The sequence below is a fragment of the Serratia sp. OLAL2 genome (assembly GCF_002752475.1).
Lineage (GTDB): Bacteria > Pseudomonadota > Gammaproteobacteria > Enterobacterales > Enterobacteriaceae > Serratia > Serratia bockelmannii.
In genome coordinates this window covers 509,106-565,814 of the sequence record NZ_MSTL01000019.1, presented here as the reverse complement: position 1 = coordinate 565,814, position 56,709 = coordinate 509,106, and the positions used below count along the sequence as shown (strand labels likewise).

Sequence of the window (56,709 nt, the reverse complement as noted above, 5' to 3'; positions counted from 1 at the left end):
GCAGATCGCGCGCGGTGATGAAGGCCTCCGCGTCGCCGATGCGGTACGCGTGGCGGACCTGGTCAAAGTCGCTGAGTGGTGGGACGAAGTCTTCGCCGATGCCCTCAACTAACCAACTGCCCGCTTCGCCGATGTGGCCGTTGTCGAGATAGTCCGCCAGGATAGAGCCGGCAGGGTCGGCGAGCACAAATTCCGTCTGCGGCGAAACGTCGGCGAAATAGCGGCTCAGCCCGCCCAGCGTGCCGCCGGAGCCGACACCGACGACGATAGCGTCCACGTCATGCTCCATCTGCTGCCACAGTTCGGGCGCGGTAGTGGTCGTATGGGCCGCCGGATTGGCCGGGTTGTTGAACTGATCGATATAAAAGGCGCCGGGGATCTCTCCAGCGAGGCGTTTGGCGTAATCCTGATAGTAAGCCGGGTGCCCTTTGCCGACGTCCGAACGGGTCAGCAGCACTTCCACGCCCAGTGCGCGCAGGTGGAAGATCTTTTCGCGGCTCATCTTGTCCGGCACCACCAGCAGCAGCTTATAGCCTTTCAGCGCCGCTACCAGCGCCAACCCCAGGCCGGTATTGCCGGCGGTGGCTTCGATGATGGTGCCGCCCGGCTGCAGTTTGCCGTCGCGCTCGGCCTGTTCGATCATCGACAGCGCGACGCGGTCTTTGATCGAACCGCCGGGGTTTTGGTTCTCCAGCTTGACGAACAGCCGGCATGGGCCGGTATCGAACTGGGTCAGTTCCAGCATCGGGGTATTGCCAATCATCTCGATGACGGAATGGGGGATCGCCATGACTCATCTCCAGGATTATTCGGTATAAAAGTCGTTGTGCGGATGATAGCGCTGAGGATAAGCGCTTTAAAAAGAACAAATAACGGTTCTATATGCCATTATGGAATATATTAATCTTTTTTGGACGTATGGAAGCGCGGATGTTTAGCGGTGCAGATGCTTGGCCGTGTAGCCGTGGGTGGGTGCAAAAATGCGCGTCTCGATGCTTTTTTGAACGATAAGCGGGGGGCTGCGTACAGTTATGTAAAAATGCTGAAAATTCACGCTAAACCCTGCAAAAATAAGATAAATCACATAAACTCACAGCAAGGGCATTTTCGGTGCGTTGTGTTACCCGCTATGGGCGCCGCAGGGGGTTGCGGCCGGCATGCGCGCACCGGGCCACTCTCGCTGGTTGGCTTAAAACGTGAACATGTTTGAAAGTTAACGCTATTTCAATGGTTTGAATGGACACTCTGGCGACGTCATGATGAAAAAAAACTTATCCACTTCCCTGAAAAAACTGACCTTCAGCGTAGGCATCCTGTTGCTGGCTGCCCCGGCCGTGCGCGCCGCCGAGCCGCCGGCGCCGCCGCAGGTAGACGCCAAGGCCTACATTCTGATGGATTACAACAGCGGCAAGGTGCTGACCGAAGGCAATGCCGACACCCGTCTCGATCCCGCCAGCCTGACCAAGATCATGTCCAGCTACGTGATCGGCCAGGCGATCAAGGCCGGCAAGATCAAGCCGGAAGACATGGTCACCGTCGGCAAAGACGCCTGGGCGCCCGGTAACCCGGCGCTGCGCGGCTCTTCGCTGATGTTCATCAAGCCTGGCGATCAGGTGCCGGTGCTGGAACTGAATAAGGGTATCGTGATCCAGTCGGGTAACGATGCCAGCATCGCGCTGGCAGACTACGTGGCGGGCAGCCAGGATTCGTTCGTTGGCCTGATGAACAACTATGCCAAATCCCTGGGCCTGCAGAATACCCACTTCCTGACGGTGCACGGCCTGGATGCGGAAGGGCAGTACAGCACCGCGCGTGACATGGCGCTGTTGAGTCAGGCGCTGATCCGCGACGTGCCGGACGAATACGCGCTGCATAAAGAGAAAGAGTTCACCTTCAACAAGATCCGCCAGATTAACCGCAACCGTCTGCTGTGGAGCAGCAACCTGAACGTCGACGGTATCAAGACCGGTTACACCAGCGGCGCCGGCCACAACCTGGTGGCGTCCGCTACCGACGGACCGATGCGTCTGATCTCGGTGGTTTTAGGCGCGCCGAGCGATCGCGTGCGCTTTAGCGAAAGCGAAAAGCTGCTGACCTGGGGCTTCCGCTTCTATGAAACCGCGACGCCGATCAAGGCCGATAAACCGTTCGTCACCCAGAAAGTGTGGTTCGGCGACGTCAGCGAAGTGCCGCTTGGCGTGGCGAAAGACGCCTCGGTCACCATTCCGAAAGGGCAGATGAAAAACCTGAAGGCCAGCTACAAGCTGACCCAACCGACGCTGGAAGCGCCGCTGGCGAAAAACCAGGTGGTCGGCACCATCGATTTCCAGCTGGACGGCAAAACCATCGAACAGCACCCGCTGGTGGTGATGCAAGAGGTGAAAGAGGGCAACTTCTTCAGCCGCATCTGGGATATGGTGATGATGAAGCTGAGCCAGTGGTTCGGCGGGATCTTCGGCTGAATAGCCTGATGTAAGGAGCGCCCCGGGCGCACCATCCTCGACCAAGCCGCAACGGAGACGTTGCGGCTTTTTTTCGCGAGTTTCTGCGGCGCGGTGATTAAAAGTAGTCCACCAGCATGGTGGCGCCGCTGGTGAAATCGCCTTCCGCCAGGGTGACGGCGCTGTTTTTTACCGGCACCGCATCAAGCGTCGGCGGATTGGCGTAGTCGATGTCCAGCGGCGTATTGATGGCGAAGGCCTTACCGTTGGCCAACAGCTTGATGCCCAATCCATTGACGCTGCTGGTTAACACGCTGCCGTCGAAGGCCGCCGCGCCGCCCATGATCTTCATTTTCAGCTGGCGGCTGTTATCCAGAAACTCGCATTTGATGCTGTAATCGATGCGTTGCATATAGCGGTTGCCGTCGATGCGCTTGATGCCTACCTTGCCGAAGTCGATATCGATGGTGCGCCCGTCGTTGATCACGCAAGGCGGAGGCGCCACTACGGTGGCGGTGATGTTGACTTTGGTGCCCTGATCGGCGGCCTGAGCGGCCGAGCTAATCAATTCCAGCGCCAACAGCAGGGCGCAGCCCGTTTTTATCGTCATGTTCATTCTGGCTCCCGTCTCAAGGTGCGCTGAAGATCAGCGTGGCCGAGCCCGACAGCGGACCGGTGGCGATGCTGGTGTAAGGGACATTGTTCTTCACCGGCACAAAGGTCACGGTATCGTTACCCAGACCGTTGACGATGCGTGTTCTGAAGGCATTGTTGGGTTTCACCACCGCGCCGTTATACACCATCGCCACGCCGACGTTAGGATTGGTGGTCTTGATAAAATCGCTGGAGAAGCCGCTGGCGTCGCTGACCATGCGGATCAGAATATCCTGCGTCGCACTCTGATCGTCGCACTGGTAGCTGAGCGCTTTGTCCTGTTTTATCTGGGCATCGCTGGCGCTTTGAGTCAGAAAGTCCTGGCGGATCTGGCCGAAGTCGACATTAATCTGCTGGCCGTTGTTGATGGTGCAACTGGTGGTGACGAAGTAGGCGTCGTTGTCGGCGATCAGGCGCCAGCGATAAACGCCGCACTGCGGACAACCCGGCTGATCGTTGGTCTGAATAAAGTTGATTTGGCCGATGACGTCGCCCTTGTTCACCTTGATGTCCGGCGTTGGGAAACGGTTCAACACGATATAGACCCGGATGGCGACAGACTGGGTCTGCAAGCCGGTGAGGCTGAGTACGCTGATGCCGGCAGGCACCGGGGAGTTATAGTCGCTGCCGTTGATGGTGGTGCCGCTGCCGATCGAGCCAAAAATCGCGCCGTTCATCGACAGCGCCGGGCTATCGGTTTTGAGATAGTCGTACCAGCTCGCGACGTCGTTTTTACAGGTGACCTGGCTGACGTTGACGATTTCGTTTTTGCCATAAGAAAGCTGTGGCCCGATGCGTACCCGGACGTCAACCGGCGTGGTCGAGCCCCCGGGTGGAATCAGTCCGCCATCGGACGTGCGGCAGGTAAATGCGTTGGCGTTGCCAAGCAGCAGGAAGAAAGAGAGTGCCAGGCAGCAACGTAAAAATAGCAGGGCTGTTTTTCTCACGATAATATCCCGATATATATAAATGGTGTGCGGCGTTACTCCGCAATGAAATATTGCCAATCAGGCCGGCTGGCCCTATTTATTCCGTTAAAGGAGAGTGAGATGCATCTTTGTTGGGTATGCCGTTGTTATCACCACCGTCCAGCAACGCGGTGGGATACCACCTCAACGAGTTGTTGATGGAGCCGTCCGTCACAATCACTTCTTGTCGGGCGACAAGATCCAATAACAGCCGTCGAGCCCGGTAAACACCGACGTTGACGGCATTGGCCAGTTGCCGCGTCGAGAGCCACTGCTGCTGTGGCGGCGGCCCGGCGACGGGACATTGACGGGGCGATTGCGCGAATAATGTTTGCAGCAGATCGTGCTGCAATTGCCGTATTTCCTTTTGTTTCGGAGATAACGCTTCCATAGCACTTCCTCTGTATTCCGATTGCCGTATTCCTAAGAAAAAACAAACATTCGCCGCCTACCAACAACGAGGTAAAACGCGAACAAAGAAAATTCCTATCTATTTATCAGGATTGAAAAAAAAGGCGTTGCCCGCCCCGTTTTTACCTATGTTCAGGCAGGGGTGGCGTCACGCAGAAACCTAAAATTTTGGTTTATTATATTCACAAAGCGCCACTTTGCGATCTGATTACTTGTGAATCTCGCAAAAACAGGATATTGCTCTATAAAAGTATTTTTTACGATCTATGAGCCTAAAAATAACAGTAAATTAACTTCAATTAGGAAATAAATTGCGAATGTTCGCCTTGATCAAAAAAAGCCTTTTTTTGCTGAGAGGCATTTGCCAGAATATTCATCGCCGAACAAGAAGGGCGGATTAGAAAGTATTGGCCCTTGCTCGTTGTGATTTCGTTTATTTTTATAGGGCGAATTCATTAATGGGTGGGCCGCTGCAGACTTGCCGTTATCGACTTTTTTATTGTCGGTGCCTTTGGGGTTTGGCAGTTAACCAACTAGCAAGATGCTAAAGAATTAGGGCTGCGCACATATAAGCGCGAGCAGGTTTCCTGTGGCTCTTTTTCTTGATTGGAATATGCATTTTTTCTTATAAGGAATATAGGTTCTATGAAACTTAACAAAATCATGATGGCTGCAGTGATTGCATTTGGCGCAAGTTCTTTTGCACAGGCAGCCGATCAGGGACACGGTAAGGTCACCTTCACGGGCTCTATTATTGATGCGCCATGCTCTATTGCGCCTGAGTCGATCGATCAGACCGTAGATCTGGGCCAGGTGTCCAACGTGGCGTTGAAAAACGGCGGCAAATCCAACCCGCGTCCGTTTGAAATCAAGCTGGAGCAGTGCGACATCACCACCCTGAAAACCGTTAAAACCACCTTTAGCGGCGTAGCATCGTCTACCGATAAGGATCTGCTGGGCATCGCGGGCACCGCCAGCGGCGCCGGCGTAGCTATCTCTTACAACGGCCAGCCGATCAAACTGGGTGAAGCGACTACCGCGCAGACTCTGAACACCGGCAACAACACCCTGCATTTCGCCGCCTACCTGCAGGGCGAAGGCGCTTCCGCCGCCATCGTTCCGGGCGACTTCACCGCCGTAGCCGATTTCACCCTGGCTTATCAGTAAGTGAGTCCGAAGGCTTAATCAACCAGGCATGGGGCTCGCCACATGCCTGGTGAATCTCCCTGTCAAAGGAATGTCGCGATGTTTTTACCAAGGAATCGAGCGGGTGCCGTTCTTTTGGCGTCGTTGGCGTTTGCGCCCGGCTATGCAACTTCCGCCGCGCAGGGGTGGGGCAAAGTCAACATGCACGGCGCCATTATCGACACCGCCTGCGCCATTGCCGCCGGCAGCCGCGATCAGACGATCGATATGGACACTCTTCCTCTCGGGCAGATCATTCGTGACGGCCAGGGGATGACCAAACCTTTCAGTATTGAATTGGTCAACTGCATTTTGGAACGGCCGGAAAACAAACCTGATTGGAAATTCTTTCAGGTCACGTTTGATGGTTATGCGGAAGGCGCTCTGTTTGGCGTACAGGGCGAGGCGCGCGGCGTCGCATTGAAGATAAAAGACAGCAACGGCACGCCGGTTATTCCAGGGAAACCCTTACCGATGGAAGGAATAATACCGGGAAATAGAGTGCTGAATTATTCCATGACGTTGATGCCGAATCATCAGCCGTTGAAGGCGGGAGCGTATTTTTCCACAGTGCGTTTTAAGCTGGATTATTTTTGATTTTTTCTCGTACTGACGGTTAATTCGTTATTGAAAGGACTTTTATTATGCTTTCACCGGCAGGGAAGTTATTTCGTCTTCAAGCTTTGGGGCTCTGTGTTGCCCTTTCTCTGGGAAATCCGATCGCGTTGGTCTATGCCGCCGACGTTATTCAATTCAATACTGACGTATTAGACATCAACGATCGTAAAAATATCGATCTGAGCCAATTTACGCGCAGCGGCTACATCATGCCGGGCGTTTATACCATGGTGGTGCACGTCAATAAGAACGACCTGCCGGAACAGCCGGTGACGTTTTTGGCACCTGAGAACGATCCTAAAGGCAGCGAAGCCTGTCTTTCGCCGGAATTGGTCAACCAACTGGGGCTGAAAGAAAAACTGTTAAGCACGCTGAACTGGACGCACGGCGGCCGTTGCCTTGACGCCTCGAGTCTGGCGGGGATGGAAGCCCGCGGCGATCTTGCCAGCTCCTCGTTGTATCTCAACATTCCTCAGGCCTATCTGGAATACAGCTCGGAAAACTGGGACCCGCCTTCGCGCTGGGATGACGGTATTCCTGGGCTGCTGTTTGACTATAACGTTAACGCCCAAACGCAAAAACACCAGAAAGGCGGCAGCAGTTACAGCCTGAGCGGCAACGGCACCGGCGGCGCCAACCTGGGCGCCTGGCGTCTGCGCGCCGACTGGCAGGCTAACCTCAACCATCAGACCGGTTCTTCTCAGCCTACCGATAAACAGTTCGACTGGAGCCGCTATTACGCCTACCGGGCGATCCCGGCGCTGCGTTCGCGGTTGACGATGGGTGAGGATTACCTGAACTCCGACATTTTCGACAGTCTGCGCTTTACCGGTGTCAGTCTGCGATCCGACGACAGCATGTTGCCGCCCAACCTGCGCGGCTATGCGCCGGAAGTGACCGGCGTGGCGAAAACCAACGCTAAGGTGGTGGTCAGCCAGCAGGGGCGCGTGCTGTATGAAACGCAGGTGGCGGCGGGGCCGTTCCGCATTCAGGACATCAATGACGCCGTTTCCGGCGAGCTGGACGTGCGCGTCGAAGAGCAAGACGGCAGCGTGCAGGAGTTCAAGATGAACACCGCCAACATCCCTTATCTGACGCGCCCGGGTACGGTGCGTTACAAGCTGGCGACGGGCAAACCGTCGGAGTGGGGGCACCATCTGCGCGGGCCGATGTTTGGCACCGGCGAGTTCTCCTGGGGGATCAGCAACGGCTGGTCGTTGTACGGTGGGGGCATCGCCGGCGGCGATTATAACGCGCTGTCGCTGGGGATCGGGCGCGATCTGATGGCGCTGGGGGCGCTGTCGTTCGATGCCACGCAGTCGCGTGCGCGTTTGCCGCAGGATGGCACGCTGACCGGCGGTTCGTACCGGCTGAGCTATTCGAAGAACTTCGATGAATACGACAGCCAGGTCACCTTTGCCGGTTACCGCTTCTCCCAGGAAGATTTCATGAGCATGGGGGACTACCTCGATGCGCGTTACGAAGGGGGACGCAGCGGCAAGAGCAAGGAGATGTACACCATCACCTTCAACAAACAGTTCCGCGATCTGGGGCTCAGCACCTATCTCAACTACAGCCACCAAACCTACTGGGATCGGGCGCCGAACGATCGTTACAACCTGATGGTATCGCGCTACTTCGATATCGGCGATTTCAAGAACGTCAGCGTTTCGCTGTCGGCCTATCGCAACCGTTACAACGAGCGCAACGACGACGGGATGTACCTGTCGCTGTCGCTGCCCTGGGGCAGCGCCGGGACGCTCAGTTACAACATGACGCTCGATCGCGAAGAGAACGCCCATCGGGTCGGGTACTACAACCGGGTTGATGAACACAACAACTATCAGATCAGCGCAGGCGCCGCGCGCAGTGGGGCGACGGCCAGCGGGTATTACAGCCATCAGGGCGATATGGCGCAGATCAATGCCAACGCCAGCTACCAGGCCGGCCGGTACAGCGCCGTCGGCATCGGCGCGCAGGGCGGCCTGACGATGGCGGCGGAAGGAGCGGTGCTGCACCGCGTCAATACGCCGGGCGGCACGCGCTTGCTGCTCGATACCGAAGGCGTCGCCGGTGTACCGGTACGTGGCTATGGCAGTACGGTGCTGACCAACCGTTACGGCAAGGCGGTGGTGGCGGATGTGAACAGCTACTACCGCAATAAGGCCAGCATCGATCTCAACAGCCTAAGCGACAACGTCGAGGCGACGCGTTCGGTGGTGCAGGCCACGTTGACCGAGGGGGCTATCGGCTACCGCAAGTTTGAAGTGATTGCCGGCGAGAAGGCGATGGCGATCGTCAAGCTGGCGGACGGCAGCGAGCCGCCGTTCGGCGCCACGGTGCTGAATGCCCGTAAGCAGGAGACCGGCATCATCAATGACGGCGGCAGCGTTTACCTGTCCGGCCTCAACCCCGGCGAGCGCATGAGCGTGCACTGGAACGGCGCGGCGCAGTGTGAAATCCAGCTGCCGGCGCCGCTGCCGGCCGAAATGTTGATGAATACGCTGCTGCTGCCTTGCCGTCCTCTCACCGGTAACAAGCCGGCGGAGAACGCCAACTGACATACACCCGGCGGAGTGCGCTCCGCCGCTAAACCGCCGGGGCGGGCTCGCCCGCTTCCGGCCGACTGGAACCGTGAAGACATGATGAATCTGACTATGACCAGAAAGACCGTTTTCCTTGTGAGCCCGCTCGCCGCCGCGTTGACGATCGGCGCGGTCAGCCTGCCCGCTCATGCGGCCATTGCGCTGGATCGCACGCGTGTGATTTTCGACGGCGACCTGAAAACGGTCAGTCTCAACATCAGTAACCAGAACAAACAGTTGCCTTATCTGGCGCAGGGATGGATCGAAGACGATCGCGGCAACAAAATCCAAACCCCTTTTACCGTGCTGCCGCCGGTGCAGCGGGTGGAGCCGGGCAAACCGAGCCAGGTGAAGATCCAGTCGCTGCCGGCAGCACGTCAGCTGCCGCAGGACAGGGAGACGCTGTATTACTTCAATCTGCGCGAGATCCCGCCGCGCAGCAATAAGCCGAACACGCTGCAGATAGCGTTGCAGACGCGCATCAAAATGTTTTATCGCCCGGCGGCGCTCGCCCCGAAAAAGAACGCCGCACCGTGGCAGGAGCAGCTGACGCTGACCCGGCAGGGCGACAAGTACGTGGTGAACAACCCGACCCCTTATTACGTGACGATCGTTGAGGCGAGCGCCGGCAAGGGCGGGAAAGGGGCCGCCGGCTTTGAACCGTTGATGGTGGCGCCGAAGGCCAGCGCCCCGCTGAACGTCTCCGCCGCGAGCCTCGGTAGCGGCCCGTCGCTGGCGTACATCAACGATTACGGTGGTCGGCCGCAGTTGAACTTCCGCTGCGGCGGCAATGCCTGCCAGGTCGTACCGGTCGCCAAATGACGATCCGCGCGCAAGCAGGGAAGACAGAGTGAACACAGCGGAGTGAACGAATCATGCAACGAAAGATCCCCATGCTGTTGGGAAAGGCCTATGAACGTCATCAGCGACGCACTATCGGCCTGACGGTGTTGGCCGCGCTGATGGTACCGCTGACGGCAGGCACGATGCTGATGCTGATGCCGCCGGCCCGCGCGGTGGACAACTGGGACGTGGAGGGCGCGAATGGCACGCTCCACGTCTACGGCGCGTTAACGGAAAGCGCCTGCAGCCTGGAAATGACCACCGCTCGTCAGGAGGTTTGGCTGGGGGAGACCGGAACGGCGCACTTCCAGCGTCCGGGCGATCGCGGCACGCCGGTCGCCTTCGAGCTGACGCTGAAAGACTGTCTGCGGGCGCCGGCGAGCAACCGCGACGCCTGGACTGGGGTTCTGGCCTGGAGCGGCAGCCAGCCTGCGGTGTCCGTCGCGTTTTCCGCGCCGACGGATGACGACGCGCCGGGTCTGGTCAGGGTGGCCGGCGTCACCGGATTGGGGTTGCAGTTGGCGGATGCCCGCGGCCTGCCGGTCCGCCTCGGCGCGCGCAACAAACCGATCTTGCTGACGCCGGGGCAAAACACCCTGACGTATACGGTGACGCCGGTGCGCACCCCGGCGACGCTGAGCGCCGGCGCTTACCGCGCGGCGATCGATTTCCGTCTTTATTACGACTAATACGCCGCTTGCGCCTGGTAGGCGCAAGCACAACCAAAGGGAGTGGCGTCATGCGCGCAACAGAGACGAACCGGCGCCGAAGCGCGCTGTTGGGGGCAGGCATGGTCATGGCGGCCGGCATGATGGCGCAGCCGGCGGCTGCGGCGGAAAACATGCGCTTTCACGGTACGCTGGTGGCCGAGCCGTGCGTCATTCAGCCGGGGGATGAGGACATCCAACTGGATTTCGGCACCATCGTCGACAAATACCTGTACCTGAACACCCGCACCCACAGCCAAACCTTCGCGTTGCACCTGACTGAATGCGATCTCAGCCTGGGCAATACGGTGGCCATTACGTTTACCGGCACCGAGAACGCCAAACTGCCCGGCCTGTTGGCGCTGGATGCCGGCAGCCTGGCCTCGGGGATCGGCATCGGGCTGGAGGACAGCACCGGCAAGGCGCTGCCGCTCAATCGCGCCAGCGATAAATTCCGCCTGAATGCCGGCAACACCACGCTCACGCTGCAGGCCTATGTGCAGGGGGAGCCGGAGGCCATCCAAACGAAGTCCATCGGCCGCGGCACCTTCAGCGCGGTGGCCACCTTTACGTTGGAATACGAATAAGCGTCTACAAGGACAAAAAACGCAATGATGATAAAGCTCCTCAATCGCGCCCTGCGCATGGGCCTGCTGTGCCTGTTGGCGTTGAGCGCCGCCGCCTGTCAAAACCAAAAGTCGGGCAAGCCCGCCGTGAACACCAAAAATCAGGCTGTGCAAGCTCCGTCAGAAGAGGCTTTGCGCAAGCAGCGTGAGGCCGAGCAGCTGCGGCAGTGCCAGCAGCAACTGGGTGCATTGCGCACGATCGACGAGAAACAGTATCAGCGCTACAAACAGGCCTTCGACAGCCTGATGAGCGGCGCTTCGCAGTACGCCAACCTGCGCGCCAGGGTAAACGGCGACACGCAGGAGACGGTGGATGCGCTGTATCGCTACAAGGTCAACTATCTGTGCGCCGGGGTGAATCAGGCGGTGCTAACCGGGCTGGCGGATCGCGGGGAGCAGGTTAAATGAGGCTGCGCCTGCTGGGCTGTGCGGCTCTGCTGTGCACCGGCGTCGCGCAGGCGGACGACGGCGTGCCGGCGCTGCTGCAGTTTGCCGAGCAGTATCAACGGCAGAACACCGCGCCGAAGAGCGAAAACGCGGCGCCCGCCGACCGCGAGGCGGGGCAAAAAAAGCGTGAGCCGGCAAAGCGTCCGCCGGACACCCACCAGCCTGCTTCATCGGCCAAAGCTTTTACGCTGAGCCAGGAATTATTGACGCGTGACCAACAGCTGGCGCGCCAGCGAATGGAACTGACGATGTTGCGCCAGGAACTTACTGCGCTGCGGGCGGAGAAAGCGGCGCCACCCGTCGCAGCGTTGCCGGACTCGTCGACGCTTCAACAGTGGATTGCCGGGCTGGGCGCTGCCTGGCGAGGTTCGCCCGACGCGCAGCGCGCCGAGGCGCTGTTGCGTCAGGCGACGCAGGAAACCGCCAAAAGCAGAACGACGGCGGCGCAGGCCGAACGGCGCGTCACCGAACTTGAGTCTGCCGCGCAGGCATCGGCACAGACGCTTGCACAACGCCAACGCGAGCACCAGGAGGCGTTGCACGCTCTGCGCGCCGCGTTGGAAGAAAGCGAGCAGAAGCGGGCCGGTGAGCAGAAGGCGACTCAGCAGGCGCGCGAAGACCTGCTGGCGTTGCGTAAGCGGCTGCAATGGGAGATGACGCCGGAGCAGTTGAAGGATGAACGGAAACGGTTGTCCTATGCGGCGGGCAGTGCGCTGGGGCGGGATATTCAGGGGTTGATGACGGAGCGTCAAAGCTGGGGGGTACCGGTGGACCGCGACAGCCTGTTGGCGGGCGTTATCGACAGCGTGGCGGGGCGTTTGCAGCTGCCGCCGGATGAACTGAATACGCTGACGGCGCAGGCGGATGCCGCCGCCGTGGCCGCGCGTGAGAAACGCGTTAACCAGCAGCGGCGGCGCGATGAAGATTATCTGGCGCAGTTCAGTCAACAAAAGGGCGTAAAGCAGTCGGCGATGGGCTTCTGGTATCGGGTGGATTACGCCGGGGAGGGCGCGCTGGCGCCAACGGCGGTGGTCGATGTCGTGGTGAAAGAGAAGCTGACCGACGGCACGGTGATCCAGGATATGGATCTGAGCGGCAAGGTGCTGTCGCAACCGCTGTCCGAATACCCGCCGCTGTTCCGGGAGGCGATAGGTCATCTGCACAACCACGGCTCGTTGACGATGGTCGTGCCGCCGGCGCTGGCCTACGGTGAAACCGGCTACCCGCCGAAGGTGCCGCCCAACGCCACCATGGTTTATGAATTGCGCATCGACAACAGCCAGGCGCCGGCGAAGGGCGTCCAGGCGGTTAAACGGGAAGCCGACACGGCGGGAGAACAGGGATGAACACGATGATAAAAATCGCGCTATTTGATGAGAATCGATACTTCAGCGCCGGTTGGCAAGAGGCCCTGGCGCTGCATTTCAGCACTTACGGCAAGCGCACGCTGTTAGTGGATGCGCGGCAGGTTCACGAAGCCGATCTGGTGTTCTGCTATTTTCCTCCCGGCGTGCAAAGCTGTTTTTGTCACCTCTCTGAGGCGCAGCCCGCGGGGCGTAAAACGCTGTATTTCTCGTTGCGAACGCCGGAGGGACGGCATAAACGCACCGTCGGTAACCGCTGCTCGCTGGAGACTGGCGTCATCTACCACGATATGCCGTTGGTTTCGGCGCTGTATCAGGTGAGCGCCGAGCTGGAGCGGCGCAGCAAATGGCCGGGCAGACTGAGCTGTGGCAGGAGCTGCGTATGCCAACACTGGGGCCTGACGCTGCGCGAACAAGAGATCATGCGCTGCATGACGCGGGAGATGGGAGTCACGCAAATCGCCCGGATGCTGGACATTAGCGTGAAGACGGTCAGCAATCACAAGATGAGCGTCATGCGCAAAATGGGATTCCGGCGTAATGCCGAACTTTACGGCTGGCTGCGGCACAGCGCTCGTCCCGGGGCTGTGGGGCTTCGCGCGGGTATTCAGCCCGGCGTTGCGGCAGGAAAGGATCGCTATTGAAACGGCGCCGGCCAAGTCACACCGGCTGGCGCCTTAAGTACCTCGCCGTGGCGATCAGTTGCAGGCCACGACCTTGATCGCCAGCCCGCCCTGTGAGGTTTCGCGGTATTTGGCGTTCATGTCTTTGCCGGTCTCGTACATGGTTTCGATCACCTTATCCAGACAAACCCGCGGTTCGCTGGTCCGGCGCATCGCCATGCGTGCGGCGTTGACCGCCTTAACGGCGGAAATGGCGTTGCGTTCGATGCACGGCACCTGAACCTGGCCGGCGAGCGGATCGCAGGTCAGCCCCAAATGGTGCTCCATGGCGATCTCCGCCGCGATGCACACCTGCGCCGGGCTGCCGCCGAGCAGCTCGGTCAACCCGGCCGCCGCCATCGAACAGGCCACGCCCACTTCCCCCTGGCAACCCACTTCGGCGCCGGAGATCGAGGCGTTCATCTTGTACAACGCGCCAATCACGCCGGACGCCAGGAAGTAGCGTGTGTAGGAGTTGGCGTTCACCGGGCGGATGAACTTGTCGTAGTAGGCCAGTACCGCAGGGATAATGCCACACGCGCCGTTGGTCGGCGCGGTGACCACGCGGCCACCGGCGGCGTTCTCTTCGTTGACCGCCAGCGCGAACATGTTGATCCAATCGACCACGTTCATCGGATCGATATTGTTCTTGTCGCCGGTCACCAGAATGCGTCGCAGCGCGGCGGCGCGGCGCGGCACTTTCATCGGGCCAGGCAGCAGGCCTTCGGTGTTGATGCCGCGCTCGATACCGGCGCTCATCACCTGCCAGACGTCGGCGAAATGCGCGTCGATGTCCGCTTTGCTGCGCAGCGCCAGCTCGTTCTGCATCACCAGGCCGGACAACGACAGCCCGGTGTCTTTGCAATGCTGCTGCAGATCGTGCGCCGATTTGAACGGGTAGGGCACCGGCGTGGCGCCCTCGGCAGACTGGCCGAAGTGTTCTTCGTCGACGATGAAACCGCCGCCGATCGAGTAATAGGTTTTGCTGTGCAGCAGGCGTTCACCGGCGAAGGCACGGATGCGCATGCCGTTTTCGTGCAGAGGCAGGTTGTCGCTGTGGAAGTTCATGCCGCCGTGCAGCGGAAAATCCACCTCGTGGTGGCCGTTGGCCAGCGGCAGGCGGCCGCGCTGTTCCACGTCGCGGATAAAGCCCGGAATGCTGTCGATGTCCACGTCGTGCGGCAGGTTGCCGGCCAGGCCCATGATGATGGCGATGTCGGTGTGGTGGCCTTTACCGGTCAACGACAGCGAACCGTAGACGTCGACCACCACGCGGGTGGTGTCCTGCAACTGCTGGTGGGCGATCAGATCGTCGACGAACTGTTTGCCGGCCTTCATCGGGCCAACGGTGTGGGAACTGGATGGGCCGATGCCAATTTTGAAAATATCGAAAACGCTGACCATGGTCTCGCCTCCTTCTTCAGGTTTCAGGCGGTGAATACGGGAAATGGGGGAGTGCGGGAGGGCCGGCGCGCAAGCGGCGCCGGCCGGGCGTGATTAGCCGAGCAGGCTGAACACGATAGCAGAGATGGCGATCAGACCCATCACAACCACGAACACGTTGCTGATGTGGCCGCTGTACTTGCGCATGGCAGGCACTTTACGAATGGCGTACATCGGCATCAGGAACAGCAGCATGGCGATGATTGGGCCACCCAGGGTTTCAATCATGCCCAGGATGCTTGGGTTCAGGGTGGCGACGATCCAGGTGGTCACCAGCATGAAGATAGCGGTCATGCGGTTCAACTTGGCGGTGCTGACGGTTTTGCCACGGCTCTTCATCGATTTGGCAACCAGACCGTTGAAACCTTCACGAGCGCCGAGGTAGTGGCCCAGGAACGATTTGGTAATGGCGACGAAGGCGATAACCGGCGCGATGTACTCGATCATCGGGTTGTTAAAGTGGTTAGCCAGGTAAGACAGAATCGAGATGTTCTGCGCCTTGGCTTCCGCCAGGTTTTCCGGCGTCAGGCTCAGCACGCAGCTGAACACGAAGAACATCACGGTCAGCACCATCATGATGTGTGCATAAGCCAGAATGCGGGAGCATTTCTTCTCGGCATCTGCGCCGTACTCTTCGCGTTTGGCGACGGCGAAAGCGGAGATGATCGGCGAGTGGTTAAAGGAGAACACCATTACCGGGATTGCCAGCCACAGGGTCATGATCAGGCCGTGGCCCATGCCGGTACCGCTGCCGGACAGCGACACGTTTTCGAAGATGGCGCCGGTCCAGTTAGGGATCAGGTATACCGCCAGCAGCATCAGCACCGCCACGAACGGGAAGACCAGAATGCTCATGGTTTTCACGATGGCCTGCTCACCGAAGCGCACGATGGTCATTAGGCCGACGATCAGGATCAGCGACAGAATGGCGCGCGGCGGCGACGTCATGCCCAACTGGTGGGTAATGAAGCTGTCGACGGTGTTGGTGATCGCCACGCTGTAAACCAACAGAATCGGGTAGATGGCGAAGAAGTACAGCAGGGTAATCAGTTTACCGGCGGTGATGCCGAAATGCTCTTCCACTACAGCGGTGATGTCTTCACCGGGATTTTTGCCGGACAGCACGAAACGGCACAGGCCGCGGTGGGCAAAGAAGGTCATCGGGAAAGCGATGATGGCCATGATGATCAGAGGAATCAAACCGCCGATGCCGGCGTTGATGGGCAAGAACAGGACGCCTGCGCCGATGGCGGTGCCGTACAGGCCCAACATCCACATGGTATCCGTTTTACGCCAGGTACTGCTGGAGCCCGAGGCCGCAGAGGCAATTGTGCCGGTCTGTGTAGTGTCCATAAATATCTCCGAAGTGAACACGAATTTAAAATTAAAAGGCAAAACTTAAGGTTAAACCGTCAAACGTCCTATTCAGGCAACGCTTGCGGTAAGAATCAGGTGTTGCTTGCGGGGATGTTTTGGCGTCCCCCTGGTTGTTTATTGTGTTCATTACCAAGGCACAGCGCCGGGTAATTCACTAAAGACTTTCCACCGTCACGGGTGATAAAAGTCGTTACCGCTGCCGACAGGTCATTGCCTGTCGATTTTTGTTGGCGGCAAGATAACGATTTACAGTAGAAACAACCGTGATCCTGCTCTCAAATGCGTAATATGTGCAGTTATCTGCTTTTTTATCGATTTTTCGCGCATTTGTTGCACATTTGTGTAAGATTTTGTGCTGAGAACGCTCTCATAAAATTTTCTGCGATTATGCGGCTTGTACAATAATTAGCCGGATAAAGCGCTGTGCTCAGCAGCAAGCCGAGCAATATATTTTATGCGTGGTTTTGGATCTAGCGAAAAACCCGGATTAAGCAGTTTTAGTGATGTGGATCACATTATGTTTTTAAGGTAAATTGAATTTATCTTTTTGTTTTTAATGATTTTTATTTAAAATTCACCGCTAGTAACGAAGGGAAATTACTTACGTGGTTAGCGGATAAAAATGCGTAACCATTCATCATATAAATAACAGATAGCTAACAGGTATTGGTGAGATTTGCTGCAATCGCGTAAACCGCCGTTTATTTAAACTTCCTGGCCTTTGGTACGATTTATCATATAAAAGCCATAAATAGCCGTTAATTCACCCAGCCGACCGCGTGTTTAGCCTGCGAAAAAATAATCACGCGGGTGAGCTGTTGCATTTTATTAACCTGATGTTGCGTGCGGATAAGCGAAAAACGCGAATTGATTGCGCATTATTTGTTCATTTTTGGGTGAGGAAAGAGGGATATCGAAACGGTGCGCCGTCGGTTATGACGGCGCTGAAGGCGGATTAATAGCGGATAGCGATGGCGTTGTCGTTGAAGAATGCCAGGAAGTCGGCGGCCGGTTGGCGGTCGGTGATCACCCGATCGAATTGTGTCAGGGGGCCGATGCAGGCCGGTTTGGTTTTGCCGAATTTGCTGTGGTCTGCCACCAGGATCTTTTGCTGCGCCATCGCCATCGCGCGATGCTTCATCTCCAGTTCGTCGAAGTTGAAGCAGGTGGCGCCGTGCTGCAGACTGAGGCCGGCGGCGGAGATAAAGGCGATATTCGGGCAGATATGATCGAGCTCGTTACGGCCGCTGACGCTGGAAAAGATGTAGTTGTTCGGCTTGAACTCACCGCCGCACAGGACCACTTTGCAGTTCGGTTTGTCCTGCAGCGCCAGGAAGGTGTTCAGCGAATGGCACACGGCGGTGAAGGTCAGTTCGTCGGCGATGGCGTCGATGATCGCCGGGGTGGTGGTGCCACAGTCAAAAAACACCGTGTCGTTTTCATTGATCAGCGGCGCTGCCAGCAGGCCGATGCGCCGTTTCTCCGTGACCTGTTTGGCTTTTTGATCGGAAACGAAGTAGTTGGTCACGCCGTTGCTGCGCGGATCGGTCACCACGTAGCCGCCGAGCAACACCACGGCCGCCGGTTCGGCGCTCAGATCGCGGCGAATGGTCATCTCCGAGACCCCCAGCAGCGCGGCGGCTTCTTTCAGGTGGATCTTGTCAGCGCGTTTTAACGCCTGAACTAACCGGTTAATACGTTCTTCGCGCCGCGTTTCCATAGATCCGTCTTCCCACAGGTAGTAGAGGTAAAGGGGCGTGCCGGCATTTCCGGCGCTAAACACAACAATGCGGGGCAATATCGGGCCGCATCAGCCGCCCGTATTGTCCCGCATCGGAGTGTATGGCCATGCCCGTCAGGGCAAGCCGACGATCAGTAGCTGCCCGCCGCCGGCTGGGCGCCGGATACGATGGCGACGCCGGAGCTGGTGCCGATGCGCGTGGCGCCGGCTTTGATCATCTTCTCGGCGGTGGCGCGATCGCGCACGGCGCCGGAAGCTTTCACGCCCATTTCGCTGCCCACAGTCTCACGCATCAGTTTGACGTGCTCTTCCCGAGCGCCGCCGGTGCTGAAGCCGGTGGAAGTTTTCACGAAGGCCACATCGAGTTCGCGACACATTTCACAAACCTGGACGATCTGCGCATCGCTGAGCAGGCAGGTTTCCAATATTACCTTCAACGGGATCGCCGCGCAAACCTCGCGCACGGCGGCGATGTCGGCTTTCACTTCGTCCAGCAGGCCGCTTTTCAACCAACCGACGTTGATCACCATATCGATCTCTTGCGCGCCGGCGGCGATCGCCGCTTTGGCTTCAAAGGCTTTGGCAACGGTCAGGCCGGCGCCCAGCGGGAAACCGATCACCGAGCAGACTTTCACGGTGCTTTCCTGCAGCAGTTGGGCTGCCAACGGCACGTAGCCGGAGTTGACGCACACCGCATAGAAGTTGTGCTGCTGCGCTTCTTCGCACAGCTTGGCGATCTGCAGTTCGGTGGCGTCCATCGCCAGCAGGGTGTGGTCAACGTAGCTGGCGTAATCGATGGTTTCGGTGGTCATCGCGATTCCTTAGTGAGGTTAAGACAGTAAGCGGGATGGATAATGTGAAAATAATAACATTCAGATGCCGATAAACCTAGCGATGTTTAAAAATGTCGACCAGATCGTCGCTATCAGGCTGTTATAGGTATAACTTAAAGGCGTTTTATTTGTTATTTAAATAACATTTCAGGGCTCGCGGCCTGCGCGGGCGAAACGTCGAGGGAAAAAAGATGAAGATCAACATCGATCTGGCTCCTGAAGCTTTCGGGGCGCATCGGCAGGAACTGTTCCGCAATGCGGATTTCGCGGTGAGCACGCATCGCTGCACAGAACGCGGGCCGATGCTGACGTTGGCGAATCACCGTGGCGCACTGACGGTTTTACCGTATCAGGGCCTCGCGATCTGGGACGCTGAGTTTGACGGTTACTCGCTGAAGTCGGGCCGCCGCAGCGTGCGGGGCGCCGGCAGAAAGCGCGCTGACGACGCTGCGTTCTATCCCGCCTGGCCGCATCAGGACGGTGAGCCGCTGCAGATGCAACGCGTGTGGATCCAGCTGGCGGGCGATGAGCTGACGTTGCACGGCGAGGGGGAGCGGGCGGGCGGGCGTTGGCGCATCGGCCCGGCGCTGCGTCTGGCGGCCCAGAGCGCGCAGTTCGCCATAGAGATGAAGGTCACCAATCAGGCCGAGCGGCCGCAGCCGCTGCGCTATGTTTGCGGCCTCAACTATGACTGCATTCCTGATGCGGTATTCCGCCAGAACCTGCCGACGCCGGCTTTATTAGGGGATACGATCGGGCAGGAACTGTTGTGCTCCGACGATCTGACGCGCTATGTGGATCAGGCCGAATTCTTTATGCTGGCGCCGCAGGGCCGGCGTTATGTGACGCGTTTTGCCACCGAACAATTCAACTATGGTTTCCGGCGCATCGCCGTTCAGGGCAACAGGCAGTTACTTTCCTTTATCCAGCCGGCGAACTGTCGGCCGAACGCGCCAGAAGGGGAGGAAGGAGTGATGCTGGGAGCGGGAAAAACGCGGACGTTCTGTGTGACTACCGGCGTGGTGTGAAAGCAGGGGCGGTAACGCCCCTGTCATGTTGTGCGGTTACTCTTTCACCCAGCCGCGGCGAATGGCGAAGGCAAACAGGAAGCGATACAGGCGCGACAGCTTGTCGGCGAGGACATCGCCGAACAGATTCCATACCAGCTGCGCGAACAGGCAGCCGACCAGGCCGAGCAGGAAACCGCCAACCATATCCAGCGGCCAGTGCACGCCGAGGTAAACGCGTGACCAGGCGATGCCGGCGGCGACAATCATCAGCAGCGCGCCGGACCAGACCCGGTGCCAGAACAGGAATGCCAGCGCAAAGGTAAAGATGGCGGTGCCGTGATCGCTGGGGAACGAGCTGTCCGGCGCGTGCGCCAGGAAGGTATAGCCGACGCCGGCGACGAACGGACGCTCATGCGGCAGCAGCGCGCCGATAGCGGAGGCGGCAAGCATGGCGAACAACAGCGCGATCGTGGTTTTCGCCACCACTTCGCGCTGTGAAACCAGCTGGCTTTGCGGCCCCCACAGCCACAGGCCGACGATCAGCAGCGGCACGATAATGATAAGATCGCGCGCCAAAAAGGTGGCGAAATCGATCATCCATTCGGGAGACGTCGGGGTCGCATTGATCCAGGCGAAAAGAACATGGTTTAGCTGCTCCATAACCGTTACCTCATCTTGCGGCGCCAATAGCCGCTAATCATCCAATAAATAGCCAACTGGCTTAACCAAACCCACCAACCCGCCCACAGGTTATGGGTAAGAAAATGTGCGCCACGCATGATCTGACCAAAGCCCATCAACATGCCGAGCGCAATGCCGCCGCACCAGCACCACCAGGCCAGGCGCGGACGCTGCGGATAAAACAGGAAAAACAACGCCATCACCGCGAAACCGCTCGAGGCGTGCCCGCCGGGGAAACAGCGACCGGGGCCCGGCAGCGCCGGTACCGTGCCGAACAGCGGGAAGGACATCGCCTTGCCGCCGTACTCAATCAGATCCCACGGACAGGAGTGCGCGCTGGTGGCTTTGAGAATGCCCACCACCAGCGGGCCGATACCAATCAGCAGCATGGTTACGATCAGGCGCGCGCTGCGGCGATAGAGGCCCCAAAACAGTGTCAGCACCGCCCCTACGATCACTATCTGCTTCAACAGGCGGTGATTGATCAGATCCAGCCAATAATTGTTTTGCCACGGGAAATGCCCGCTGGCGGCATCGTACCAATAATTGCTGATCGCCCAGTCCAGCTGTTCGTTACGGGAGAGCCATAGAAACACCAAACCGCTGATCAGCAGGCCAAAAACTTGCCAACGGTAAAAGGATGCCGACAGGGAGTAAAGGGCGGTTGTCTTAATTTGCGGTGTCGTTGAGGATTGATTTAATGACGATTCTGGATTCACGCGCAGGCTCAGTGACAGGATTGAATGACGTTACTGTAATAATTCTGTCTTAAGAAAACCTTAGTCCGCCGGTAAGAAAACCCTATCTGATACACTTGCTTGTACGGAGGTAATCGCTGGTTTTTCTCGTCTTAACCCGAGGGTGCGCTGGCTAATTGCTCCAGTTAACGGTTTATATTAGGCGATTGTCACTATTGATTACCTATTGTAAAGAATATTAAACCTGTGGCGAGCTTAGCGGTAGTGTATTAGTTTATAGACGGATTATTTGACAAAATGTAGGGATAAAACATGAACAAGGCATCCGTTGTATTTTCCGGCCTGCTGATGGCCGTTTCCGCTGGCGCTATGGCGGCGACCTCTGGCGATGACGCAGACATGAGCAAACAGCCGCTGGAAAAAGTCGCGCCTTACCCGAAAGCCGAGAAGGGCATGAATCGCCAGGTGATCTACCTGCCGAAGCAAGAGCACGAAGAGAACTACAAGGTAGAACTGCTGATCGGCAAGACGCTGGAAGTGGACTGCAACCGCCATATGATTGGCGGCACGTTGGAGACCAAAACCCTGTCCGGCTGGGGTTATGATTACCTGGTGCTGGAGAAGCTGTCTGAACCGGCCTCGACCATGATGGCCTGCCCGGACAATACCAAGACCAAGAAATTCATCGCCGCTAACCTGGGCGACGCCGCGATGCAGCGCTACAACAGCCGCCTGCCGATCGTGGTGTATGCGCCGAAAGACGCGGAAGTGAAATACCGCATCTGGAAAGCCGAAGACACCGTAAGCCAGGCTGAGCAGAAATAACCGCCGCCTGACGCCGCTCCGCTGGCCATTCCCGGTTGGCGGAGCCTTTCTCCTTCCTGTCTCCTTATCATTCCCGCATCTTTGACACTCGACTGATTGCTTTCGGACGTGGCTTTTAGCCGCAACATGGCAACGAAATACGCTCTTCACATGGCACAGGAAGCACGCAGCTGCATGGATGGGAGAGGATGCGCGCGTATAGAAATAGAGCAAAGAAATCTTTACTGAATTGTGATAATTTTGCCCATACCCTATTTAGGCGTGACACAGAAGATAAGGATATCCAATGCGTTATCGTTCGCTAACGCTCGACGAAACCAGAAAAAGTCGCCCATCTGGCGAGCTGCACTGTGATGGCGCGTCTGTGCCGACCACGGAACCTTACGAGTGGGCAGGCGCCGTATGAAACTGATTCATTTCTCCTCTGAACACACGGCGCCGGAAAGCTTTTCCAGGATACTTAACCCTACAGCAGCGCGGTATGAGCTGGAACGGCATTATCTGTTCGGCGGCGCAGCCGGCATATCGATAAGCAGCCGGTATCCGATTACCCGCAATACTCAATCCGGGATTGGCGTCACCGGTTATCGTGAGGACGTGGCTGTGAAGCGCAGCGTGCTCGATGAGATCAACCGGGGCGGCTTGCTGGCGATTGATCAGGGAATGGGCACCTGGACGCCGACGAAATATGCTTTTTACGTCGACGCGGAAGGCCGATTACAGCGCTACCCAGGCAGCTCTCTTCCCGCCTTTTATCCTATCGGGCGCGTGATCGCCCGCTATGAAGAAATGGTCAGCCGCTATGGCCACCGGGCAAAACCGACGGTGCTGCCAGCGAGGCAGAATACGACCCGGAATCCCCCTCTGCAGCAAGCCATCGCGACCGCAGTAGCAACCGTTGCCGCCACGGTGCAGGCCATCCGTCCGCTGACCAAGGCAGAACGCTGGCAAGAACGCCAGTACCTGATAGGGCGAGGCAACCGCAGCATTTACCCGGATGCGCGCATGGCGGCACAGCGCCTGGCGGAGAACAACGTCGCGGTCGAAAAGGCGAAGTTGGCTGAGAATGTTTACAAGACCACTAATCCGCTCAAGGACACGATAGACATCCCTGAAGGCTGGAAGGATATCAGTAACAATGATGGGGCGCTGGGCCGGCTTGGTTTGAGCAGTAACATGCTTTATGACAAACCAATGAATCCTGACTTTTTAGCCCGAGTTTATCAGCCAGACGAAAGTGTCTTTGGCAAGGCGATGAACCCGACGGTGGTATTCCGCGGATCGCGGGCACCAGAATTCCCGGAGGGAATAAGCCGCGCAACCCAAAAAGCCTTAATAAGGGGTGACTTATCAGGCATTAAAAATCTCAGTGACTGGAAAAACAACGGTGCTCAGGGAATAGGGCTTAATTCTGAATACTACAAAAAAGCGGTTGGTATTGGCGATAAAATTTCAAAGGTATCCAATATCGACGTTGCAGGTCACTCATTAGGCGGTGGCATGGCGTCTGCTGCCTCCATGGCCAGCGGCAAGCCAGCTTGGACGTTTAATGCCGCTGGATTGCATGCGGGAACCGTAGAAAAATACGGCGGCTCTATAATAGGCAGTGTCGATAATATTCAGGCGTATCGCGTAAAAGGGGAACTGTTGACCAAGCTGCAGGAGGTTGATTTGTGGGAGGATGCCAAAGACCTCAAATTTTATCCGCCGGCGGTGATGGCGAAAGAACGGTTGTCCCTGTTGGCGCCTGACGCCGTGGGAGTAAAACACACGCTTTCCGGTGGAACAGGCTCACTGCTGGATAAGCACGGTATAGACCAGGCGATACAATGCATTGAAAATGAAAAAGACGATGACATTGCCACAATCAAGGGAAGAATATGAAAAAACTTATTCTCATTATCACGATGGTAGTGTCTACGCTCATCATGCAAGGGTGCGAAAAAGGTATGGATTTACAACCGCAGGATTATTTTGACGGTCAGCAATTGGACATTGCCAAAGCCATTTATGATGGTGATAGGCCGCAGTTGGATAAACAGTTATCATCAGTAAACAAAGAGATCTTAAATCGTCCAGCTAAGGAAGAAATGACCTTATTGTTCTGGGCAATAAACAATGCCATCTATGATAAAACCACACCTGAAAGGCTGAAAATTATCACTGATTTGGTAAAAGCCGGCGCAGATCCTTTACAGCCTCAACCCAACACGCCAGGTAGCCCAGCTGAATTTGTTATGAAAGCGGATAAAGGCATCTGGATACAGGCTATGTTAGAGGGCGGACTTTCTCCAAATGCTAGGGATAAGGTTCATAATCAACCCATTATATTTAATAGCATCTTTGCAAAAAACACAGAAACATTAGAGGTCATGTTGGAGCATGGTGCTGATATAAATATAAGAAATTCACTGGGTGATACGCTGCTCATCGATGCTTTAGACTATCACTCCTATGACCATGTCATTCTTCTATTAGAAAAAGGCGCCGATAGCGATATAAGAGGCAACTCGGGTTGGACGATGGGCAATCAACTTCAACGGCTGATTAATAGGAGTCAGGACGGCAGTGAGGCGAAAGAGTCTCTTGAGCGCATCAGAGACGAGCTAATTAAGCGTGGTGGGAAATGGCCACCTCTCCCTGTCAGTAAATAAGCCGTTCTCAGTATCCCAAGGGGGTAGAGGGATACTGATACGGTAATAAAGCAAAGTTAGGCCGTGGTTATGTTAAAAATGGAGATGGCATGAGGCACAGCGCTCTTATCATTATCATATTGCTGTCGATGCTCATGATGCAGGGATGCGAACAAGGTAGGGATCTACAACCACAGGATTACTTTGAAGGGAAGCAGCTGGACATCGCCAACGTCATCTACGAGGGTGACAGGCAAAAGCTGGATAAGGTTTTACCGACGGTAAGCAAAGAAACGTTAAATCGGCCGGCCAAGGCGGAGATGACGTTATTATTCTGGGCGATAAATAACGCTATCTTTGACAAGAACACGCCCGAGCGGCTCAAGATCATTACGGATCTGGTCAAGGCGGGAGCAGACCCACTGCAGCCAAGAGCTGAGGGGGGGAGTAGCCCAGCTGAATTTGTTATGAAGGCGAATAAAGGCGTATGGATACAAGCTATGTTAGAGGGCGGGCTCTCTCCAAATGCCAGAGATAAGGTTCATAATCAACCCATTATATTTGAAAGTTTTGATGCGGCGAACACAGAAACATTAAAGATGTTAATTGCATACCAAGCTGATGTTAATATCAAAGGGGCTATGAACAGAACTCCACTAATTAATGCGCTGTATAACAGTTGCCCTGAGCACATTGAGGTTCTTTTGGCTCATGGCGCTAACCCCTTAGCCAAAGATGATTTTAATGACAACTTCCTTTCTTTGATTTCTGCGGAGATAGATAAAGGGGATAAGAGCAATGCGTATATAAAAAAGCTAATTAAAATTAAAGAAAAAATAAAACAGGTGAATTAGTTCGCCTCGGCTCTCATGGGGGACAATGCAGGTCTTCTTCCGGTGCAGTACCATGACGTGATGACATACAGGAAGATGACGGGATGAGCCACCAAAGAGCACCCAGCCGACAGCGACGAGAGTGCTGTTGTTAAGTACCGTTTGTGACGCCATCTCTTTGAACAGTGGCAAACCCACAAGCAGCGTTTCTATGTTGAAACCTGCACATTGATGGGACGCTGGCGTAAGCGACACTCAGAGGTAGGATGCTTTATGCCTGACGACGAGGCAGCGACAACGGGTGTTGCGGGCCGTTTCAGGCAACAAAAAACCCGATAATCTTGAACCTAAAAGGCGGGATTATCGGGCTCCACAAAATGGGGACATCAAAGAAAAGCAGTGGCACTAATTCAGACTGCGGCCCCCAACGAAAGTTCTGGCCGGCGACAAAAAAATCAAAATATTTTTATCGCCGATCCATCTCTCCCGCTAATCGATCAGCCGAGAATGCCCGGCCATAGCACCACGATGAGTGAACCCGCCAGCGTTAACAGCACGTTAGCGATGGCGTAGGTGCCGGCGTAACCCAGCGCCGGGATGTTGCTGCGCGCGGTATCGCTGATGATCTCCATCGCCGGCGCGCAGGTGCGGGCGCCCATGATGGCGCCGAACAGCAGGGCGCGGTTCATGCGCAGCACATAGGCGCCGAACAGGAAGCAGATAATCACCGGCACCAGGCTGACGATCAGCCCGGCGATCAGCATCTGGCCGCCGACCGCACCCAGGCTGTGGCCGATGCCGGCGCCGGCGCTCAGGCCTACGCCCGCCATAAACACCATCAGGCCGAATTCTTTCACCATGTTCAGCGCGCCCTGCGGAATGTAGCCGAAGGTCGGGTGGTTGGCGCGCAGGAAGCCGAGCATGATGCCGGACATCAGCAGGCCGGCGGCGTTGCCGATGCCGAACGAGAAGTTGCTGAACTGTATGGTGATCTGGCCGATCAAAAGGCCGATGATGAAGAAGGCGCAGAACGCCAGCAGATCGGTCACCTGGCTGTGAATCGAGATAAAGCCAATTTTCTCCGCCACGCTCTTCACCCGGCGCGCGTCGCCGCTCACCTGCAGCACGTCGCCTTTGTTGAGCACGATGCTGTCGTCGATCGGCATTTCGATCTGGCTGCGGATCACGCGGTTGAGGAAGCAGCCGTGGTCGGTCAGCTTTAGCTGGCTCAGGCGTTTGTTCACCGCGTTGCTGTTCTTCACCACGATCTCTTCGGTGACGATGCGCATGTCGAGCAGATCGCGATCGAACACTTCCTTGCCGTTGCGGAAGCTCGGGTCCAGCCGCGCGTGGGCGTCCGGGTAGCCGACCAGCGAAATCTCGTCGCCCACCTGCAGCACCGCGTCACCGTCCGGGTTGGCCAGAATGCCGTTGCGGCGGATGCGTTCGATGTAACAGCCGGTCTGGCGGTAGATGCCCAGTTCACGCAGGTTCTTGCCGTCGGCCCAGGCCACCAGCTCGGGGCCGACGCGGTAGGCGCGGATCACCGGCAGGTAGACCTTGCGCTGGCTGTCGGTGTCCAGGCCGCGTTCGCGGGCGATCTGCTGGGCAGAGGTGGACAGGTCCTGGTGTTGCAGCTTCGGCAGGTAGCGCGCGCCGAAGATCAGGCTGACCAGACCGATCAGGTAGGTGAGGGCGTAGCCCAGGCTCAGATGATCCTGCGCCGCCAGCAGCGCCGGGCCGTTGACGATGGTGTTGCGTAGCGTGTCGCCGGCGCCCACCAGCACCGGCGTGGAGGTCATCGAGCCGGCCAGCATGCCGGCGGTCAGGCCGATGTCCCAGTGGAACAGCTTGCCGAGACCGACGGCGAGCACCATCGCCGAGCCGACCATCACCAACGCCAGCATCAGGTAGTTTTTGCCGTCGCGGAAGAAAATCGAGAAAAAGTTGGGCCCGGCTTCTACGCCGACGCAGAAAATAAACAGCATGAAGCCGAGATTCAGCGCCTCGGTGTTAATGGCGAAGTGTTGCTGGCCGAGCAGCAGGGAAACCACCAAAACGCCAATGGAATTACCGAGTTGGACGGAGCCCAGACGGAGTTTACCGAGGCACAGCCCCAGTGCGAGTACCACGAACAGTAACAGAATGTAGTTACCGTTTAACAAACTAGCGACGTTTATGTTCACGGAGGATAACTTATTGTTTACCAGTAAGTGCTTGATATAGATAACTATAAGAGATAAATTCAGCCTTAAAACGACGTCATAAATCACCACCAGCAGAAAGCGAAGCGAACCATCGTTCGGCGGCGTTCATTCTAGACGCTATGACCGATGACAGCCAGCACAGAAAGCTGATTTCCTGCGCCGCCGTGCGCATTTAACTCTCTTTTGACCAAGGAAAAAATTCGGTTCAGCGTCACCTCACGGGTGGCCGGACCGATTTCTATTGATGCGGTAATTGGGCGGGGGAGAATTCGCATGACGAGTTATCGATATTGGCTGGGCATTCTCAGCTGTTTTCTGTTGTTCAGCCTGGTGTTTCTCGGCCAGCAAACCGGCCTGTTCGGCAGCACGGATCATGAGCACCACGGGGAAACCGGCCTGCTGCTGTTCGTTGTCCCCGGTGCGATCGCCAGCTATTTGTCGAGCCGCAAGCGGCTGCTTTGCCCGTTGCTTGGCGCGCTGTATGCGCTGCCGCTGTGCCTGCTGATCCGCCACTTCTGGCTGACGCCGTCCTATTCATTCTGGCAGGAGTTGGCTTATGCCACCAGCGCGGTGTTCTGGTGCGTGTTCGGCGCGATGCTGATGCTGTTCGCCCTCGGCCTGTTGCAGACGCTGCAGCAGCTGCACCGGCGGCAGCGGCAATAAAAAAAGGCGCGTTAAGCGCCTTTTTTGTCGTTCAAAAACTTACTGGAACAGGTTCAGGTGTTCTTTGGCGTAAGCTTCGAAATCGGTGCAACCGCCGATGTGCTTCTCATCCAGGAAGATCTGCGGCACGGTTTCAACCGGTTTACCGACGGTTTTTTCCAGATCGGCCTTGGTGATGCCTTCCGCGTGGATGTCAACGTAACGGAAGTTGAAATCGTCGCGTTCTTCAGTCAGTTTTTCCGCCAGTTCTTTAGCGCGGACACAATAAGGACAGCCAGGACGCCCGAAGATTACTGCAAACATGCAACGCTCCTTAATTGGATTTTCAATAAATGGTTCGCTATTGCAACGACATCCCGTCACCGAAAAAGTCATTACCTGCGTCAGATGGCGCCTACTATGCCCGTTGAGGCCATGAAAAAAAAGCAGGAATTACCTGTTAATCTGATTCATGTAACCAATTAGTCAGCCGGGGCTGTCGCCGTCGGCGGGAATTCACTACACTGGGGGCAGACCTTCTGGAGAAGAAAAATATGCGTTCATTCGGTGACTTACCACGCCCGGTGCTGGTGTTGGAAGGGCTGGGTATCGTGATGTTGGTGCTGGCCTACCTCAGCATTCACGGCCACCTGCAGCTGCCTGGCTGGCTGGCATCGCAGCAGGCGGCGGTCGGCATGATTTTCCTCGGCGTGGCGTTGATGGTGCCGGCGGCGGCATTTCTGGTGTGGCGCGTGGTGCAGGGCTTTGGCCCGCTGATGCGCGGCGGGTTGCCGCCGGAAAACGATCGCCGCAAACCGCGAGATGCGGATGCATCGAAAGATAATCAGGACCGTGATCCGCGCGCCTGAGTGCCGCGGCCGCTAACCCGCCTGCCGGGCAGGCGTTGGCTTTTGGGGTGACGAGTGAAAATTGCCATTCTTTCTCGCGACGGAACGCTCTATTCATGCAAGCGGCTGCGTGAAGCGGCGGAAGATCGCGGGCACAGCATCGATATCATCGATCCGCTTTCCTGTTATATGAACATCAACCCGGCGGCGCCGACCATTCACTATCGCGGCCGCCAGTTGGAGCGTTATGACGCGGTGATCCCGCGCATCGGCTCCGCCATCACCTTTTACGGCACCGCGGTGCTGCGCCAGTTCGAGCTGCTTGGCAGCTACCCGCTCAACGAATCCGTGGCCATTACCCGAGCTCGCGATAAGCTGCGTTCGCTGCAACTGCTGGCGCGGCAGGGCATCGATCTGCCGATCACCGGCTTTGCCCATTCGCCGGACGACACTGGCGACCTGATCGAGCTGGTCGGCGGCGCGCCGCTGGTGGTCAAGCTGGTGGAAGGCACGCAGGGTATCGGGGTGGTGCTGGCGGAAACCCGCCAGGCGGCGGAAAGCGTGATCGACGCCTTTCGCGGGTTGAATGCCCATATCCTGGTGCAGGAATACGTGCGCGAGGCGCAGGGGCGCGACGTGCGCTGCCTGGTGGTGGGCGGCCGGGTGGTGGCCGCCATCGAGCGGCAGGCGAAGCCCGGCGAGTTTCGCTCCAACCTGCATCGCGGCGGCACCGCCCGCAAAGTGACCATCACCGCCAGGGAGCGGGCGATTGCGGTCAAAGCGGCGAACACGCTGGGGCTGGACGTCGCCGGGGTGGATATCCTGCGCGCCGAGCGCGGCCCGCTGGTGATGGAGGTCAACGCGTCGCCGGGGCTGGAAGGGGTGGAGACCACCACCGGGTTGGACATTGCCGGCATGATGATCGAATACATCGAGCAGCGCGGCCGGCCGGGCTTCCGCCTGAAATCCGGTGGTTGACGGGGCGGTCGGCGCGCTTTTCCCGCCGAGCAATATCTTAATTAGTGAATTAAGCCGCATTGATCGTGGCGTATCGGGTGAATATTCCGTAAGCTATGCGCCTTTTCGCGTTTTGAATATTGTGAGGCTGGTTATTATGGATTCACTCATTGTCCCCGATTTGGCGCTGTTGCGGCGCTGGCTGGATCAGTCGGGCATTTCTTTCTTTGAGTGCGATTCCTGCCAGGCGCTGCACCTGCCGCACATGCAGAACTTCGACGGCGTGTTCGACGCCAAGATAGATCTGGTGGACAACGTCATCCTGTTCTCCGCGCTGGCCGAGGTGAAGCCGACCGCGCTGATCCCGCTGGTGGCGGACCTGAGCCAGATCAACGCCAGTTCGCTGACCATCAAGGCCTTTGTCGACATTCAGGACGACAACCTGCCGAAGCTGATCGTCTGCCAGTCGTTGAGCGTGGCGGTGGGCATCACCTACGAGCAGTTCACTCATTTCATGCAGCAGGGCGAAGAGCAGGTCTCGATGGTGATCCTCGAGGCGCGGGCGAACGATCTGCTGTTTATGGGTGACGAAGAAGAGATCCCCGCTGGCGCCGTGCGTCAGCCGATGCTGCACTGATCCTCGCCGTTCCTTAAGCATGCCGTCGCTCCGGCGGCATGCTGCCGTTATTCCCTTCCGCAATAAAATATTCTGCACTTTGGCCTTTGCCGCCCGATCTTTCTCGTCTTTTGTGCCGTTAATGGCGTATCACATAGAGAAAAACTGCATAAAAAATCGATAAATGGCGTTTTTTACCCTGGGGGCTGGCGGGTTGCGATGGCAGCGGCTATGCTGCTGATTCTGCAAAGGGCTTGCGATTTCCCTTGTAACCACGCGAGCAGGGCAGTGCAAAAAGGCGCATGCAATCATATGCATAGCCATTCATTTCGCGGTTGCAACGATTGCGCTCAATCAGGAAAGGTTTTGTATCGCTGCAGATACAAGTTCAATTCTATGATTTACCCTGTTTTGGAGGAAGTTACGGATGGTCACCCAACGTAAAAAGTGGTTATCGGGTGTGGTTGCCGGTCTGTTGATGGCCGCGTCCGTCACGGCGTCAGCCGAAGAGAAAACGCTGCACGTGTATAACTGGTCCGACTATATCGCGCCGGATACCCTGGCCAAATTCCAGAAAGAAACCGGCATCAAAGTGGTGTACGACGTCTTTGACTCCAACGAAGTGTTGGAAGGCAAACTGATGGCGGGCAGCACCGGTTATGATCTGGTGGTTCCTTCATCCAACTTCCTCGAGCGCCAGTCGCAGGCCGGCATCTTCGAGCCGCTCGACAAGAGCAAAATGCCCAACTACAAGAATCTCGATCCCGAGATGCTGAAGCTGGTTGCACATAATGACAAAGACAACAAATACGGCATCCCATACCTGATGGTGACCACCGGCATCGGCTACAATGTCGACAAGGTGAAGGCGGCATTAGGCAAAGACGCGCCGGTCGACAGCTGGGATCTGATCCTCAAGCCGGAAAACCTCGAGAAGCTGAAAAGCTGCGGCGTCTCCTTCCTCGATGCGCCGAGTGAGGTTTACGCCACCGTGCTGCACTACCTGGGCAAGGATCCCAACAGCACCAATGCGGCGGACTATACCGGCGCGGCCAACGATCTGCTGCTGAAGCTGCGGCCGAGCATTCGTTACTTCCACTCTTCACAGTACATCAACGATTTGGCTAACGGCGATATCTGCGTGGCGATCGGCTGGTCCGGCGACGTGATGCAGGCGGCCAACCGCGCCAAAGAGGCGAAGAACGGCGTGAACGTGGCCTATGCGATCCCGAAAGAAGGGGCGCTGACCTACTTCGACATGTTCGCCATGCCGGCGGACGCCAAGAACAAAGACGCCGCGTACCAGTTCCTGAACTTCCTGATGAAACCTGACGTGATGGCGGGCATCAGCAACTATGTCTATTACGCCAATGCGGTGAAAGATTCCACGCCGCTGGTGAAGGCCGAGGTGCGCGAGAACCCGAACGTCTATCCGCCGGCCGATCTGCGCGCCAAGCTGTTCACGCTCAACGTGCAGTCGCCGAAGCTGGATCGTGTCATTACCCGCGCATGGACTAAAGTTAAAAGCGGGAAGTGATGATGGGGGGATACCCCCGATCGTCGGTAAACCGGCAGGCGGGCGCTCCCCGCCTGCACTGCCGTTTTGGGCCACGGCACTCGCCGTGGTTTTGTGCCGCTTTACGCCGGAGAGCACCCCGATTGAACGACGCCATCCCTCGTCCTCAAGCCAAGTCGCAGAAGGTCTTCACCCCTCTGCTGGAAATCCGTAACCTCACCAAAACCTTCGACGGGCAGAATGCGGTCGAAGACGTCAGCCTCACCATCTACAAGGGCGAGATCTTTGCGCTGCTTGGGCCGTCTGGCTGCGGCAAGTCAACCTTACTGCGCATGTTGGCCGGCTTTGAACAGCCGACGGAAGGGCAGATCGTGCTCGACGGGCAGGATATGTCGCACGTGCCGCCGTACCAGCGGCCGATCAACATGATGTTTCAGTCTTACGCGCTGTTCCCGCACATGACGGTAGAGCAGAACATCGCCTTCGGCCTGAAGCAGGACAAAATGCCGCGGGCAGAAATCGCCGAGCGGGTGGCGGAAATGCTGGCGCTGGTGCACATGCAGGAGTACGCCAAACGCAAACCGCACCAGCTTTCCGGCGGCCAGCGGCAGCGGGTGGCGCTGGCGCGCAGCCTGGCCAAGCGGCCCAAGCTGCTGCTGCTGGATGAGCCAATGGGCGCGCTGGACAAGAAGCTGCGCGATCGCATGCAGTTGGAAGTGACCGATATTCTCGAGCGCGTCGGCGTCACCTGCGTGATGGTGACGCACGATCAGGAAGAGGCGATGACCATGGCGGGGCGCATCGCCATCATGAACCGTGGCAAGTTCGTGCAGATCGGCGAGCCGGAAGAGATCTACGAGCATCCGAATAGCCGCTTCAGCGCCGAATTTATCGGTTCGGTCAACGTCTTCGACTGCGTATTGCAGGAGCGCCACGACGATGCGCTGATCCTGCAAAGCCCCGGATTGCGCCATGCGATCAAAGTAGACCCGGACGCCTCGGTGGTGGACGGCGTGCCGATCCAGGTCGCGCTGCGGCCGGAAAAGATCCTGCTGTGCGAACAGGTGCCGGAAGACGGCTGCAACTTCGCGGTAGGGGAAGTGGCGCACATTGCCTACCTGGGCGATCTGTCCATTTATCACGTGAAGCTGCACAGCGGGCAGATTATCAGCGCCCAGCTGCAAAACGGCCACCGTTTCCGCAAGGGGATGCCCACCTGGGGCGATGAAGTGCGTCTGTGCTGGGAAACCGACAGCTGTGTCGTGTTGACGGTGTAGCGGAGCCGCTGAGGAGTAACCCATATGACCCTGCTTTCTGAACGCACGCCGGAGCCGCCGGCCAAAACGCCCGGCACCCTCAAGGCGCTGTTCCACCGCCTGCTGATGGCTCACGGCCGCAAGCTGGTGATCGCATTGCCGTATTTATGGCTGACGCTGCTGTTCATGCTGCCGTTCCTGATCGTGTTCAAGATCAGCCTGGCGGAGCTGGCGTTGGCGGTGCCGCCTTACACCGAGTTGATGAGCTGGGTGGACGGCAAGCTGAACATCGCGCTCAACTTCGCCAACTACCTGCAACTGACCGACGATCCGCTGTATATCGACGCCTATCTGCAGTCGCTGCGCGTGGCGGCGGTCTCGACGCTGTGCTGCCTGATCATCGGCTATCCGCTGGCCTGGGCGGTGGCCCACAGCAAGGCGTCGACTCGCAACATTCTGCTGCTGCTGGTGATCCTGCCTTCCTGGACCTCGTTCCTGATCCGCGTCTATGCCTGGATGGGGATCCTGAAAAACAACGGCATTCTGAATAACTTTCTGATGTGGCTGGGGGTGATCGACCAACCGTTGGTGATCCTGCACACCAACCTGGCGGTGTATATCGGCATCGTTTATTCCTACCTGCCGTTTATGGTGCTGCCGATCTACACGGCGCTGATCCGGCTGGATTACTCGCTGGTGGAGGCGTCGCTGGATCTGGGCGCCCGGCCGCTGAAAACCTTCTTCAGCGTCATCGTGCCGCTGACGCGCGGCGGTATCATCGCCGGTTCGATGCTGGTATTCATTCCGGCGGTAGGGGAGTTCGTGATCCCGGAGCTGCTCGGTGGGCCAGACAGCATCATGATCGGCCGCGTGCTGTGGCAGGAGTTCTTCAATAACCGCGACTGGCCGGTGGCTTCGGCGGTCGCCACCATCATGCTGCTGTTGCTGATCGTGCCAATTTTGTGGTTTCACAAACACCAGAACAAGGAAATGGGGGGGCAGGAATGAACAACTTGCCGGTAGTGCGTTCACCGTGGCGCATCGCCATCCTGACGGTCGGCTTTACCTTCCTGTATGCGCCGATGCTGATGTTGGTGGTCTACTCCTTTAATAGTTCCAAGCTGGTGACGGTGTGGGCCGGCTGGTCCACGCGCTGGTATACCGAACTGTTTCACGACTCGGCGATGATCAGCGCGGTGGGGCTCAGCCTGACCATCGCCGCCGCCTCCGCCACCGCCGCGGTGGTGCTGGGCGCCATCGCCGCCGTGGTGATGGTGCGGTTCGGCCGCTTTCGCGGTTCGACCGGCTTTGCGTTTATGCTGACTGCGCCGCTGGTGATGCCGGACGTGATCACCGGCCTGTCGCTGCTGCTGCTGTTCGTGGCGATGGGGCACGCTTTCGGCTGGCCGTCGGAGCGCGGCATGTTCACCATCTGGCTGGCGCATGTCACCTTCTGTACCGCTTATGTGGCGGTGGTGATCAGCTCGCGTTTGCGCGAGGTGGATCGCTCGATTGAAGAGGCGGCAATGGATCTGGGGGCGCCGCCGCTGAAGGTGTTCTTCGTCATCACCTTGCCGATGATTGCGCCGGCGCTGATCTCTGGCTGGATGCTGGCGTTTACCCTGTCGCTGGATGATCTGGTGATTGCCAGCTTCGTCTCCGGCCCGGGCGCCACTACGCTGCCGATGCTGGTGTTCTCCAGCGTGCGTATGGGGGTGAATCCGGAAATTAACGCGCTGGCCAGCCTGATCCTGCTGGTGGTGGGCATTCTCGGCCTGATCGCCTGGTGGTTTATGGCGCGCTCGGAAAAACAGCGATCGCGTGAATTGCAGCGGGCGGCCCGTAGCTGAATCGTAACAAACCTGCTATTTTTGCAATCAATAAGTATTGCAACTAACTACCTGACTTTACATGCGCCATCTGTATTGGTGGCGCGTCGTAGCGGAACACGGATATGTCAGACATGCTGAAAAGCGGGCAGGGAATGAGATCGACTTCGGATGCGCCGGTGCCGGTGATGGTGGCGGGCACCGCCATGGTGGCGATCAAGTGTATCAGCGTGGTGTTGTTGTTGGGCGAACTGGGCGTCGACGGCGCACAGGAGTTCGTTAACACCAGCGCGCAGGCGTGGGATTCTACCTTTATCTTTCTGGCCGGCCTGATGCTGCTGTGCCTGCAAATCAGCTGTGGCTTTGCGGTGATGCGCGGCCGCAACTGGGGACGCTGGGGCTATGTGGTCTGCCAGTGCATCGTGGTGCTTTACCTGCTGTTGGCCACCATTGGCAGCGTCTTCCCCGAGGTGTTCACCGTGGAGGGGGAAACCAGCGGCCAAATCCTGCACGTTCTGATCCTGCAAAAGATCCCCGACGCGGTGATCCTGGCGTTGCTGTTCGTTCCTGCCGCCAGCCGCCGCTTCTTCACCGTGCGCAAGTGAGATTTTAGGCGTGCGGAGTGGTAAACTCTGCGCCCTTAATTCGTCATCCTGAACTTCACGGTAATCTTCATGCATTGCGCTTTGTATACGGCGGGTACCTGCCGTTCCTGTCAGTGGCTGGAAAAGCCCTATCCGCAGCAACTGGCTGACAAACAGCATCACCTGCACTCGCTGCTGGCCGGGTGCGACGTCGCGCAGTGGCTGCAGCCGATGGCGGGGGAGCTGAGCGCATTTCGCAATAAAGCCAAGATGGTGGTCAGCGGCAGCGTGGAGCGCCCGCTGCTCGGCATGCTGCACCGCGACGGCACGCCGGTCGATCTGAGCGACTGCCCGCTGTATCCCGCCGGCTTTGCGCCGATGTTTGCGGTGCTGAAAAGCTTCATCGCCCGCGCCGGCCTGACGCCGTATAACGTGGCGCGCAAACGCGGCGAGTTGAAATACCTGCTGCTGACCGAAAGCACGCTCGACGGCGGCGTGATGCTGCGTTTCGTGCTGCGCTCGGAAACCAAGCTGGCGCAGCTGCGCGCTGCGCTGCCGTGGCTGCAGCAGCAGCTGCCGCAGCTCAAGGTGATCTCCGCCAATATTCAGCCGGTGCACATGGCGATCATGGAAGGGGAGCGCGAGATCGCGCTGACCGAACAGCAGGCGCTCGAGGAACAGTTCAATCAGGTGCCGTTGTTCATCCGCCCGCAAAGCTTCTTCCAAACCAACCCGCAGGTGGCCGCCGAGCTGTATGCCACCGCCCGCGACTGGGTGCGCGCGCTGGGTATCGACAGCATGTGGGATCTGTTCTGCGGCGTCGGCGGTTTCGGCCTGCACTGCGCGCAGCCGCAAACGCAGCTGACCGGCATCGAAATCAGCGCGGAAGCGATCGCCTGCGCGCGCCAGTCGGCGCAGCGGTTAGGGTTGTTGCACGTAGATTTTCAGGCGCTCGACTCCACCCGCTTCGCCACCGCCGAAGGCCAGGTGCCACAGCTGGTGCTGGTTAACCCGCCGCGGCGCGGCATTGGCCAGGCGCTGTGCGACTACCTGAGCCGGATGGCGCCGGACTATATTCTCTATTCCAGCTGCAACGCCGAGAGCATGGCGAAAGATATCGAGACGTTGCCGGGGTACCGCATCGAACGGGTGCAGCTGTTCGACATGTTCCCGCATACCGCGCACTACGAAGTGTTGACGCTGCTGGTGCGGCGTTTATAAAACATAAGGCCCGGTTATCCGGGCCTTATTGCTTATTGCGGGAACCATTTGTCGTTGATGGCCTTGTAGGTGCCGTCGGCCTTGATGGCGTCCAGCGCGGCGTTCAGCTTGGCCAGCAGCGCCTGGTTGTCGGGGCGCACCGCGATGCCGAGGCCGGTGCCGAAGTATTGTGCATCGGTGATGTGCTCGCCGACCGGCGCCAGCTGCGGGTTGGTTTTCAGCCACTCGTTCACCACGGCGGTGTCGCCGAACACGCCGTCGATACGGCCGTTTTTCAGCTCCAGAATGGCGTTCTGGTAGCTGTCGTAAGAGACGGTGTTAATCTCCGGGTGCTTGTCCTGCATGTATTTCTGGTGGGTGGTGCCGTTTTCCATGCCGAGCTTTTTGCCTTTCAGATCCGCCAGCGAGCTGAACTTGCCTTTTTGTGCGATCACGATCGCCGAGTTGGCGTAGTAAGGCTGGGTGAAAGCGACCTGTTTGCTGCGTTCCGGCGTGATGTCCATACCGGAAATCACCGCATCGTATTTCTTGAATTTCAGCGCGGCGATCAGGCTGTCGAACGCCTGATTGGTGAAGGTGCACTGCGCCTGCATCTGTTTGCACAGCGCGTTGGCCAGATCGATATCGAAGCCGACGATCTGGTTGTTGGCGTCCAGCGATTCGAACGGCGGGTAGGTGGCGGAGGCGGCGAAGCGGATGGTCTCGGCCGCGGTGGCGTTAAAGGTCATCCCGGCCAACATCGTCGCGGCAAGCAGCAGTTTTTTCATGCGTAGAGCTCCTGTCTGGATCCTGAAAGTGATTATTCGCTATCGTTTGTTTTTACTGGTAATCGCCAGAGGTTTTTGCGCGAATGCCTGTTGTTAACCCTGCCATTGAGTGAATTAAAATGCAATATAAATGATTAAGTATTGCTTTGAAGGGCAAAAAAAGCCCCGCGCGGTGGCGGGGCTCATGGGGTGAGGCGGCCTCAATTGCGGCGTTCAAACGCCAGCGCGCGGCGCTCTACCAGCCGCATCAGCAGCGTCAGCAGGCCATTGACGCACAGGTACACCAGGCCGGCGGCGCCGAACACCATGACGTCGTAGGTGCGGCCATACATCAGCTGGCTGTAGCCCATCACCTCCATCAGCGTGATGGTGTAAGCCAGCGAGGTGCTTTTGAACACCAGCACCACTTCGTTGGAGTAAGACGACAGCGCGCGTTTGAAGGCGAACGGCAGCAGGATGCGCAGCGTCTGCCGGCGCGACATGCCCAGCGCTTCGCACGACTGCCACTGCCCGGCGGGAATGGCGCGCACCGCACCGTAGAACAGCTGCGTGGTGTAGGCCGCGCTGTTCAGCGCCAGCGCAATCATCGCGCACAGCCAGGGCTGCGACAGCAGGTTCCACAGCCACGGGTAGTCGCGGATCGCCGGGAACTGGCCGGGGCCATAGTAGATCAGGAAGATCTGCACCAGCAGCGGCGTGCCGGTGAACAGCGTCACGTAGATCTTGACCAGCGGCGTCAGGATCGGCGTTTTTAGCGTCAGGATCACCGTCAGCAGCAGCGACAGCAGCAGCGCGACGATCAGCGCGGCGACGGTCAGCGTCAGGCTGGTATGCAGCCCTTTGAGGATTTCCGGTAAATACTCAATCATCAGGCCGGCCCCCGCTCAAAGCGCGTGGCGCGCAGCTCAATGCGTTTGATGACGTATTGGCTGAACAGCGTCACCAGCAGGTAGATGGCCGCCGCGATCACATACCAGGTAAAAGGCTCCTGGGTGCGGGTGGCGATGCTCTTGGTTTGCAGCATCAGATCGTTGACGCTGATCAGCGACACCAGCGCGGTGTCTTTCAGCAACACCAGCCACTGGTTGCCGAGGCCGGGCAGGGCGTGGCGCCACATCTGCGGCATGATCAGGCGAAAGAAGATCGCCGCCTTACCCAGTCCCAGCGCCTGGCCGGATTCCCACTGCCCCTGTGGCACCGCTTTGAGTGCGCCGCGCAGCGTCTGCGAAGCGTAGGCGGAATAGAGCAGGGCCAGAGCGATCACCCCGCACAGGAACGGACTGACTTCGAAATTGTCGATCGCCAACTGGATCGGCAACTGGAACAGACCGAGGTTGAGGGTAAAGCCGTCGGAGAGCATCAGCAGCAGCTGCGACGAGCCGAAATAGATAAACAGCACCACCAGGATTTCCGGCAGGCCGCGCAGCACGGTCACCCAGGCGGTGCCGAGCCAGCTGACCGCTTTCCAGCGGGACGATTCCCATACGGCGAACAGCATCGCCAGAATCAGCCCGAGGATCAGGGCGCAAACGGCAAGGCCGACGGTCATGCCGGCGGCGCTTGCTAAAGGTTGTAATTCATTCATCGGGGCGTATTACTGCTGGAACCATTTTTTGTAGATGGTTTCATAGGTCCCATCCTGCTTAATCTTGTCCAGAGCGGCATTGAACTTGCCCTGCAGATCGGTATTCTTTTGGCGCACCGCGATGCCGAGGCCGGTGCCGAAGTAGTCTTTATCCGTCACTTTGGCGCCCACTGCCGCCAGCGCGTCATTCTGCTTCAGCCACTCGTTGACCACCGCGGTATCGCCGAACACCGCATCAACGCGGCCATTCTTCAGATCCAAAATGGCGTTCTGGTAGCTGTCGTAAGGCACGGTGGTGATTTCCGGGTGCTTGTCGGTCAGGTATTTCTGGTGGGTGGTGCCGTTTTGCACGCCCACCTTCTTGCCTTTCAGCGCCGTCACGTCGGCGATTTTGCCTTTCTGCGCGATGAACAGCGCCGAGTTATCGTAGTACGGCTTAGTGAACAGCACCTGCTTTTCACGTTCCGGTGTAATGTCCATGCCGGCCATGACCGCATCAAAACGCTTGAACTTCAGACTAGGGATCAGGCTGTCGAACGCCTGGTTGGTGAAGGTGCACTCGGCCTGCATCTCTTTGCACAGTGCGTTGGCCAGATCGACATCAAAACCCTGAATCTTGTTGCTGGCGTCAATAAATTCAAATGGAGGATAGGAGGCTTCGGTAGCGAAACGGATGGTTTCGGCTGCGGAGGCGGAAACGCTGATGCCGGCCAGAACGGCGGCGATTATTAGTTTTTTCATCGCAAAATCCCCAAATTACAGCAAGTTAATTGTTAGTGTGATAAGTAGTTGGCAAACTCGGTGGTCCGTGGCTGCGCAAAGTGGCTGCTGTCGCCTTGCTCCACAACGTGGCCGTTTTCCATGTACACCACGCGGCTGGCGGTCTTGCGCGCCACTTCCACTTCGTGGGTGACGATCACCTGCGTGATGCCGGTGCCGGCCAGTTCGCGAATGATGCTAACGATCTGAGCGGTGATTTCCGGATCCAGCGCCGCAGTCGGTTCATCGAACAGCAGCACCTGCGGTTCCATCATCAGGGCGCGGGCGATCGCCACGCGCTGCTGCTGGCCGCCGGAAAGGTGCAGCGGGAAGCGATCGGCGAAGTCGGTCAGGCGCAGACGCTTGAGCAGCTTGTCGGCGCGCTCCATCGCCTGAGCCTTGGTCAGACCCAGTACGCGGCAAGGCGCCTCGATCAGGTTCTGGACCACGGTGAGGTGAGGCCACAGGTTGTATTGCTGGAAAACCATGCCGACGTTTTGACGCAGTTCGCGAATGGCTTTCTCGCCCGGCGCCTGTTTGAAGTCGAATTGGTTGCCGGCGATCTGCAGTTGGCCCGAACGCGGCATTTCCAGCAGGTTTAGCACCCGCAGCAATGAGCTTTTCCCGGCGCCGCTTGGGCCAAGCAGCACCAGGGTTTCCCCAGCTGGACAATCCAGCGTGATGTCAAACAGCGCCTGGTGAGCGCCGTAATAGCAATTGATACCGTTAAGTTGAATACTCATGCGCCAGAATTGAATAGACATTGATGCCGCAAATGTTAACTTCCACAGAATACTTATGCAATCTTTGTGCGTTAAAATTTATGAGTGTGCGGCGGGAAAGTAAAAGATTAGCACAAGATACCGCGACTCAGGCCGAGGGAGGGGATTTGTGGCGCAGGCTGTGATATCGGTAGCGAAATTTTTTCTATTGGACGAAATTTGAGCTGTTGACTGACGGCGGGGATGACCGACGCGGCAAGCCCGCGTCGGCCGGGGTATCGCGGGTTACTGGTTTTCCAGCACCTGGCGCACGCTGCCGTTGGTGGCGTGTGCTGGAACATTCAGGTAGCGAATATCATCAACCACCCAGCAGGTACCTTCGCGCACCATCAGCACTTCGTCCTGCCAGTTCACGGTGCTGTTGGCGTCTTTTTGATAGCTTAAGTCGACGCGCAGCGGAATATTTTTCGCATCGGTGTTAGGAATGGTCGAGGCGCTGGCGACGGAGGCGCTGCTTGGCCCTTGCGCATTGCCGGAGAACAGATCGCCGGTTATCCGGTGCTTGCCCGGGTTCTGGCCGGCGCTGACCAGATCCTGATACAGCACTTTGCTCAGATAGGGCTGCAGCTGCGCCAGGCGGTTACTGTCCGGCAGGCCGGCGCCCTGCTGGATGTGCAGGTCATAGAACTTTTGCGCGACCGTATCCGGGCCGCCTTCCACACAGCTGCCGCTGCGAGTGCCGATATCCTTGTATGCCGGTTCCACCGTGGTACAGGCACTCAGCAACAGCGCTAAGGGTAAAACAGCCGCAATCGTTTTTGTTTTCATCTTATTACCTTATGTGAAAGTCTCTACCATGAAGACCGATAGCTTACAGTATAAATGCGTTTTTTGGCCTTGCATTCGTACTGCGTGCCATTGATTAAGCGAACATAACGCCAATCTTCTGGTCATAGATACGTTGAATTAATCAAACAAGGAGTTCTGATGCAGCTTTCAACTACCCCGACCCTGGAAGGGTTCACCATCACCGAATACTGCGGCGTCGTCACCGGCGAAGCGATCCTCGGCGCCAACATTTTTCGTGATTTCTTCGCCGGCGTGCGCGATATCGTCGGTGGCCGCTCGGGCGCTTATGAGAAAGAGCTGCGCAAGGCGCGCTTGATTGCGTTCGAAGAGCTGGAAGATCAGGCAAAAGAGCTGGGCGCCAACGCGGTGGTCGGCATTGATATCGATTATGAAACCGTAGGTAAAGACGGCAGCATGCTGATGGTGACCGTCAGCGGCACCGCGGTGAAAGTCAGCCGCTAACGCCATTCCCCGCGCCCCGGCCGTTCCGCCGGGGCGACATCCTGTAGGTTCATCCCACCTTGTGCTGCTCGACGATCGGGCGGTGTTCCTGCGGTTTCACCGGCGCCGGCGCTTGGCGATGCGGCATCGGCTGAACGGGCGGCTGATGGATCTGCGGCGCCGGGGCTGGATGCGGCATGATGCGCGCTTGCGGCACTGCCAACGGGCGTTCTATCGTCGGATGCTGTGGCGCTGCCGGTTCACGAACTATCGGCGGCGCAGCGTGCGGCGCGACCTGAACCTGTGGCCGCACGGCGGATTGATGCACTGGCGCGGCGGTCTGCATCGGATGCGTCTGTACCGGAGCCGCATGCACGGCCATCGGTTGCTGCGTGTGAGGCGCTGCCGGCGCGGCATGCGTGAACGTTGGCATGCTCATCGGCTGCTGTACATGGGGCGCGTTGACCGATTGTTGCACGTGCGGCGCGGCCGCTACCGGCTGGGTGTGCGCAAAGGTCGGCAGGGTCATCGGCGCATGGGCCGCAGGCGCGACGTGCGGCTGCGCGTTAGGCGTCGGCGGGTTGAAATGCGGCGTCGGTGCGGCGGTCGTATTGTTGTAGTTATTCACTGTATGGGTGCTGCGATTCACATTGTTCACGTTGTTATATTGGTTGATGTTGGTGACGCGATTCACCACGGTGGTGGAGTGCGATACGTAGGGCGCATCGCGGTAGACCACCGGTTGGCGTCGATCGTCCCAGCGCATATCCCAGTTGTGCCAGCCGCTGTTGTGCTGATTGAACAATGAGGCGACCGCGATGCCGACACCGAAGCTGATCACGCCGGCCGCCAACATGTCGCCGCCGCTGTAGCCCGAAGGTTGATACCGATAGCTCGGATAGGCTGGGATCGGCGTGCCGTAGGCCACCCAGGGATCGTAATGTGGGACGTAAACCGTATCCGGCTGGCTGGGTTCGATGACGATGGTTTCGCCCGGCGCCGCTACCACGCGCTGGCGATAGGGCTGCTGCTCAACGTAACGGGTGGTGGGGGCCACGACAATGCGCTGCTGCGGGGTGTTTTTCAGCGTGCCTTGGCTGGCCGCCCGTTGACGCATCACCTGAATGGCGTTCATCACGTCGGTGGGATCGTTCAGGTAGGCGCTGCCCAGGGCGGTGGTCCAGGGGATGTTTTTCGCCATTTGATCGAGCACGTCGGGGAATTGCACCAGGCCGCGCACGCTGGGATCCCAGGGCTGAGCGTCGGCCGCCGAGCTGAGCGCCGCCGGTTGCAACCCGCGGTTTTGCGCCAGCCAGGCATCCGCGGCGTTGATTTGGTCAGGATAACCCGCGCCGGCCAACACCTGCGCCAGCAACTTGTCGGGGAACAGCGCCACCGGGCTGACCAACTGGTACAGCTGGTCGGCGGTCAGCGGCGTATAGGCCGGCGTACTGGCACTCGCGATGGGCGCGGCCGGGGACGGTGCGCTTGCCCCCATCGCGTCAGCGACTTTTTGCCGATCGCAGCCGCTGAGCGGCAGCATGGCGGCACAGAGCAACCAGGACAGATAGCGTGGCGTCAACATGTTCGACTCCGCTCTTTCGGCGCAGATGATACTTTGAGACTATCATGGGCGGGAAAGGCCGCCAGTCGGGAGCAACACTCGCTTGCACATCGGCGTTGTCTGTCATCATTTCTCGACGAACGTGATGATTGGATACAGGTCAATCGCGTCGCGTTACATCTCACGGACGTCAATCAGGAGGATAAGTGAAAATTTGGCCAGGGATCATCGCCGCCGCGCTGTTGGCGGGATGCCAAAATCCGCAGCAGGACACGCTCGTCGATCGTGGCGCTTACCAGCTCGAAACCTTGCATCAGGCGCAGGGCGCCGATCAGCGCATTCGGTTTCTGGTGATGCACTATACGGCGGAAGACTTTCATTCATCGCTGAAAACGCTGACCGATGAACACGTCAGCGCACACTACCTGTTGCCGGCGCACCCGCAGCGCGAACACGGCAAACCGACGGTGTACCGGCTGGTGCCGGAAGCGATGCGCGCCTGGCATGCCGGCGCCAGCGCCTGGCGCGGCCGCAGCAACCTCAATGACACCTCGATCGGCATCGAAATCGTCAACAAGGGATTCACCCGCAGCATGCTGTTCACCCATTGGCAGCCTTATACGGCGGAGCAGATCGCCGTGCTGATCCCGCTGAGCCGCGATATCATCCAACGCTATGGCATTCAGCCGCAGGACGTGGTGGGGCACAGCGACATCGCGCCGCAGCGCAAACAGGATCCCGGCCCGCTGTTCCCCTGGCGGCAGCTGGCGCAGGCCGGCATCGGCGCCTGGCCGGATGAACGGGACGTGCAGCGGTTGCTGGCTGGGCGCGATCGCCATGCGCCGGTACCGATGGCGCCGCTGCTCGAAAAGCTGGCGCGTTACGGCTACGCGATCGACCCGTCGTGGGATGCGCGGCAGCAGCGTAATGTGCTGGCGGCATTTCAGATGCATTTCCGGCCCGACGATGTTCGCGGTAAGCCGGATGCAGAGAGTGAGGCGATTATCGATGCGCTGCTGGTGAAGTACGGCGCGGCGCGTTGATTACAGGCCGTGCAGTTTGCCGTGATCTTTCAGCCAGCGGGCGGTGCGCGCGATGCCTTCTTCCAGCGAGACGATCGGCTGATAGCCCAGCTCTTGCTGCGCGCGGGTGGTATCGAGCGTGAGGTCGAAGTTGAGTTTGGCGACGCCGTAATGGGTCAGCACCGGCTCCTTTTCGCTTTTGCTGCCCAGGCGCTCCATGCCGCGCGCCATCATGTCTAGCATCGGGTAGGGGACGGAGCGGATGCGGCACTTCATGCCCAAATCGTCGATCAACTGCTGCACCACGGTGCGAAGCGGACGCGGCTGCTGGTTGGTGATGTTGTAGGCGCGGCCGGACGGCGTATCTTCTTTTAGCGTCGCCAGCCACATGGCGTGCACCGCGTTCTCCAGATAGGTCATGTCCACCATCGCCGCGCCGCCGCGCGGCAGCAGCAGGTTGCCGTAGCGTTTGATCATCTGCAGCAACCGCGGCAGCATCACCTTGTCGTGCGGCCCGAACAGGCCCTGCGGGCGCAAAATGGTGAAATGGGTCTGCGGATTGGACAGCGCCAATTGCTGGATCACCTGCTCGCCGGCGGCCTTGCTGCGCGCGAACTCGTTGGCGTAACGCTGCGGGCGAAAGTCTTCGGTTACGTTGCGGTGATGGTGGTAGTCGAAATAGATCGCCGGGGAAGAGATGTGAATGAACTGCGCCACGCCATAGGCCGCCGCCCATTCGCCGAGGCGGCGGGTAGCGCGGACGTTGGCCAGTTCGAAGGCTTCTTCGGTGCCCCAGGGCGAGGTAAAGCTGGAGCAGTGCCACAGCACATCGACGTCCGCCAGCATCGCTTTGGCCTGCGAAGAGATCAGGTTGGTGAGATCGGCATGAATGAACTCCGCGCCCATTTTTTCCAGCAGGCCGCCCATCGCCTGGTTGCGGCCAGTGGCGCGCACTTTGATGCCCTGGCGGCGCAGATATTCAACGGCGTTACGGCCTAACCCACTGGTTGCACCGGTGACCAATACCTTCATAACGGACTCTATTCTCACCCAAAATCGGAATACCGGCGGGCGCTTGCGACGCTCCCAGCAAATAAGATGCCATTCTTCCGTGATTTCGTGCGCTATGCAATCGGAAAGCCCCGAAGCACAGCGGCAAACTGTGCGGTTGATCGACAAATGAACGGCATTCAGCGCTGTTGGCGGTCCAGGTTCTCGGCCAACGTCGCGATGCGCTTCGCCATGCCGCGAAAAATGAACAGGTGTGCGGGCATCATGGCGAACCAATACAGCAGCCCGCTGAAGCCGGCCGGATGCCACCAGGCGCGCACGTCCAGCGTGCGGCGATCGCCGCGATCGGTAATGGTGAAGCTCAGCCGCCCCAGCCCCGGCGCCTTCATGCCGAACAACAGCGCCAGTTGCCGCAGCGGTTTCAGCGTGATGACTTTCCAACCGTCAATCTCGTCACCCAGCGCCAGGGTCGCGCGCGCCGGGCGGCCATAGACCACGCCGTTGCCGATCATGTCGTCCATGCGGGCGCGGATCCGCCACAGGATATTGGCGTAGAAATAGCCTTCCTCGCCCCCCAACTGCTGCACCGTTTGCCACAGCGCCTGGCTGGAAGCGGCGGTGTCGAGCGAACATCCCGCCTGTTTCGGGTAATAGCCGTAGCCGGGGCGCCAGCGGGCCCGCGCCGCCGGATCGTAGCCCCAGTCGGCGGAATCGACCACCTCCAGTTCGCGCTGCAGCGTGGCGGTGACCGCCTGATCGAAGGTGTGCAGACGTTGCGGGATCAGGGCCTGCAACGGTTTGCCGTCGGCGGGCAGATCGTGCTTCAGGCCCTGGATCAGCGCGCGCGCGATCGGCGTCGGCACCGAGGTGATCAGGCTGATGAACCACACTGAAATCAGTCGCGTCGGCAAGGGGATCGGGATCAGCCAGCGCCGCTTGCCGCTGATGGCGATAAAGCGTTTGAACATATCCTGATAGCTGAGGTATTCAGGCCCGGCGACGTCGAAGATGCGGTGTTCCTCCGCCGGGTGCGCCAGCAGATCGGCAAGGTAAACCAGCAGGTTCTCCAGCGCCACCGGCGAGGACTTCGAGCGCACCCAGCGCGGCGGCGTCAGCACCGGCAGGTTATAGACCATGTCGCGCATCACTTCGAACGCCGCCGAACCGGGGCCGACGATGATGCCGGCGCGCAGCTCGGTCACCGGCACACCGCTCTGGCGCAGGATCTCGCCGGTCAGGCGGCGGGCCGCCAGGTGCGGCGAACTGTCGTCGTTCGGCTGCAGCGCGCCGAGAAAGATCACCTGTTTGACGCAGGCATTGCGTAGCGCGTCGCGCAGGTTTTCCGCCGCCTGGCGTTCCTTCTCGATAAAGTCGTCGCCGTCGCCCATCGCGTGCACCAGATAGTAAAGCGTATCGATTTCCCACAGCGCCGCGCTCAGAGTTTCCGGGCGGTACAGATCGACATACAGGCAGTTGACCTGCGGCCAGTTCTGCTCCTGCAGCCACTCGATGCGCCGCGCGGCGGCGGTAATCTGGTGCCCCTGTTCGATCAGGTGCGGGATCAGGTTCTGGCCTATATAGCCGCTGGCTCCAAGAACCAGTACGCGTTGGGGTGTCATCGGGCCGCCTTGTGCGGTAGAGGATTGGCAGAACGACAGGATGCCAAATTCAGGGTTTAAATGCACATTTTGTATGGGTATAAGTCGGTTGCATCCATCCTGACGCAGGTTCACACTACGCGCCCCTTATCGCACGAAAAACCGGATGCCATGAAGCTCAATGTGATTTGTTACGCCCTGCTGGGTCTGGCGCTGATCGCCAGTTTGTTCTCGCCACATCCGGTGTGGATGTGGTTGGTGCTGGCCAACCTGCTGACGTTTCTGATCTACGGCGGCGATAAGCTGGCGGCGCGCAAAGGGTGGCGACGGGTGCCGGAGGCGACGCTGTTGCTGTTCGGCGCGCTGGGCGGCTGGTTGGGCGCACTGGCGGCACAGCAGCTGTTTCGCCACAAAACCCAGAAGCAGCCGTTTAAAACCTGGTTCATCCTCAGCGTGGCGCTCAATCTGGCGGCGGTGCTGGGGCTGTGGTACTGGGTTTACGGCCGCTGGATCTTCTGAGTGCGGGGCGCGGTCTGCGCCCCGAGCGATCAGGCGTGCTGCTGAAGAAACTCCCGCCACAGTTCGACCACCCGCTGCAGATCCTGACGGCTGGCGTCGAGGTGGGTCAGAATGCGCGTCAGCGGGCCGCTGCTGATCAGCACGCCGCGTTCGCGCATCCACGGGCCGAGTTTGGCCGCCAGCGCCGGCGGTTGGCGCAGGTACAGCACGTTGGTCTGCGCGCCGGGTTCGGCGATCTCTACGCCGATCTGCCGCAGCTGTTGCTCCAGCCAGATCGCGTTGTCATGGTCTTCGCGCAGCCGCGCGACGTTATGCTCCAAAGCGTAAAGACCGGCCGCCGCCAGGATGCCGGCCTGGCGCAGCCCGCCGCCGGTCATCTTGCGCCAGCGCAGCGCGCGTTGGATGAAAGCCTCGCTGCCGCACAGCAGCGATCCGACCGGCGCACCCAGTCCTTTCGACAAGCAAATGGTGAAGGTGTCGCAGTATTGCACGATCTCTTTTAGCGGCAGGTTCAGCGCCACGGCCGCGTTGAAGATGCGCGCGCCGTCGATATGCAGCGCCAACTGCCGCTCGCGGGTAAATTGCCACGCCTGCTGCAGGTAGGTCTGCGGCAAGACTCTGCCGCTAATGGTGTTTTCCAGGCTCAGCAGCCGGGTGCGGGCGAAGTGGATATCGTCGGGTTTGATGGCGGCGGCGAGCTTGTCCAGCGGCAGCGTGCCGTCCGCGTCAGCCTCGATCGGCTGTGGCTGAATGCTGCCCAGCACCGCTGCGCCGCCGGCCTCGTATTTATAGTTGTGCGCCTGTTGGCCGACCAGATACTCGTCGCCGCGCTGGCAGTGGCTCAGCAGCGCCACCAGGTTGGCCTGGGTGCCGCTGGGCAAAAACAGCGCCGCCTCTTTGCCCGATAGGCGCACCGCCTCGGCCTCCAGCGCGTTGACCGTCGGGTCATCGCCGTAGACGTCGTCGCCGACCTCTGCCTGAGCCATCGCCTGGCGCATGGCGGCGCTGGGGCGGGTGACGGTGTCGCTGCGTAGATCGATAAGCATAGGGTTCCTGGAATATAAGGGAGAGGAAAAGGGTACATGGCATCATATACCCTTTATTTCACCGGGGCAGCTGGCTTAGCGGAGCCAGTTGGTTTTCGCCAGCTCGACCACTTCGTCGCCGCGGCCGTTGATGATGGCGCGCAGCATGTACAGGCTGAAGCCTTTCGCCTGTTCGAACTTGATCTGCGGCGGCATCGCCAGCTCTTGCTTGGCGGTGACCACGTCCAGCAGCGCCGGGCCGGGATGCGCCAACATCTCCTGCAGCGCGCCGTCCAGATCCGACGCTTTTTCCACGCGGATGCCCTTGATGCCGGCGGCGTTGGCGATCGCCGCGAAGTCCGGATTATGCAGATCGGTGCCGTCGGTCAGGTAGCCGCCGGCCTTCATCTCCATCGCCACGAACCCCAGCACGCTGTTGTTGAACACCACGATTTTCACCGGCAATTTGAGCTGCGCCAGCGACAGGAAATCACCCATCAGCATGGTGAAGCCGCCGTCGCCGCACATGGCGATCACCTGTTTATCCGGCGCGGTGGCCTGGGCACCGATCGCCTGTGGCATGGCGTTGGCCATCGAACCGTGGTTGAACGAGCCGAGCAGGCGACGCTTGCCGTTCATTTTCACGTAACGGGCGGCCCACACCGTCGGCGTGCCGACGTCGCAGGTGAAGATGGCGTCGTCGCTGGCGTACTGGCTGAGCTGCTGCGCCAGATATTGTGGGTGGATTGGCTGGTCGTCGTTGGCGGTCGCCAGCCCGTCGAGATCCTTACGCGCGTTGCGATAATGCTCCAGCGCCTTGTCGAGGAACGCCCGGTCGCGCTTGGGCTCCAGCTGCGGCAGCAGGGCGGTGAGGGTGGTGTGGATATCGCCCACCAGCGCCATATTGACCGGGCAGTGCGCGCCGATGCTGCCGGGGTTGATGTCGATCTGAATGATGTTGGCGTTGGTGGGGTAGAACGCGCGATAGGGGAACTGGGTGCCGAGCAGCACCAGCGTGTCGGCGTTCATCATCGCGTGGTAGCCGGAAGAGAAACCGATCAGCCCGGTCATGCCGACGCTGTAGGGGTTGTCCCATTCAATATGTTCTTTGCCGCGCAGCGCGTGCACCACCGGCGCCTGCAGCAGCTCGGCCAGCTTGACCACTTCATCGTGCGCGCCGGCGCAGCCGCTGCCGCACATCAGGGTGATGTTCTTCGCCTTGTTCAGCGTTTCTGCCAGCTTGTTCAACTCGCTCATCGGCGGCTGCACCAGCGGCAGCGCCGGGGTATGCCAGGTCAGGGTCGCGTCTTCCGGCGCCATGCGCAGCGCCACGTCGCCCGGTAAGACGACCACCGAGACGCCGCGATTGAGGATCGCCTTGCGCATGGCGATCTCCAGTACGCGCGGCAGCTGTTCCGGGTTGGAGACCAGTTCGCAATAGTGGCTGCATTCGCGGAACAGCTCCTGCGGATGGGTTTCCTGGAAGTAGCCGCTGCCGATTTCGCTGGAAGGAATGTGTGCGGCGATCGCCAGCACCGGCACATGGTTGCGGTGACAGTCGAACAGGCCGTTGATCAGATGCAGGTTGCCGGGGCCGCAGGAACCGGCGCACACCGCCAACTGGCCGGTGAGCTGGGCTTCGGCACCGGCGGCGAAGGCAGCCACCTCTTCATGGCGGGTGCCCAGCCATTCGATGGTGCCCATGCGGTGCAGGCTGTCGCTGAGGCCGTTGAGCGAATCGCCGGTTACGCCCCAAATGCGTTTTACGCCGGCTTGATCCAGCGTTTTGGCGATCAGTGTGGCTACGGTTTGCTTCATGGTTCCCCCAAACATGGTTTGAAAAACGATGTGGACTCGATCCGGTGAGTGTCAGCAGAACAACTGCAAGCATAGCTTACCGGCTGTGGACGAGATGCGGTCAGGAAGGGTAAAGAGCGTAGGACGGGAAGCAGTGTAACTGGGCTGGCCACGGGGAACTTGCCGATAAATGCCCCATCGCGGCGATGGGGCCAGGGGATCACGCCAGCGTGACGTCACCCTGCAACTGGCAACTGCAGGCCAGCACGTAGCCTTGCGCTATCTCTTCCGCGCTCAGCGTCATGGTGCTGGTGGTGGTGTAGTCGCCCTCGAGGATGCGGGTTTTGCACGAGCCGCACACCCCGGCGCGGCAGGCGGCGTTGACCGGCAGGGCATGGGCCTCCATCGCCGCCAGCAGCGTGCTGCCGACCGGCACGCGGAATTCGCGCAGCGGGCGCGCGGCGCGCAGCGTCAGTCCTTCGGTGGCGTCGGCCTGCGCCGTCGGCGTGTGGAACTGCTCTTTATGGAAATGCTCGGCCGGCACGCCGAGCCGGCGACAAAGCTGCTCCACCTGATCCATGTAGGGCGCAGGGCCGCAGGTCATCACCGTGCGTTCGGCGATATCCGGCGCCGCCTGCCGCAGCGTCTGTTCATCGATACGGCCGCTGAGGTAGCCGGGTTGCAGATCCTGCTCGGCCATCAGCGTCAGGCGCAGCTGCGGATGGGCGGCACACAGCGCGCGCCATTGATCGGCGAAAATCGTGTCGGCGGGGGTGCGTACGTTAAAGATCACGGCGATATCGCAGGCCGGACGGTTAGCGGTCAGCCAGCGGCACATCGAGACGATCGGCGTCACGCCGCAGCCGGCGGCCAGCATCAGATAACGATCGGCCGGGTGGCGCTCGCAGCTGAATTCGCCCTGCGCGTCGGACAGCCACAGCGTGTTGCCGGGCTTGACCTCTTGCGTCAGCCAGCGCGACCCGATGCCGTCCGGCAGGCAGCGCACGCTGATGCTGAGAAAGCGGCTCTGGCCAGGCGAGGAGGAGAGCGTATAGGCGCGCAACGTCTCCTCGCTGTTGCGAATGCTGACCAGCGCGAACTGGCCAGCCTGGTAAGGGTAGAAAACGTCGCAGATCAGGTTCAGCGTCCAGACGTCGGCGGTTTCACGCTGGATGGAATGCACCTGCATGCGGTTCGGGCAAAGCGGAGTGGGTTGAGTCATCGGGGCACCTCAAAAAACAAAGGGGCCGGCGCAGGCGGCCCCATAACGTAACGGCATCAGGCGAGCAGCGCTGCAATATCCTGCTCGACGGTGGTGATCGGACGCAGGCCGAATTTCTCGTTGAGGATCGCCATCAGGTTGTCGGTCAGGAAGCCCGGCGCGGTCGGGCCGGTGACGATGTTTTTCACCCCTAGCGACAGCAGAGTCAGCAGAATGACGATCGCCTTCTGTTCAAACCACGACAGCACCAGGCTGAGCGGTAGCTCGTTGACGCTGCAGCCGAGCGTATCCGCCAGCTTGACCGCCAGCATGATGGCGGAGTAGGCGTCGTTGCACTGGCCGACGTCCAGCAGGCGCGGCAACCCTTCTAGCGTGCCGAAGTCCAGCTTGTTGAAACGGTACTTGCCGCAGGCCAGCGTCATGATCAGGCAGTCTTGCGGCACGCTGCGGGCGAAGTCGGTGAAGTAGCTGCGCTCGTCGCGGCTGCCGTCGCAGCCGCCCACCAGGAAGACGTGGCGCAGTTTTTTCTGCGACACCAGGTCGATGACCGTGTCGGCGGCGTTCAGCAGCGTCTGGCGGCCGAAGCCAACGGTGATCAGGTGCTCAATCTCGGTGTAAGGGAAGCCGTTCATGCCCTGAGCCTGGCGGATCACGGCGCCGAAGTCGTCGCCTTCCAGATGGTTGACGCCCGGCCAGCCGACGATACTGCGGGTCCAGATGCGATCGCCGTAGTTGCCGACGTTAGGATCGATGATACAGTTGGAGGTCATCACGATCGGGCCGGGGAATTTGGCGAATTCCGTCTGCTGGTTCTGCCAGCCGCTGCCGTAGTTGCCCACCAGATGTTTGAATTTTTTCAGTTCCGGATAGCCGTGCGCCGGCAGCATTTCACCGTGGGTGTAGACGTTGACGTTTTGCCCTTCGGTTTGCTCGAGCAGCATGCGCAGATCTTTCAGATCGTGGCCGGAAATCAGAATGGCTTTCCCGGCCACCGGGCGCACGTTGACTGCGCTGGGCTGCGGATCGCCGTAGGCCTGGGTTTCACCGCGATCGAGGATCGCCATCACGTTGAAGTTCATCTTGCCGATGCCCATGGCGTTGTTCAGCAGGGTGTCGACGTCGCGCGGCTGGGTGCCGAGCAAGGCCATAAAGGCGTGGTAGTCGGCATAGAGTTGCTCGTCGAACTGGCCGAGCACGTGCGCGTGTTCCATATAGGCCGCTGCACCTTTTAGGCCGTACAGGCACAGCATGCGCAAACCGTGTACGTCGTCGCCGACCTCGGCCTTGTCGCTGTTGAGGGCAAACTGCGCCGCCTGCTGCAGCAGCGCAGGCATATCGTTGCCGGCCAGCTGTAGCGCCGCCATCGGGTGATCGACGCGCACGCCGGCATCCAGCAGCCGGCAACGGGCGGCCAGCGAGTCGCGCAGCAGCAGGGTTTCCCGCGCGTAGCCGATGATGCGCTGGGAGTCGAAGTTGACGTTGGTCAGGGTGGAGAAGAAGGCGCGCGGGGCGAAGCTGTCGATCTCGTGGTCGACGATGCCCAGCGAACGCGCCTGCAGCGCCCAGGCGGAGAGTCCCTGCAGCGCCGCCACCAGCAGATCCTGCAGATCGGAGGTTTCCGCCGTTTTTCCGCACATGCCCTGAGCATACGAGCAGCCGTTGCCTGCCGGGGTACGGATGGTTTGTTCACATTGCACACAGAACATAGTCGCTTCCTTTTATTTTTAAAGTTGCATTTATAATGCTTGTTTAAAAGCATAGATCGGCGATCGGGGTTGCAAAAGGCTTTTGTGCGACTACTGCGGGCAAGTTTGATTTAGCGCAATTTTGCCGTGCGGATGGGAATGATTACGCTTTGGGGGCCGGCCGGCCCCCAGGGGAAAGGATCAGGAGAACAGGGCGATCAGCACCGGCGCCAGCAGGCTCAGCAGGAAGCCGTGCACGATGGCGGGAGGCACCATGTCCAGCCCGCCGCTGCGCTGCAGCACCGGCAGGGTGAAGTCCATCGAGGTGGCGCCGCACAGGCCGAGGGCGGTGGAGCGGCTGCGGCGCACCAGCGTCGGGATCAGCATGATCGCCACCAGCTCGCGCGCCAGATCGTTGAAGAACGCGGCGCTGCCCATCACCGGGCCGTAGGCGTCGGTGATCAGAATGCCGGACAGCGAGTACCAGCCGAAACCGGAGGCCATCGCCAGCCCGGCCTTGATCGGCAACCCCAGCAGCTGCGCCGCCAGCGCGCCGCCGGCCAGCGACGCGACGGTCACCACCAACGCCACCAGCGTGCCGCGGCGGTTGAGCACGATCTGGCGCAGCGTCATGCCGCTGTTGCGCAGCTGAATGCCGACCAGCAACAGCAGGAAGATCAGCGCATATTCGCTGCCTTTATGGGCGAACTGCAGCCATTGCCACTGCGTCAGGCCGAGCAGGAAGCCGCCGAGCACCACGCCGCACAGCTTGAGCGACTCCAGCGCCATATGCACGCGCGAGGGCAGCTTTTCCTGTTTATGGCTGCTGCGCCACGGCATGCGCCGCTCCAGCAGCGCCAGCAACAGCAGATTGGCGCAGAGAATGCAGAAGAAGAATACCGCGCTGTACTGGAAGATCAGCACCAGGTTACTGCTGAGATCTTCCATAAACGCCAGGCTGATGCCCATGAAAAACAGGATCACGTACACCATCCAACTGAGCAGCCGGTTGATCAGCACCAGCAGCGGGCGATGGCGTAAGGGAATGAGGTAACCGACAATCAGCGGTAACAGAATAATCAACAGTCCTGAGTACATGGTGCAACGAGTGTCCTTGAGTTTTGATGCGCGCCGAACGGCGGCGAGGAGCACACGCTAACCAAAAGCCCGGCCGGAGTAAAGCGGCAGATTTGACGCTGGCCGCTTGACCTGCAAGGGGTTTTTTGACCATGCTCTGTGAAGGTCGCCTCATTGAAGAGGCGACGGCGCGCACGGGAGGCGGCGGATGTTCTTGGAGCGTATCGAAATTGTAGGTTTTCGCGGCATTAATCGGCTGTCCCTGATGCTGGACGACAACACGCTGTTGCTCGGCGAAAACGCCTGGGGTAAATCCAGCCTGCTGGATGCGCTGACGCTGCTGCTGGCGCCGGAGCAGAAGCTGTATCGGTTTGAAGCGCACGATTTCCATTTCCCCCCCGGTGAAGAGTCGGCCAAAGAGCGCCACCTGCAGGTGGTGTTCACCTTCTGCGAAAAAGACATCGGCCATGCGCACCTACCGCGTTATCGCCACCTGACGCCGCTGTGGGTCAAGGGCGAGGATGGCCTGAGCCGCATTCATTACCGCTGCGAGGGCGAGCTGGCCGACGACGGCACGGTGTGCACCTGGCGCGGTTTTCTCGACGCCGACGGCAATGCCTTTCAATTGCACCATATCGAACAGCTGGCCCACGCCATCATCCGCATTCATCCGGTACTGCGCCTGCGCGACGCGCGCTTTATTCGCCGCCTGCGCCCCAGAAGCCTCGGCGATGAACGCAAACCCGATACCCAGGCGCTGGCGCAGCAGTTGGATCAGCTGACGCGCGAGCTGGTGCGCAATCCGCAGAAGCTGACCAACGGCGAGCTGCGTCAGGGGCTGGCGGCGATGCAGCAGCTGCTGGAGCACTATTTTGCCGAGCAGAGTTCGCAGGTGGCGCGGCCACGCCGCCGCGGCGGTGAACCGGAGCAGGACGCCTGGCGTGCGCTGGACGGCATCAACCGCATGGTGGCCGAACCGAACAGCCGCAGCATGCGCCTGATCCTGCTCGGGATGTTTTCCACCCTGTTGCAGGCCAAGGGCGACGTCAAGCTGGATCCCCATGCCCGGCCGCTGCTGCTGGTGGAAGACCCGGAAACTCGCCTGCACCCGATCATGCTGTCGGTGGCCTGGGGGCTGCTCAATCAGCTGCCATTGCAGCGCATCACCACCACCAACTCCAGCGAACTGGTGTCGCTGGTGCCGGTGGAGCACGTCTGCCGGCTGGTGCGCGAGTCGGGCCGGGTCGCGACCTACCGTCTCGGGCCGCGCGGGCTGAGCGCCGAAGACGGGCGGCGCATCGCGTTTCACATCCGTTTCAACCGGCCGTCGTCGCTGTTCGCCCGCTGCTGGCTGCTGGTGGAAGGCGAAACCGAAGTGTGGCTGCTTAACGAGCTGGCGCGCCAGTGCGGCTACCATTTCGAGGCGGAAGGGGTGAGGGTCATCGAGTTCGCTCAGTGCGGCCTGAAGCCGCTGCTGCGCTTTGCCCGCCGCATGGGCATCGAGTGGCATGCGCTGGTGGACGGCGATGAGGCGGGCAAAAAGTACGCCAACACCGTACGCAGCCTGCTGGACAATCATGAAGACAACGAACGCGATCGGCTGACCGCGCTGCCGGCGCCGGACATGGAACACTTCATGTTCCGCGAAGGGTTCGCCCCGGTCTATCACCGAATGGCGTCGGTGCCGATCAACGCGCAGATGCCGGTGCGCAAGGTGATCCTGAAAGCGGTCCACCACTCGTCGAAGCCGGATCTGGCGATCGAGGTCGCGATGCAGGCCGGCGAATGGGGCACGGACTCGGTGC

The 56,709-nt window shown here is 59.2% G+C and carries 55 protein-coding genes (2 of these 55 running past the window's edge); 29 read left to right on the top strand and 26 right to left on the bottom strand.

Translation table 11 applies throughout. From position 1 onward, the window contains the following. Positions 1–790, bottom strand: the 5' portion of a protein-coding gene (locus BVU99_RS20055) for a cystathionine beta-synthase (RefSeq protein ID WP_043137826.1). It extends 578 nt beyond the left edge of the window; only the first 790 of its 1,368 coding nucleotides appear in the window; it begins with the start codon at positions 788–790; its stop codon lies off the left edge, out of view. A 466-nt stretch (positions 791–1,256) separates the two neighbouring features. Between BVU99_RS20055 and BVU99_RS20050 the strand changes: the two genes are divergently transcribed. Beyond that, positions 1,257–2,462 carry a serine hydrolase gene (locus tag BVU99_RS20050; protein WP_043137823.1) on the top strand — a complete coding sequence of 402 codons (1,206 nt, stop codon included), beginning with the start codon at positions 1,257–1,259 and terminating at the stop codon, positions 2,460–2,462. Between the two features lie 97 nt (positions 2,463–2,559). On the opposite strand, the gene BVU99_RS20045 is transcribed toward BVU99_RS20050, so the two are convergent. The 3 genes from BVU99_RS20045 to BVU99_RS20035 form a co-directional block, all read right to left on the bottom strand. Continuing rightward, a complete protein-coding gene (locus BVU99_RS20045) occupies positions 2,560–3,051 on the bottom strand; it encodes a fimbrial protein (RefSeq protein WP_225735588.1) in 492 nt (163 codons plus the stop codon). Between the two features lie 19 nt (positions 3,052–3,070). Further along, on the bottom strand, positions 3,071–3,934 hold the full coding sequence (locus BVU99_RS20040; protein WP_244590515.1) for a fimbrial protein: 864 nt from the start codon (positions 3,932–3,934) through the stop codon (positions 3,071–3,073). Positions 3,935–4,121: 187 nt separating this feature from the next. Beyond that, entirely contained in the window at positions 4,122–4,454 is a 333-nt protein-coding gene (locus BVU99_RS20035) for a hypothetical protein (protein ID WP_025302211.1), read from the bottom strand. A gap of 665 nt (positions 4,455–5,119) precedes the next feature. Between BVU99_RS20035 and BVU99_RS20030 the strand changes: the two genes are divergently transcribed. The 9 genes from BVU99_RS20030 to BVU99_RS19990 all read left to right on the top strand — a co-directional run bounded on the left by BVU99_RS20030 (position 5,120) and on the right by BVU99_RS19990 (position 13,493). Next, positions 5,120–5,641 carry a fimbrial protein gene (locus tag BVU99_RS20030; protein WP_025302212.1) on the top strand — a complete coding sequence of 174 codons (522 nt, stop codon included), beginning with the start codon at positions 5,120–5,122 and terminating at the stop codon, positions 5,639–5,641. 78 nt (positions 5,642–5,719) lie between these two features. Beyond that, positions 5,720–6,256 carry a fimbrial protein gene (locus BVU99_RS20025; protein ID WP_025302213.1) on the top strand — a complete coding sequence of 179 codons (537 nt, stop codon included), beginning with the start codon at positions 5,720–5,722 and terminating at the stop codon, positions 6,254–6,256. A gap of 47 nt (positions 6,257–6,303) precedes the next feature. Beyond that, positions 6,304–8,838 (top strand): outer membrane usher protein, encoded by a 2,535-nt coding sequence (locus tag BVU99_RS20020; protein ID WP_075201352.1) that lies wholly within the window; start codon positions 6,304–6,306, stop codon positions 8,836–8,838. A 96-nt stretch (positions 8,839–8,934) separates the two neighbouring features. Next, positions 8,935–9,684, top strand: a complete 750-nt coding sequence (locus tag BVU99_RS20015) for a fimbria/pilus periplasmic chaperone (protein WP_244590512.1) — start codon at positions 8,935–8,937, stop codon at positions 9,682–9,684. A gap of 71 nt (positions 9,685–9,755) precedes the next feature. After that, positions 9,756–10,394: a fimbrial protein gene (locus tag BVU99_RS20010; protein WP_038629099.1), complete on the top strand. Its 639-nt coding sequence runs from the start codon at positions 9,756–9,758 to the stop codon at positions 10,392–10,394. Between the two features lie 50 nt (positions 10,395–10,444). Further along, positions 10,445–10,999 (top strand): fimbrial protein, encoded by a 555-nt coding sequence (locus tag BVU99_RS20005; protein ID WP_060447510.1) that lies wholly within the window; start codon positions 10,445–10,447, stop codon positions 10,997–10,999. A 24-nt stretch (positions 11,000–11,023) separates the two neighbouring features. Further along, positions 11,024–11,446, top strand: coding sequence for a hypothetical protein (locus tag BVU99_RS20000; RefSeq protein ID WP_060447509.1), 423 nt, complete (start codon positions 11,024–11,026; stop codon positions 11,444–11,446). After that, positions 11,443–12,831 (top strand): FKBP-type peptidyl-prolyl cis-trans isomerase N-terminal domain-containing protein, encoded by a 1,389-nt coding sequence (locus BVU99_RS19995; RefSeq protein ID WP_099817572.1) that lies wholly within the window; start codon positions 11,443–11,445, stop codon positions 12,829–12,831. The genes BVU99_RS20000 and BVU99_RS19995 overlap by 4 nt, the downstream gene beginning before the upstream one ends. Positions 12,832–12,836: 5 nt before the next feature. Further along, entirely contained in the window at positions 12,837–13,493 is a 657-nt protein-coding gene (locus tag BVU99_RS19990; protein WP_225735591.1) for a helix-turn-helix transcriptional regulator, read from the top strand. 54 nt (positions 13,494–13,547) lie between these two features. On the opposite strand, the gene BVU99_RS19985 is transcribed toward BVU99_RS19990, so the two are convergent. From BVU99_RS19985 to deoC, 4 genes are all read right to left on the bottom strand, one after another. Further along, on the bottom strand, positions 13,548–14,915 hold the full coding sequence (locus tag BVU99_RS19985) for an L-serine ammonia-lyase (RefSeq protein WP_025302221.1): 1,368 nt from the start codon (positions 14,913–14,915) through the stop codon (positions 13,548–13,550). Positions 14,916–15,008: 93 nt separating this feature from the next. Then, entirely contained in the window at positions 15,009–16,307 is a 1,299-nt protein-coding gene (locus BVU99_RS19980; RefSeq protein ID WP_004938697.1) for an HAAAP family serine/threonine permease, read from the bottom strand. A gap of 979 nt (positions 16,308–17,286) precedes the next feature. Next, positions 17,287–18,051 carry a DNA-binding transcriptional repressor DeoR gene (gene deoR / locus BVU99_RS19975; protein WP_025302222.1) on the bottom strand — a complete coding sequence of 255 codons (765 nt, stop codon included), beginning with the start codon at positions 18,049–18,051 and terminating at the stop codon, positions 17,287–17,289. Positions 18,052–18,203: 152 nt separating this feature from the next. Continuing rightward, positions 18,204–18,884, bottom strand: a complete 681-nt coding sequence (deoC, locus tag BVU99_RS19970; RefSeq protein ID WP_099817570.1) for a deoxyribose-phosphate aldolase — start codon at positions 18,882–18,884, stop codon at positions 18,204–18,206. 212 nt (positions 18,885–19,096) lie between these two features. Here deoC and BVU99_RS19965 point away from each other — a divergent pair, with 212 nt between their 5' ends. Beyond that, complete coding sequence (locus BVU99_RS19965) at positions 19,097–19,933, top strand: hypothetical protein (RefSeq protein ID WP_099817759.1); 837 nt, start codon at positions 19,097–19,099, stop codon at positions 19,931–19,933. Between the two features lie 36 nt (positions 19,934–19,969). On the opposite strand, the gene ybjG is transcribed toward BVU99_RS19965, so the two are convergent. Continuing rightward, positions 19,970–20,575: an undecaprenyl-diphosphate phosphatase gene (ybjG, locus tag BVU99_RS19960; RefSeq protein WP_099817614.1), complete on the bottom strand. Its 606-nt coding sequence runs from the start codon at positions 20,573–20,575 to the stop codon at positions 19,970–19,972. A gap of 5 nt (positions 20,576–20,580) precedes the next feature. Then, positions 20,581–21,315: a phosphatase PAP2 family protein gene (locus BVU99_RS19955; RefSeq protein ID WP_025302226.1), complete on the bottom strand. Its 735-nt coding sequence runs from the start codon at positions 21,313–21,315 to the stop codon at positions 20,581–20,583. A gap of 291 nt (positions 21,316–21,606) precedes the next feature. Here BVU99_RS19955 and eco point away from each other — a divergent pair, with 291 nt between their 5' ends. From eco to BVU99_RS19935, 4 genes are all read left to right on the top strand, one after another. Beyond that, a complete protein-coding gene (eco, locus tag BVU99_RS19950; protein ID WP_033642514.1) occupies positions 21,607–22,119 on the top strand; it encodes a serine protease inhibitor ecotin in 513 nt (170 codons plus the stop codon). Between the two features lie 402 nt (positions 22,120–22,521). After that, positions 22,522–24,003: a hypothetical protein gene (locus tag BVU99_RS19945; RefSeq protein ID WP_049295314.1), complete on the top strand. Its 1,482-nt coding sequence runs from the start codon at positions 22,522–22,524 to the stop codon at positions 24,001–24,003. After that, positions 24,000–24,773 carry an ankyrin repeat domain-containing protein gene (locus BVU99_RS19940; RefSeq protein ID WP_049207966.1) on the top strand — a complete coding sequence of 258 codons (774 nt, stop codon included), beginning with the start codon at positions 24,000–24,002 and terminating at the stop codon, positions 24,771–24,773. Before BVU99_RS19945 ends, BVU99_RS19940 begins: the two co-directional genes overlap by 4 nt. A gap of 89 nt (positions 24,774–24,862) precedes the next feature. Beyond that, the gene (locus BVU99_RS19935; protein WP_049207969.1) at positions 24,863–25,606 is read left to right on the top strand and encodes an ankyrin repeat domain-containing protein; all 744 of its coding nucleotides are present in this window, start codon (positions 24,863–24,865) and stop codon (positions 25,604–25,606) included. A gap of 476 nt (positions 25,607–26,082) precedes the next feature. Here the strand turns inward: BVU99_RS19935 and BVU99_RS19925 are convergent, their stop codons facing one another. Next, the gene (locus BVU99_RS19925; RefSeq protein ID WP_049205954.1) at positions 26,083–27,771 is read right to left on the bottom strand and encodes an aspartate:alanine antiporter; all 1,689 of its coding nucleotides are present in this window, start codon (positions 27,769–27,771) and stop codon (positions 26,083–26,085) included. Between the two features lie 294 nt (positions 27,772–28,065). On the opposite strand from BVU99_RS19925, the gene BVU99_RS19920 reads away from it, so the two are divergent. Further along, positions 28,066–28,455: an inner membrane protein YbjM gene (locus BVU99_RS19920; RefSeq protein ID WP_025302232.1), complete on the top strand. Its 390-nt coding sequence runs from the start codon at positions 28,066–28,068 to the stop codon at positions 28,453–28,455. A gap of 39 nt (positions 28,456–28,494) precedes the next feature. Here BVU99_RS19920 and BVU99_RS19915 read toward each other — a convergent pair whose 3' ends face one another. Continuing rightward, positions 28,495–28,758, bottom strand: a complete 264-nt coding sequence (locus BVU99_RS19915; RefSeq protein ID WP_004938676.1) for a GrxA family glutaredoxin — start codon at positions 28,756–28,758, stop codon at positions 28,495–28,497. Positions 28,759–28,988: 230 nt separating this feature from the next. Here BVU99_RS19915 and BVU99_RS19910 point away from each other — a divergent pair, with 230 nt between their 5' ends. The 9 genes from BVU99_RS19910 (at position 28,989) to rlmC (ending at position 37,261) form a co-directional block, all read left to right on the top strand. Further along, complete coding sequence (locus BVU99_RS19910) at positions 28,989–29,303, top strand: YbjC family protein (protein ID WP_025302233.1); 315 nt, start codon at positions 28,989–28,991, stop codon at positions 29,301–29,303. Positions 29,304–29,357: 54 nt separating this feature from the next. Next, complete coding sequence (gene rimK / locus BVU99_RS19905; protein WP_025302234.1) at positions 29,358–30,260, top strand: 30S ribosomal protein S6--L-glutamate ligase; 903 nt, start codon at positions 29,358–29,360, stop codon at positions 30,258–30,260. A gap of 136 nt (positions 30,261–30,396) precedes the next feature. Next, entirely contained in the window at positions 30,397–30,876 is a 480-nt protein-coding gene (locus BVU99_RS19900; RefSeq protein WP_004938666.1) for a YbjN domain-containing protein, read from the top strand. 406 nt (positions 30,877–31,282) lie between these two features. Continuing rightward, positions 31,283–32,392: a spermidine/putrescine ABC transporter substrate-binding protein PotF gene (gene potF / locus BVU99_RS19895; RefSeq protein ID WP_043137777.1), complete on the top strand. Its 1,110-nt coding sequence runs from the start codon at positions 31,283–31,285 to the stop codon at positions 32,390–32,392. Between the two features lie 122 nt (positions 32,393–32,514). Next, complete coding sequence (potG, locus tag BVU99_RS19890) at positions 32,515–33,648, top strand: putrescine ABC transporter ATP-binding subunit PotG (RefSeq protein ID WP_043137773.1); 1,134 nt, start codon at positions 32,515–32,517, stop codon at positions 33,646–33,648. A 24-nt stretch (positions 33,649–33,672) separates the two neighbouring features. Beyond that, entirely contained in the window at positions 33,673–34,635 is a 963-nt protein-coding gene (gene potH / locus BVU99_RS19885; RefSeq protein WP_038629107.1) for a putrescine ABC transporter permease PotH, read from the top strand. Next, a complete protein-coding gene (gene potI / locus BVU99_RS19880) occupies positions 34,632–35,477 on the top strand; it encodes a putrescine ABC transporter permease PotI (protein WP_099817612.1) in 846 nt (281 codons plus the stop codon). Before potH ends, potI begins: the two co-directional genes overlap by 4 nt. Before the next feature lie 104 nt (positions 35,478–35,581). Beyond that, complete coding sequence (locus BVU99_RS19875) at positions 35,582–36,061, top strand: YbjO family protein (RefSeq protein ID WP_049205956.1); 480 nt, start codon at positions 35,582–35,584, stop codon at positions 36,059–36,061. A 69-nt stretch (positions 36,062–36,130) separates the two neighbouring features. Further along, complete coding sequence (gene rlmC / locus BVU99_RS19870; RefSeq protein ID WP_089180725.1) at positions 36,131–37,261, top strand: 23S rRNA (uracil(747)-C(5))-methyltransferase RlmC; 1,131 nt, start codon at positions 36,131–36,133, stop codon at positions 37,259–37,261. A gap of 32 nt (positions 37,262–37,293) precedes the next feature. On the opposite strand, the gene artJ (BVU99_RS19865) is transcribed toward rlmC, so the two are convergent. The 6 genes from artJ (BVU99_RS19865) to BVU99_RS19840 form a co-directional block, all read right to left on the bottom strand. Further along, positions 37,294–38,028: an arginine ABC transporter substrate-binding protein gene (gene artJ / locus BVU99_RS19865; RefSeq protein ID WP_015377297.1), complete on the bottom strand. Its 735-nt coding sequence runs from the start codon at positions 38,026–38,028 to the stop codon at positions 37,294–37,296. Positions 38,029–38,228: 200 nt separating this feature from the next. Further along, complete coding sequence (gene artM / locus BVU99_RS19860; protein ID WP_025302241.1) at positions 38,229–38,897, bottom strand: arginine ABC transporter permease ArtM; 669 nt, start codon at positions 38,895–38,897, stop codon at positions 38,229–38,231. Continuing rightward, on the bottom strand, positions 38,897–39,613 hold the full coding sequence (gene artQ, locus BVU99_RS19855; RefSeq protein WP_015377299.1) for an arginine ABC transporter permease ArtQ: 717 nt from the start codon (positions 39,611–39,613) through the stop codon (positions 38,897–38,899). The genes artM and artQ overlap by 1 nt, the downstream gene beginning before the upstream one ends. Before the next feature lie 9 nt (positions 39,614–39,622). Beyond that, on the bottom strand, positions 39,623–40,354 hold the full coding sequence (gene artJ, locus BVU99_RS19850; RefSeq protein WP_049205963.1) for an arginine ABC transporter substrate-binding protein: 732 nt from the start codon (positions 40,352–40,354) through the stop codon (positions 39,623–39,625). 32 nt (positions 40,355–40,386) lie between these two features. Further along, complete coding sequence (artP, locus tag BVU99_RS19845; RefSeq protein ID WP_016928352.1) at positions 40,387–41,115, bottom strand: arginine ABC transporter ATP-binding protein ArtP; 729 nt, start codon at positions 41,113–41,115, stop codon at positions 40,387–40,389. A 264-nt stretch (positions 41,116–41,379) separates the two neighbouring features. Continuing rightward, on the bottom strand, positions 41,380–41,922 hold the full coding sequence (locus BVU99_RS19840; protein WP_043137760.1) for a lipoprotein: 543 nt from the start codon (positions 41,920–41,922) through the stop codon (positions 41,380–41,382). 159 nt (positions 41,923–42,081) lie between these two features. On the opposite strand from BVU99_RS19840, the gene BVU99_RS19835 reads away from it, so the two are divergent. Further along, entirely contained in the window at positions 42,082–42,405 is a 324-nt protein-coding gene (locus BVU99_RS19835; protein WP_004928400.1) for a heavy metal-binding domain-containing protein, read from the top strand. Positions 42,406–42,454: 49 nt separating this feature from the next. Here BVU99_RS19835 and BVU99_RS19830 read toward each other — a convergent pair whose 3' ends face one another. Then, the gene (locus BVU99_RS19830) at positions 42,455–43,969 is read right to left on the bottom strand and encodes a DUF3300 domain-containing protein (RefSeq protein ID WP_099817611.1); all 1,515 of its coding nucleotides are present in this window, start codon (positions 43,967–43,969) and stop codon (positions 42,455–42,457) included. A 185-nt stretch (positions 43,970–44,154) separates the two neighbouring features. Between BVU99_RS19830 and BVU99_RS19825 the strand changes: the two genes are divergently transcribed. Continuing rightward, entirely contained in the window at positions 44,155–44,991 is an 837-nt protein-coding gene (locus BVU99_RS19825; protein ID WP_043137752.1) for an N-acetylmuramoyl-L-alanine amidase, read from the top strand. On the opposite strand, the gene BVU99_RS19820 is transcribed toward BVU99_RS19825, so the two are convergent. Next, complete coding sequence (locus BVU99_RS19820; protein WP_004928393.1) at positions 44,992–46,002, bottom strand: NAD(P)-dependent oxidoreductase; 1,011 nt, start codon at positions 46,000–46,002, stop codon at positions 44,992–44,994. A gap of 158 nt (positions 46,003–46,160) precedes the next feature. Continuing rightward, positions 46,161–47,600: a DUF2867 domain-containing protein gene (locus BVU99_RS19815; RefSeq protein ID WP_025302247.1), complete on the bottom strand. Its 1,440-nt coding sequence runs from the start codon at positions 47,598–47,600 to the stop codon at positions 46,161–46,163. A 150-nt stretch (positions 47,601–47,750) separates the two neighbouring features. Between BVU99_RS19815 and BVU99_RS19810 the strand changes: the two genes are divergently transcribed. Further along, a complete protein-coding gene (locus BVU99_RS19810) occupies positions 47,751–48,098 on the top strand; it encodes a DUF1294 domain-containing protein (protein ID WP_049208096.1) in 348 nt (115 codons plus the stop codon). Between the two features lie 29 nt (positions 48,099–48,127). Here BVU99_RS19810 and ltaE read toward each other — a convergent pair whose 3' ends face one another. The 5 genes from ltaE to BVU99_RS19785 form a co-directional block, all read right to left on the bottom strand. After that, a complete protein-coding gene (gene ltaE, locus BVU99_RS19805) occupies positions 48,128–49,144 on the bottom strand; it encodes a low-specificity L-threonine aldolase (protein WP_099817610.1) in 1,017 nt (338 codons plus the stop codon). A gap of 75 nt (positions 49,145–49,219) precedes the next feature. Further along, positions 49,220–50,941: a ubiquinone-dependent pyruvate dehydrogenase gene (gene poxB, locus BVU99_RS19800; protein ID WP_025302253.1), complete on the bottom strand. Its 1,722-nt coding sequence runs from the start codon at positions 50,939–50,941 to the stop codon at positions 49,220–49,222. A 199-nt stretch (positions 50,942–51,140) separates the two neighbouring features. Next, on the bottom strand, positions 51,141–52,142 hold the full coding sequence (gene hcr, locus BVU99_RS19795) for an NADH oxidoreductase (RefSeq protein ID WP_099817609.1): 1,002 nt from the start codon (positions 52,140–52,142) through the stop codon (positions 51,141–51,143). Between the two features lie 56 nt (positions 52,143–52,198). After that, the gene (gene hcp, locus BVU99_RS19790; protein WP_099817608.1) at positions 52,199–53,848 is read right to left on the bottom strand and encodes a hydroxylamine reductase; all 1,650 of its coding nucleotides are present in this window, start codon (positions 53,846–53,848) and stop codon (positions 52,199–52,201) included. Positions 53,849–54,028: 180 nt separating this feature from the next. After that, positions 54,029–54,925, bottom strand: a complete 897-nt coding sequence (locus BVU99_RS19785) for a lysine exporter LysO family protein (protein WP_025302256.1) — start codon at positions 54,923–54,925, stop codon at positions 54,029–54,031. A gap of 187 nt (positions 54,926–55,112) precedes the next feature. Between BVU99_RS19785 and BVU99_RS19780 the strand changes: the two genes are divergently transcribed. Then, a protein-coding gene (locus BVU99_RS19780) for an ATP-dependent endonuclease (RefSeq protein WP_099817607.1) crosses the window boundary here: on the top strand, positions 55,113–56,709 show its 5' portion. 62 nt of this gene lie beyond the right edge of the window; only the first 1,597 of its 1,659 coding nucleotides appear in the window; the start codon lies at positions 55,113–55,115; its stop codon lies beyond the right edge, outside the window.

Coding starts and splice junctions, on each gene's coding strand:
- BVU99_RS20050 (WP_043137823.1), top strand. CDS start 1,257: ATGATGAAAAAAAACTTATCCACTTCCCTGAAAAAACTGACCTTCAGC.
- BVU99_RS20045 (WP_225735588.1), bottom strand. CDS start 3,051: ATGACGATAAAAACGGGCTGCGCCCTGCTGTTGGCGCTGGAATTGATT.
- BVU99_RS20035 (WP_025302211.1), bottom strand. CDS start 4,454: ATGGAAGCGTTATCTCCGAAACAAAAGGAAATACGGCAATTGCAGCAC.
- BVU99_RS20030 (WP_025302212.1), top strand. CDS start 5,120: ATGAAACTTAACAAAATCATGATGGCTGCAGTGATTGCATTTGGCGCA.
- BVU99_RS20025 (WP_025302213.1), top strand. CDS start 5,720: ATGTTTTTACCAAGGAATCGAGCGGGTGCCGTTCTTTTGGCGTCGTTG.
- BVU99_RS20020 (WP_075201352.1), top strand. CDS start 6,304: ATGCTTTCACCGGCAGGGAAGTTATTTCGTCTTCAAGCTTTGGGGCTC.
- BVU99_RS20015 (WP_244590512.1), top strand. CDS start 8,935: ATGACCAGAAAGACCGTTTTCCTTGTGAGCCCGCTCGCCGCCGCGTTG.
- BVU99_RS20010 (WP_038629099.1), top strand. CDS start 9,756: ATGCTGTTGGGAAAGGCCTATGAACGTCATCAGCGACGCACTATCGGC.
- BVU99_RS20005 (WP_060447510.1), top strand. CDS start 10,445: ATGCGCGCAACAGAGACGAACCGGCGCCGAAGCGCGCTGTTGGGGGCA.
- BVU99_RS20000 (WP_060447509.1), top strand. CDS start 11,024: ATGATGATAAAGCTCCTCAATCGCGCCCTGCGCATGGGCCTGCTGTGC.
- BVU99_RS19995 (WP_099817572.1), top strand. CDS start 11,443: ATGAGGCTGCGCCTGCTGGGCTGTGCGGCTCTGCTGTGCACCGGCGTC.
- BVU99_RS19990 (WP_225735591.1), top strand. CDS start 12,837: ATGATAAAAATCGCGCTATTTGATGAGAATCGATACTTCAGCGCCGGT.
- BVU99_RS19985 (WP_025302221.1), bottom strand. CDS start 14,915: ATGGTCAGCGTTTTCGATATTTTCAAAATTGGCATCGGCCCATCCAGT.
- BVU99_RS19980 (WP_004938697.1), bottom strand. CDS start 16,307: ATGGACACTACACAGACCGGCACAATTGCCTCTGCGGCCTCGGGCTCC.
- deoR (WP_025302222.1), bottom strand. CDS start 18,051: ATGGAAACGCGGCGCGAAGAACGTATTAACCGGTTAGTTCAGGCGTTA.
- deoC (WP_099817570.1), bottom strand. CDS start 18,884: ATGACCACCGAAACCATCGATTACGCCAGCTACGTTGACCACACCCTG.
- BVU99_RS19965 (WP_099817759.1), top strand. CDS start 19,097: ATGAAGATCAACATCGATCTGGCTCCTGAAGCTTTCGGGGCGCATCGG.
- ybjG (WP_099817614.1), bottom strand. CDS start 20,575: ATGGAGCAGCTAAACCATGTTCTTTTCGCCTGGATCAATGCGACCCCG.
- eco (WP_033642514.1), top strand. CDS start 21,607: ATGAACAAGGCATCCGTTGTATTTTCCGGCCTGCTGATGGCCGTTTCC.
- BVU99_RS19945 (WP_049295314.1), top strand. CDS start 22,522: ATGAAACTGATTCATTTCTCCTCTGAACACACGGCGCCGGAAAGCTTT.
- BVU99_RS19940 (WP_049207966.1), top strand. CDS start 24,000: ATGAAAAAACTTATTCTCATTATCACGATGGTAGTGTCTACGCTCATC.
- BVU99_RS19935 (WP_049207969.1), top strand. CDS start 24,863: ATGAGGCACAGCGCTCTTATCATTATCATATTGCTGTCGATGCTCATG.
- BVU99_RS19920 (WP_025302232.1), top strand. CDS start 28,066: ATGACGAGTTATCGATATTGGCTGGGCATTCTCAGCTGTTTTCTGTTG.
- BVU99_RS19915 (WP_004938676.1), bottom strand. CDS start 28,758: ATGTTTGCAGTAATCTTCGGGCGTCCTGGCTGTCCTTATTGTGTCCGC.
- BVU99_RS19910 (WP_025302233.1), top strand. CDS start 28,989: ATGCGTTCATTCGGTGACTTACCACGCCCGGTGCTGGTGTTGGAAGGG.
- BVU99_RS19900 (WP_004938666.1), top strand. CDS start 30,397: ATGGATTCACTCATTGTCCCCGATTTGGCGCTGTTGCGGCGCTGGCTG.
- potF (WP_043137777.1), top strand. CDS start 31,283: ATGGTCACCCAACGTAAAAAGTGGTTATCGGGTGTGGTTGCCGGTCTG.
- potH (WP_038629107.1), top strand. CDS start 33,673: ATGACCCTGCTTTCTGAACGCACGCCGGAGCCGCCGGCCAAAACGCCC.
- potI (WP_099817612.1), top strand. CDS start 34,632: ATGAACAACTTGCCGGTAGTGCGTTCACCGTGGCGCATCGCCATCCTG.
- BVU99_RS19875 (WP_049205956.1), top strand. CDS start 35,582: ATGTCAGACATGCTGAAAAGCGGGCAGGGAATGAGATCGACTTCGGAT.
- rlmC (WP_089180725.1), top strand. CDS start 36,131: ATGCATTGCGCTTTGTATACGGCGGGTACCTGCCGTTCCTGTCAGTGG.
- artJ (WP_015377297.1), bottom strand. CDS start 38,028: ATGAAAAAACTGCTGCTTGCCGCGACGATGTTGGCCGGGATGACCTTT.
- artM (WP_025302241.1), bottom strand. CDS start 38,897: ATGATTGAGTATTTACCGGAAATCCTCAAAGGGCTGCATACCAGCCTG.
- artQ (WP_015377299.1), bottom strand. CDS start 39,613: ATGAATGAATTACAACCTTTAGCAAGCGCCGCCGGCATGACCGTCGGC.
- artJ (WP_049205963.1), bottom strand. CDS start 40,354: ATGAAAAAACTAATAATCGCCGCCGTTCTGGCCGGCATCAGCGTTTCC.
- artP (WP_016928352.1), bottom strand. CDS start 41,115: ATGAGTATTCAACTTAACGGTATCAATTGCTATTACGGCGCTCACCAG.
- BVU99_RS19840 (WP_043137760.1), bottom strand. CDS start 41,922: ATGAAAACAAAAACGATTGCGGCTGTTTTACCCTTAGCGCTGTTGCTG.
- BVU99_RS19835 (WP_004928400.1), top strand. CDS start 42,082: ATGCAGCTTTCAACTACCCCGACCCTGGAAGGGTTCACCATCACCGAA.
- BVU99_RS19830 (WP_099817611.1), bottom strand. CDS start 43,969: ATGTTGACGCCACGCTATCTGTCCTGGTTGCTCTGTGCCGCCATGCTG.
- BVU99_RS19820 (WP_004928393.1), bottom strand. CDS start 46,002: ATGAAGGTATTGGTCACCGGTGCAACCAGTGGGTTAGGCCGTAACGCC.
- BVU99_RS19815 (WP_025302247.1), bottom strand. CDS start 47,600: ATGACACCCCAACGCGTACTGGTTCTTGGAGCCAGCGGCTATATAGGC.
- BVU99_RS19810 (WP_049208096.1), top strand. CDS start 47,751: ATGAAGCTCAATGTGATTTGTTACGCCCTGCTGGGTCTGGCGCTGATC.
- ltaE (WP_099817610.1), bottom strand. CDS start 49,144: ATGCTTATCGATCTACGCAGCGACACCGTCACCCGCCCCAGCGCCGCC.
- poxB (WP_025302253.1), bottom strand. CDS start 50,941: ATGAAGCAAACCGTAGCCACACTGATCGCCAAAACGCTGGATCAAGCC.
- hcr (WP_099817609.1), bottom strand. CDS start 52,142: ATGACTCAACCCACTCCGCTTTGCCCGAACCGCATGCAGGTGCATTCC.
- hcp (WP_099817608.1), bottom strand. CDS start 53,848: ATGTTCTGTGTGCAATGTGAACAAACCATCCGTACCCCGGCAGGCAAC.
- BVU99_RS19785 (WP_025302256.1), bottom strand. CDS start 54,925: ATGTACTCAGGACTGTTGATTATTCTGTTACCGCTGATTGTCGGTTAC.